The sequence below is a fragment of the Ideonella lacteola genome (assembly GCF_038066555.1).
Lineage (GTDB): Bacteria > Pseudomonadota > Gammaproteobacteria > Burkholderiales > Burkholderiaceae_C > Ideonella > Ideonella lacteola.
The window spans coordinates 455,146-511,653 of the sequence record NZ_JBBUTG010000001.1; the positions used below are offsets into that span (position 1 = coordinate 455,146).

Consider the following 56,508-nt stretch of genomic DNA (forward strand, 5'->3'; position numbering starts at 1 on the left):
CCGGGTCAAAGACGCGGCGAACCCGTCCCCGTAGGATTCGCTGGTGAACACCGCATCCACGGTGGTTTGCAGCAGATCCCACAGCAGGCTGCCCACGAAGTGCCGGTGCACTTCGTCTGCGGCTTGGTTGTCGGGGAGCTGCCGCGGCGGCAGGCCGCGCTCGCTGCACAGGCGTGCCAGCCGCGCGTCGTCGAGCACTAAGCGTTGTACTTGTGGGCAGCGCAGGGCCAACCATCGCTCACGCATCGCGGCGGCGCAGCGCGGCAGCTCTGGCAGGCTGTAGCTCAGTACCAGCACCTCGTCGCAGGCCTGGCGCGCCGTCTCGATCACCCCCTCGTGGCCGAGGTGCAGTGGCGAAAACTTGCCGACCACCAGGCCACGGCGAAAGCGCGTGCTCATGCCGTCGCGGCGGCCGGCAGCGCGTCGTCAGCCTGGGCCAGCTTCCACCAGTGCCGCCACGACACCAGCGCATTGACCAGATAGACCGCGTACAGGGCGCTGGTGAGGTAGAGATCGCGGCTGTAGTACAGCGGTACCGCGATGATGTTCACCAGCACCCAGAAAGGCCAAGACTCCACCCGCCGTTGCATCAGCAGCCACTGCCCCACCACGCTGAAACTGAGCACCGCCGAGTCGGGGTAGGGGGCATAGGCATCGGTGAAGTGATACAGCAAGCCACCGTACGACACGGCGGCGACGGCGCCCACCACGGCGGCGGTGGTCACCACGCGAGACGAGGCGCGGGTCACCGGCGCCGGAGCGGCGTCGACATGGCCACGCCATCGCCACCAACCCACCACGCTGCTCAGGATGAAGAACGCCTGCAAGGTGACGTCGGCATAGAGCTTGGCTTGCACGAACAACCAGGCGAACAGCGCGCAGCCGACGATGCCCGTCCACCAGGTGTGGATGTTGTTGCGGCCCGCCAGCAAGATCGACAAGGTGGCCATCACATTGGCCGCCAGTTCGAGCGGCGCGACCCCGCCCACGACGGACCCCATCGAGATCAGCGTCGCCACCACACTGGTGGCGAGTTCCTGCGGCGTCATCCCGTACCTCCCGATGGTGCTTGTGCAGTTGGCGCGGGAGTCTACGGCCTGGCCGTGACAAGGACGACGGGGGTTGCGTCAGCGGTTGAGAGTTTGTCGGCCGTGCCTTGCCGACGAAAGAATCACACGCGCCCAGTGGGCTCGTTCATGCCGCCTCGCCGGTCGCCCATGCCAGATGTCGCAGGATGGACGGTGCCACCGACGTGAACGCGGTGGCCGGGGCCATGTGGCCTTGGCCCGCCAGCACCTCCAGCCGGGCGCCAGGGTTGGCGCGGGCCAGCGATTCGGCCATCGCGCGGGCGGCAGCGGTGGTGTGTTCGCCCACGACGATCGTCAGGGGCAGCCCGACACGGTGGTCTTCGAACCGCGCGGTGTCGGCCGCCTGGTTGCGCACCTCCATGTACATCTTCCAGCCCACGGCGCGGGTCTTGGCCTTGAGGCCCTCGGGCATGGCGGCCCAGGCGCCGGGGCCGTTCCAGTGCTCGATGAAGCCCTGCAGCCAGGCATCGTTGCCGCCTTCTTCCGCGTCGATCGTCTGGTAGGCGGGGTGGCTGTACAAGCGCTCGATCTCGGCCGCGACGTCGGCGTTCGGCTGGCTCGGCTGCAGGCGGAGCGCACCGTACATCACCGGCTCATAGAGCCACAACGATGTCACCGGTGCTCGGCCCGAGAGGGCCAGCTTCAGCGCCACCAGGGCACCGTACGAGTGGGCGCCGAGGTGCAGTTCGTCCACGCCGGTGGGCAACTGCTGCAGCACGGCTTCGACGTCGTCTTGCAACGAGGCGGCGTGGCCGCGGGGCAGCAGCGGGCCCGGTGGATAGCCGATGTGGACGGGCGTGTGCAGCACCCAGCTCTCGGGCAGGTGCTCGGCGAAGGGCCGCCACATGAACGGCCCCATGCCGGTGGAGTGCAGGAAGACGGCGTGCGGACCACCGCCAGCGGCCGGTGAACGATTTGCTTGCATCATGCAAGTAAGAATAGCTTCGACACTTGCAGCTTGCAAGTGCGCTCCTAGAATCAACGCTCCAACCCCCTGCCCATGCGCCGAACCTCTTTCGCGTCGATGAGTTGCCCGGTTGCCCGCTCGCTTGAGCAGATTGGCGACTGGTGGACCTTGCTCGTCATCCGCGAGGCCTTCTACGGCACCCGACGATTCAAAGACTTCGAGGCCCACCTGGGCATTGCGCCGAACATCCTGAGCGGGCGGCTGGCCAAGCTCGTCGAGCACGGCATCTTGAACATCACCGAGAGCACGCCGGCGGGCAAGGCGCTGGCGTACCGGCTGAGCGAGAAGGGCCGCGACCTGTTCCCCATCATCGTGGCGCTGGCCCAGTGGGGGGGCAAGCATGCGCCGGCACCCAAGGGGCCGCCGATCCGCATCGTCGAGCGTGCCACCGAGCAGGAGATCGCTCCGCTGGCGCTCCTGTCGGCCGATGGCCGGATGCTCTCCCCGCGCGAGGTGACGGTGGTCGAGGGGCCCGGCGCCAGCCGCGCTGACCGCCAGCGGTTGCAGCTGGCTCGGGCCCAGCGGGTGGCCGCGCAGGCGGTGGCGGCGCCGCAGGCACGCCCCGACGCGGCAGCTGATGGCCCGGCGCCAGCGAGGGTTCGCGGACGGCGGACGCCGCCGGCCGGCCAGCCAGACGACGCAGTCGTGGCCGCCACGCCGGCACGCCGGCGGACGGCGCGCGCCCCGCGCTGACAAAAAACGAAACACGCCGATACCGCGACGAAAGGACGCGGCGGCATGGCCTGGGCACGATGGCGACACCTGACCAACCCCGATGTCACCAAGGAGCCGACCATGCGAACCTGGATCAAGAACACCCTGATTGCCGCTTTGGGCGCCAGCGTGGCGCTGGGCGGCATGGCCGTCGCCAGCACCGTGCGAGACGGCTGCGGCTGGCATGGCCACGGCTCGATGAGCGAGGCCGACATGGCCAAGTTCCGCGAGCGCATCATCGACCGCGCCAGCAGCGAGCTGTCGCTCGACGCCACCCAGCGCCAGCACCTCGTCGCCCTGGCCGACACGTTGCAAGCCCAGCGTCAAAGCTTCATGCCGGCCGGCAGCCATCCGCGCGAACAGCTGCAGTCGCTGATCGCGGGCGAACGCTTCGATGCCGCCCGTGCCCAGAGCCTGGTCAGTGAAAAGACCGAAGCGGTGCGCAACGCCAGCCCGGCAGTGATCGCGGCCGCGGCCACCTTCTACGACAGCCTGCGCCCGGAGCAGCAGCAGAAGGTGCGCGACTTCATGGCGCGTGGCCGCCACCACGGCTGGCGGGGCTGACCATGTGGCCGCACCGCCCGATCGGCCGCATGCTGATCACGCTGGCCATCGCATTGCTCGGCGGACTGGCGCTGCTGCTGGATGCGGCGGCGCCCCCGGGCGACGGCCACCTCGTCGCCTGGCATGCCGTGAGCATGCTGACGCTGGCGGGCCTGGCCGCCTGGGCGCTGTGGTCGCCCCAACTGCCGCGCTCGACGGGCCAGTTGCTCGCCGGCGTGCTGGGCGGTCTGCTGGCAGGCGGAGCGGCCCTGGCCGCCCAACGCTTGCCGGCCAACGGGGCATCATCGTCGATGGCGTCCGTGATGACTGCCGTGCTGCTGATGGCCGCGACGTTGTTCGCGATCGGCACCCGTTGGGCGCGCCGGGAGATTCGCTGGTGACGGGGCGTTCTCCTGGCGTGCGACGATAGCGACATGCCTCGAATCCTGCTGATCGATGACGACGAGCACCTCGCGCCGCCGTTGACCACCTATCTGAAGCGTTTCGACTTCGAGCTGGCCTGGGCGCCGCGCCCGAGCGTGGGGCTGGCCCGGCTGCGCGAAGAGGCGTTCGACGCCGCCATCCTCGATGTGATGCTGCCCGAGATGGACGGGTTCGAGCTGTTGCGAACCATCCGCCAGGGGGGCGAGGCCATGGCAGAGCTGCCGATCGTCATGCTCACCGCGCGCGGTGAACTGCCGGACAAGGTGGTGGGCCTGGAGCTCGGGGCGGACGACTACCTGCCCAAGCCGTTTGAGCCGCGCGAGCTGGCGGCGCGGCTGCACACCGTGTTGCGGCGTCACCGTGTGACGGCCGCGTCGACGCCCACCCACGTGTCGCCGCCCGACCAACTCTGCTTCGAAGAGATCTCGATCGACCTGGCGCGGCGTGAAGTGCGTCGGCAGGGCTGCGTGGTCGACCTCACCGGCACGGAGTTCGAGTTGCTCGCCCTGCTGGCGGGCGAGCCGCGCAAGGTCTTCAGTCGCGACGAGATCCTCAATCGCCTGCGCGGGCACGACGCCGAGCTGGCCACCCGGGCGGTGGACATCCTCGTCTCGCGTCTGCGCCGCAAGCTCGAACCGCTGGATTGCATCAAGACCTTGCGCAACGCTGGCTACGCCTTTGCGGGCGCGCCGAGCACGGGCAGCGCCGCGCGTTGAGGCCCGCATGAGAAGCCATCGCAGATCGGGCGACGCCCCCGGCACCTTGGCGGCTGCGCCGTTGGGCCTGGCCGGCGCATCGCCGCGCCGGCGCGGTGCCACCCGCTGGTGCGACACCGAGCCCGACCCCCGCTGGCACCGCCGCTGGCAGCGCCGGATGCGCCATTCGTTGGGGCTGCGGCTGATCATCCTGTTCCTCGCGCTGGCGCTGGCGATCAGCATGACCTTCCTGTTCGGCATGCAGCGCGCGCTGGGCATGGGCTGGCGGGATGTGATCAAGCCCTTGGTGGCCGACTATGTCGATCGGCTCGCCGGCGATCTCGGCAGCCCACCCGACATCCAGCGGGCCCAGGCGTTGACCGCGCGGCTGCCCCTGTCCATCGAGATCGACGGCCCGGTGGTGCACTGGCGCTCGCCCACCGCTCGGCCGGCCTTGCTGGAAGAACACCCGCACGAGTTGTTGATCCGCACCACCGCAGATGGCCATCGGATTCGCTTCGGGCTCGATACCCAGGCCTGGATGCAGCGCCCGCGGATGATCGGCTGGATGACGCTGACCGTGCTGCTGATGCTCACGGCGTTGGCGTGGAAGCTGGCCCACCACCTGTTCGGCCCGCTCAAGGAAATCGGCGCCGGGGTCGAGCGCTTCGGGCGCGGTGATTTCAGCCAGCCGATCCAGTTGCGTCGGCACGATGAGTTGGGCGAACTGGCCGAGCAGGTGAACACGATGGCCGCTGATCTCTCGAGCATGCTCGATGCCAAGCGCGCCTTGCTGCTGGCCATCAGCCACGAGCTGCGATCACCGTTGACGCGGGCCCGCCTGAATGCCGAGCTGGTACCCGAAGGGCCTGAGCGCGACGCCTTGCTGCGTGACCTGGCCGAGATGCGGGACCTGATCACCAGCCTGCTCGAAAGCGAGCGACTGGCCCAGCCGCATGCCGCGCTGCAGCGCGAGCCCACCGACCTGGCGGTGTTGGTGGCGGGTCTCCAGGCGGGCCCGTTCATCGGCAAGGCGCTGGCGGTCGACCTACCGCCCGATTTGCCCTCGGCCGATGTCGACCGTACGCGCCTCGGTCTGCTGCTGCGCAACCTGATCGACAACGCCTTGCGCCACGCTACTGACGCCTCGGCGCCGCCCGAGCTGCAGGCGCGCTTCGCCGATGGTGTGCTGACCCTGTCGGTGCGCGACCACGGCCCCGGCGTACCGGCGGATGTGCTGGCACGCCTGGCCGAGCCGTTCTACCGCGCCGATGCCGCCCGCCAGCGGGCCACCGGCGGCGTGGGGCTGGGCCTCTACCTGTGCCGCTTGATCGCGCAGGCGCATGGCGGCAGCCTGCAGTTCGAGTCGGCGCAGCCCGGCCTGAAGGTGGTGCTTCGCATGCCGTGGGGCTCGGCCCGTGCGCCGAAGGCGTGATCGCGCCGGGGCCCGTTCACCTGTCGGCTGTGTCAGGCGCCGGGTGGCGGCGCGGTTTGGAACAGGGCGTCCATGGCCTGGTTGAACACGGCGAAGTCCAGTGGCTTGGTCCAGTAGTCGGCAAAGCCGCTTTGCAGGGCGTGGCGAATGTCCTCGGGCATCGCATTGGCCGACAGCGCGATGCAGGGGATGCGCAGCGTGCGCCGGTCCTTGCGCAGACGGGCCATGACCTCCAGGCCGTGCATGTCGGGCAACTGCATGTCCAGCAGCACGAGCGAGGGCACCAGCTCGGCGGCCAGTTGCAGGCCGGTCGTGCCATCCGGCGCACTGTGGAAGACCAGCCCGGGTCGGCGCTCGGCCAGCTCTTGCACGATCATCACGTTGACCGGGTTGTCTTCGATGTAGAGCAGGCTGCGCGTGGTGCCCGGCTCCACGGGTCGCGGTGCCCAACGGCCGGGAGGCGGTGGCGGCGTGTCGGCAATGCGGGCGACATCGCGGTTCGAGCGTGGCCCGCCCGGCGTGGCACCGGCGCTTGACTCGGCAGGCTCTGTGGGCCCTCCAGGTGCGGCAGGTCGGGGCGCTCTGATGACGCTGCGGCTGTCGCTGGCGGGCTCGTCGGCGCGCCACAGCCACAGCTCGAACTCGCTGCCTTCGCCCGGTGTGCTGCGGGCGGTGACCTCGCCGCCCATGCGCTCCATCAAGGTCTTCACCACGGCCAGGCCGATGCCCACGCCCGGCACTCCCGGTTCGTGGTCAGACGCCCGGTGGAAAGGCTCGAACGCGCGTTCCAGCACCTCTGGCGCCATGCCATGGCCGCCGTCCCGCACCGTGATGCAGACGCGATCGCTGCCGGCTTCTCGGGCGCTGAGATCGACCCAGCCGCTACGGCGGTTGTACTTGACCGCGTTGGTCAACAGGTTCAGCAGCACCTGCTTCAGCCACAGTGCGTCGGCACGGGCGGCCAGACCCGGCGCACAGGGCTCTCGCCGCAGCATCACGCCCCGCTCGGCGGCCGCCCTTTCCACCAGCGGCAGGCTGTCGGCGATCACGTCTTCGAGCAGCACCTGTCCCAGCGGATGGCCGGGAGCGTCGGCCCCACCGGGGCGAGCCAGTTCGAGCACGTCATTGATCAGCGCCAGCAGGTGGCGACCGGCAGACTGGATGTGTTCGAGCCTGGCTTGCCGGGCGGCGGGCTTCAAGCCATCGCCGTCGGCCAGCATCAGTTCGGTGAAGCCGAGGATGGCGTTCAGCGGCGTGCGCAGCTCGTGGCTCATGCGCGCCAGCAGCTCCGACTTGGCCGCGCTTTCGCGCTCGGCCACGGCCTTGGCCTGGCGCTGGGCTTCGGCTTCACGGCTGGCGGTGATGTCCCAGTTCACCCCGATGCGCCGGACGATGTGGCCCTGTTCGTCGAACACCGGCACCGAACGCGAGGCCAGCCAGCGCACGCCGCCGCCGGGCAGCATGACGCGAAATTCGTACTGACTCGGCGCGCGGCTGACGACGGCGCGATCGATCTGCTGGCTCACATACTCCCGATCGTCCGGGTGCAGCAGTTGCGTCATCTCCGCGATGGTGGGCGGCCGAGGCCCGGGCGTGAGGCCGCGCAGCAAGAACATCTGCTCGTCCCAGCGGCTGGGCCCGCCCGGCAGATCCCACTCCCAGGTGCCGATGCCGGCAGTGCGTGCGATCAAGGCGATGCGCTGGTTGGCGTCGCGCAGTTGTTGTTCGGCCTGCAGGTGGGCCGTCACGTCGATGGCCATGCCGACGAACGACACCAATTGCCCTTCTGCATTGCGGATGGCCATGCGGCGCGTGAGCACCTGCCGCCATTGACCATCTTCGTGCCGGAAGCGGGCGAGTGCCTCCACCTGCCGCCCCTGCTGCCGCGCCTGGTGGGCCGCCTCGACCATCAAGGGCCGGTCGTCGGGGTGCACCGAGGCCATCATGTCGTCGACGGGCCAGCCATCTTCCCGTGGCGGCAGCCCCAACAGCCGGAAACCGGCTGCGTTGGCGTGGACCGTCTGGGTGGCAATGTCCAGCCGCCACATCGAGACATGGGACATCTCCAGCGCCATCTGCAGCTGGGCGAGATCGAAGCTGTGATCCTGAGGCGTGGAGATCATGAGTGATGGCCGCCCCCAGCGGCGCTTCCATTCGAGTTTAGGGCCGGATGCCCGCTTGCAGTGCGTGGCTTGCCCCCAGAATGACCCCATGAAAACCTTCATGCTCAGCTCGCCCGTGCAGGGTGTCGTGATCGCGATCGAGGCGCAGGTGGGGGAGACGGTGGCCGCCGGCAGCCCCGTGGTGGTGCTGGAGTCGATGAAGATGGAAGTGCCGGTCGAAGCGCCTTCGACGGGCCGATTGCGCCGCTTGCAGGTCGCCGTCGGCGATGCCGTGGCCGAGGGGGAGGTGCTGGGCATGATCGATGCGATCGATGCGGCCGAGGCACCCTCGTCGTCACCGCCCGCGGCTGCCCGCGTGGCCGATGCGGGGCCCCACCCCGAGTTGCTGGCACTGTTTGAGCGGCGGCACCTGCTGACCGATGGTGCCCGCCCGGAGGCCACCGACCGCCGGCATGCCACCGGTGGCCGCACCGTGCGCGAAAACCTGGCCGATCTGCTGGATGCGGGCAGCTTCAACGAATACGGCGCCATGGCGGTGGCGGCGCAGCGCAGCCGGCGCCCGCTGGAAGATCTGATCGCCCAGACCCCCGCCGATGGCCTGGTGACCGGCATCGGCACGGTGAACGCCGAGCATGTGGGCGCCGAGCGCGCGCGCTGCGCCGTGATGGCCTACGACTATTCGGTGCTGGCCGGCACGCAGGGTGTGTTCAACCACATGAAGGCGGATCGCCTGCTGGAGGTGGCGGGTCGGCTGAAGCTGCCGGTGGTGCTGTTCGCCGAAGGCGGCGGCGGCCGCCCCGGCGATGTGGATTGGCCGATCGTCGCGGGCCTGGACTGCACCACGTTCTCGCGTTGGGCGGCACTGGCGGGGGTGGTGCCTCGGGTGGGCATCGTGGCCGGTCGCTGCTTTGCGGGCAATGCGGCATTGCTGGGGTGTTCGGACGTGATCATCGCCACCGAATCAGCCTCCATCGGCATGGGAGGGCCGGCCATGATCGAAGGGGGCGGTCTGGGCAAGGTGGCGCCGGAAGACGTGGGCCCGGTGAGCGTGCTGTCGCCCCGCGGCGTGGTCGATCTGCGGGTGCCCGACGAGGCGGCCGCGGTGGCGGCCGCGCGCCAGTACCTTGGCTACTTTCAGGGCGCGGGCCCGGCCGGTGCCGTGGCCGACCAGACGCCGCTGCGGCACGCGCTGCCCGACAACCGCCAGGCGCTGTACGACCCGCGCGCCATCATCCGCACCGTGGCCGATGCCGACTCGGTGATGGAGCTGCGAGCCGAGTTCGGGCCGGGCGTGATCACCGCCTTGTTGCGCATCGAGGGCCGTCCGGTGGCACTCGCCGCGAGCCACCCGCGCCACTTGGCCGGCGCTCTCGATGCCGCCGCCTGCGACAAGCTCGCGCGCTTCATGCAGTTGGCCGACGCTTTCGGGCTGCCGCTGATCACCTTCGTCGACACGCCCGGTTTCATGGTCGGCCCGGCCTCCGAGGCGACGGCGATGGTGCGGCATGCGGCGCGCCTGTTCGTGCATGCAGCGGCGCTGCGCGTACCGGTGTTCAGCGTGGTGCTTCGCCGTGGATACGGTCTGGGCGCGATGGCGCTCACGGCCGGCCACTTCCACGCGCCGGTGGCCACCGCGGCCTGGCCCCAGGCCGAGTTCGGGGCGATGGGCATCGAGGGCGCCGTTCGCCTGGGCTTCAAGAAAGAGCTGGAAGCCGCCGGTGAGGGGCGACCAGCCTTGTTCGACCGGCTGGTCGCCGAGCACATGGACCGCGGCCGCGCCATCAACATGGCCAGCCATCTGGAGATCGACGACGTGATCGACCCTGCCGACACGCGTGCCTGGCTCGCGCGTGGCCTGCGGGCGGCGGCAGGCACCCCGTTGGCACCGCGCCGTGGCCTGTTGGACACGTGGTAGCGCCAAGCCTTGTCACAATCCACGCACCATGCTCCTGTCTCCCCCCATCTGCCCGCCGGGCGAACAAGACGCGGCCCTGGCCGAACTCGGGTTTTCCGTGCTGGCCGCCGACGGCGTTGCCGAATTGCTCGATGCGCCGGTGGCTGCGCTGCAGCGTTGGTTGCCGTTCTGGGATGACCTGCCTCCCGATGCCTACCTGAAGGACGGCGGGCGCTACCGCCGGCGACGCCACGGCTGCTTCATCGTCAATGGCGAATCGGTGACGCCGCAGCCGCATCGGCCGCACTGGCAGCCGGTGGAGTACAACGCGCTGCACGGGGGGCTGGAGCGGCACTTCGAGCCCCTGCCCGAGGCCCTGGTGAGCGACCCCTTGTGGGCGCGCTGGCTGGTCTTGGGCGCGCAACGGGCCTCGGCGCTCAAGGGCGCGCAGCCCTGGTATGTCGAGGCACACCTGTTCCGCATCGACACGACCGACGGCATCGGCCGGCCGACGCCGGAAGGCGCCCACCGAGACGGCGTCGACCTGGTGGAAGTGACGCTGGTGTCTCGCCATCAGATCAAAGGGGGCGAGACACGCGTCTTCGCCGCCGATGGGCGAGAAGGCCTGCGTTTCACCTTGAGCGAACCCTTCTCGACGCTGTGGCTGGACGATGCGCGGGTGATCCACGAGTCCACGCCCATCCAGCCTCTGCTGCCTGGCGGCAGCGGGCACCGTGACACGCTGGTGCTCACCTACCGTGCCGGCGGCTTCCAGGGGCCGGTCGGCTGAGCCGGCGTCACGCACGACGGGGCCAGAGGCCGCCAGACACACCGACGACAGGGCAATTCGCAAGAGGGATGCTTGATGAGTGAGAACAACACCACCGTGACCACGGCGGCAGAGAAGGAAGAGGCCAACAAGCGGCAGCGCGCCGCGGTCGACCAGGCGCTGCGGGAGCCGCTCTCGCAAAGCCGCGGCAGTTTGCGGCTGGGCGATCGCCAGCTCGATTACCGTGTCGATGCGGGCTTCATGCCCGTTCGCTCGGAGGTCGTCGGCGAAACGCATGGCGAGCCGGACGCGGCCATCTTCATGACGGCCTATCAGCTTGAGGGCGAAGGCGCGGGCCAGCGGCCGATTTGCTTTGCCTTCAACGGGGGGCCGGGTGCGGCGTCGATCTTCCTGCATCTGGGTGCGCTGGGCCCGAAGCGAGTGCGTGTGCAGGACGACGGCAGCATGCCGGCGCCGCCGTACCGTGTGGAAGACAACCCGTTGTCGTGGTTCGAGCATTTCGACCTGGTGTTCATCGACCCGCCGCACACCGGCTTCTCGCTCACCGCGAGCGAAGAAGCCCGCAAGCGTGCCTTCAGCGTCGACGGCGACGTGGCCATGCTGTGCTCGGCCGTGCGCGCCTGGTTGGGGCGCCATCGCCGCTGGGGCTCGCCCGTCTACCTGTGCGGCGAGAGCTACGGCACCACCCGCGCGTGTGCGATGGCCGAGCTGCTGTGCGACCAGGGCGTGGCCCTGGCCGGGGTGATCCTCGTGTCGTGCGCGATGGACATCCAGGCGCTCGAATTTTCTCCGCGCAACGATCTGCCGTATGCGCTCTTCCTGCCGGCTTTCGCAGGTACGGCGCAGTACCACGGCTGTCTGAAGGGGGCGCTGGCCGAGTCACCCGAAGCGGCCCGCCAGGCAGCGCTTGATTTCGTCCACAGCGACTACCTCAGCGCCTTGCACCGCGGTGGCGCGCTGAGCGACAAAGAGCGGGCGCGCATCGCCCGCCGCGTGGGCGAATTGATCGGCCTGCCGGCGGCCGTGGTCGAGCACATGAACCTGCGCGTGTCCGACATGCGCTACTTCCAAGAGCTGCTGCGCGAACGCGGCCAGGTGCTCGGCCGGCTGGATGCCCGCGTGGCTGGGCCCATGGGGCCAGACCGCAAGCGGGAGTGGGAGTTCGACCCCTCGATCGATGCCCTCGTCGCGCCCTACACGATGGCTGCGCTGGACTACTTCCGTGGCACGCTGGGCATCGGTGAGGCCAGCGGAGCGATCGAGCGCGTGTACATGCCGATGTCCGAGCAGGCGCACAAGGCCTGGAACTGGAACCGCCGAGAGGCGCAAGGCAACAGCTTTGCCTGCACCAGCGTGGATCTGGCACGTGTCATGCGACGCTTGCCGCACATGGCGGTGTTCGTGGCGAGCGGCTACTACGATCTGGGAACGCCTTACAGCGCCACCGACTGGACGCTGGACCAGTTGGAGATCGGCACCGAGGTTCGCCGCCGCATCACCCACCGCTACTACGGCGCGGGGCACATGATGTACACCCGCGAGGCCGACATCCTTCAGCTCAAGAGCGACCTGGCCGCCTGGCTGAACCCTGCATCGCGCTGAAGACGGGGCCGGGCGCATGCACCCGTTACGTGGGCTCAGCCTTCGCCAACTGCTGACCCTGCCGTACCTGGCGCTGGTGCTGGGCCTCGCCATCGTGCTGGGGCTGCTGTCGTATCGCACTGGCCGCGACGCGGTGGACGAGCTGTCCGAGCGGCTCATGGTCGAGACCGTGGGCCGCATCGGCCGCGCCGTGCATCAGCACCTGGAGGGCTCCAGCCGCGTGCTGGACATCGCCTTCCCGGCCGGCGAGACCGCACCCGGCGACGTCGCCGCCGAAGGCCTGCGAGAGCGGCTCTGGCTGGCCACGGCCGTGCACCGTGCGCTGAACAACTACGCCTACTATGGCGACGAGCGAGGGCGGTTCATCGGCCTGTGGCGCGATTCGGCCGAATCAGCCGAACTCAGGCTGCGACCGACGGGTGATGGCGCCCGGACGCTCTACCGCCTCGATGGACCGCATGCCCCTTTGGGTGAGGGGCGCGCAGAAACCAAGGTCTTCGAGCCGCGTGAGCGGCCGTGGTACCGCGCGGCCAAGGCGCGCGGCGGCGACACCTGGTCGCCGATCTACATCGATTTCCGCACGCAAGAGCTGGTGACCACGCGAGCGCGCACCGTCCATGATCGTGACGGCAAGATGCTCGGTGTGGTGGCCACCGACGTTTCGCTGCGCCAGCTGAGCCAGTTCGTTCAATCCTTGCAGCCGAGCGCGAATGGCGTGGCCTTCGTCGTCGAACCCAGTGGTGACCTCATCGCCACCTCGCGCGGCGCCCATCTGCAGCAAGACACCGAAGGCCGGGCACAGCGGCTGAACGCCGCTTCGGCCGACGATGCGCTGCTGGCCACCAGCTACGGCCGCGTGAAGACGCTGAGCCTGGAGGCCGGCCATGAAGGAGAAACCCGTTCGACCCGCATCGACGGGCCCGATGGGGCTTCGGTGCAACTGGCCTACGCCCGGTTGCGTGACGACGCCGGCCTCGACTGGATCGTTGCCGTGGCGGTACCGCGCAGCGATTTCCTGCACCGCATCACGTCGAATCTTTACCAGAGCGTGGGACTGGCCCTGCTGGCGGCGCTGGCGGTGATCGGGGTCGGCTGGCTCAGCCTGGGCGTGGTCTCGCGCGACCTGCGTGCCATCGCGATCGCCGCCCGGCAGATTGGCGAAGGCCACTTCGACACGCCGTTGCACATCGAACGCCACGATGAGATCGGCGATCTGGCGCAGAGCTTCGCGACCATGCGTCAAAAGCTCACCACCGATCGCCTCACCGGCTTGGCCAATCGCGAGGCCACGATGCGCCGCATCAGCGACCACATCGAGCAGCATCGGCGCGATGCCGAGGCCATTTCGTTCGCGCTGCTCTTCCTCGACGTCGATGGCTTCAAGGCGGTCAATGACCGCTACGGCCACGGCGCGGGCGACCAGGTTCTGCGTGAACTGGCCCACCGCATGCGGCAGGCGGTCCGCGAAGACGACCAAGTGGCCCGATGGGCTGGAGACGAGTTCGTGATCGTCCTCCACGGCGTCGGGCACATCGAGCTGGCCCGCCGCATCGCCGATCAGCTCGAATCACGCCTGAGCGAGCCCATCGACGCCGCCCGCGACGCCCAGGTCGGCGTCTCGATCGGCGTGGCGCTCTACCCGCGCGACGGCGACGACGTGCCGTCTTTGATCCAGCAGGCCGATGCGGACATGTATCGGCGCAAGCGCGGGTGACAGGGGCGATCAGCCAGCACTCAGGGCGTCGTCCTCGGTGCTCAGCTGCTGCAATTCCACCAGCCGGCGGTACAGACCGCTGTCGATGCGCATCAGCTCGTCGTGCGCGCCGAGCTCGGCGATGCGGCCGTGGTTGAGCACGACGATGCGGTCGGCGTCGCGGATGGTGGAAAGGCGGTGGGCGATCGAGATCAGCGTGAGGCGGCCGCGCAGTTGGGCCAGTGCCTGCTGCACGACGGCTTCGGTTTCGCTGTCGACGTGCGAGGTGGCTTCGTCGAGCAGCAGGATGCGAGGCTGGCCGGCGAGCGCGCGGGCGATGGCGATCAGCTGCTTCTCGCCGACGGCCAGGCGGGCGCCGCCTTCGCCCAGCTTGGTGTCGTAGCCTTGCTCGAGCCGGCTGATGAAGCCGTGGGCGCCCGCTGCGACGGCGGCGGCTTCAATCTGCGCCTGGCTCAGGTCGCGCCCCATCGCGATGTTCTCGCGTGCGCTGGCCGCCAGCAGGAAGGGCTCTTGCGGTACGAGCCCCACGGCATCCCGGAAAGCGGCCTCATCGAGCGTGGCGATGGGCTGGCCGTCGATCAGCAGTCGGCCCTCCGTCACCGGGTAGAAGCGCAGCAGCAATGACAGCAGGCTCGACTTCCCGCTGCCGGTGGGGCCCACGATGCCGATGAACTCGCCCGGGCGGATGTCGAGCGACACCTGGCGCAGCACCGGTGAGCCGGGGTTGTAGGCGAAGTCCAGCCGGTCGATGGTGACCGCGCCATCGGTCACGCGGCCGGCCGCCGCCGGGCGATCGGCCTCGGCTTCGTCCAGCAAGGTGTTCACACGCGCCGCCGCGATGATGGCCTGCTGCAACTGCGAGAACTGCATGGTGATCTGGATCAGCGGCTCGGTCACCCGGCCGACGTAGCTCACGAAGGCGTACAGCACGCCGACCTCGATCGCACTCAGGCTGCCGCCGGTTTCGCGCAGCCCGAACACCGCGATCACCACCGCCAGCATCGCCACATTGAGCAGGTCGAGCGCGGGGCGCAGCAGCAGCGCATTGGCCCGCAGCTCGGTGAGGCGGGAGTGGTAGTGATCGCTGTTGATGCGGGCGTAGCGGTCGCCATAGCCCAAGGTGGCGCCGGTGGCCTGCAGCACGGCCATGCCGGAGATGGATTCGGCGGTCTGGGCGTTCAGCTCGCTGCGCAGCTCGCGGGTGCGGGCCACGGCAGGCGCCGACAGCTTCTGGTAGAGGTAGACGATGCCGAAGACGGCCGGCACCAGCATGGTGACGATCAGCATCAGCCGCCAATCGAGGAAGGCCATCGTGAGCAGCAGGCTCGCCAGCATGATCAGGCAGTCGAGCATCACGAACAGCACCTGCACGTACAGCTGCTTGACCGCCTCGGTGTCGTTGGTGACCCGGCTGACCAGTTGCCCGGTGATGGCCTTGTCGAAGAAGCTCATCGGCAGCCGCAGCACATGGCCATACACCGATTCACGGATGCGGCGCACCGACCGCATCGCCACTCCGGCCAGGCGCGACAGCTGCCGGTAGCGCACCCAGCTGGCGACCCAGCCGGCCAGCAACGCGCCAATCAGCAGCCCGGCAATGTGGGCGAGGGCGGGGTCTCGGGGCAGCAGGTAGCGATCGATGTAGGCCTTGCCCAGCACCGGGCCCAGCGCGTCCAGGCCCGCAGCGACCGCGAGCCATGCCAGGCCGATCCAGAGGTGACGCGACTCGGGTTTGGCGGCGCGCCACAACAGCGCGGCCGCGCGATGGCCGGGGGATGGATGGCCGGGGGATGTCATGCAGGTCTCCCTGTCAACGCGCCCACGATGGCCGGCACGGGCGTCTGCCTCGAGAGCGCCCTGGGCTGTCTGTGTCTAGTCTTGCTCAAGCGATGCCTTCAGTTGCTGGATGCGCCATTGCTGGGCGTACCAGCTGTGCTCGACGCCCTTGTCCAGCAGTTGCGCATGGGTGCCGCGCTCGGCGAGGTGCCCATGGCGCAGCACGGCCACCACGTCCGCATCGGCCACGGCAGAGAGCCGGTGGCTCACCACGATCACCGTGCGGCCCTTTCGCTGCTCGCGCAGGTGGGCGAGGATGCGGTGCTCGGTTTCGGTATCGACCGCCGACAGCGCATCGTCCAGCAGCAGCAGCGGCGCATCGGCCAAGAGCGCCCGGGCGATCGCCACCCGCTGGCGCTGGCCGCCGGACAACGTCACCCCCCGCTCACCCACCGGCGTCTCGTAGCCCTGCGGCAGGCGCTGGATGTCGTCGTGCACCGCGGCCAGCTCGGCCACGGCCTGCACCTGCTCGCGGGTGGCCCCGGGCCGGGCCATGGCGATGTTGTCGGCCACGCTGGCGGAGAAGAGGATGGGTTCCTGCGGCACCCATGCGATGCCGGCGCGCAGGGCCTCGAGGGTGTAGTCCGGCAGCTTGATGTCGCCCCAGCTGATGTGGCCGGCCTGGGGCATCCACTGCCGCAGCAGCAGTTTCAACAGCGTGCTCTTGCCAGACCCGGTCGGGCCCACCAGGCCGAGGGTGGACCCCGGGGCGATGTGCAGCGACAGCCCGTCGAGCGCCGGGCGGGGCGCGCCGGGGTAGGCAAAACGCACGTCGCGCAAGACCAGTTCGCCCGGCTCTACCCGTTCGATGCTGCCGTCGTCGTCGATAGCCAGCGGCTCGTCCAGCACGGCCGATAGGCGCCCCCACGCGGCGCGGCCGCGTTGCCAGAGGGCCAGCACCCAGCCGGCAGCGAACATCGGCCAGATCAGTTGCACCAGATAAAGCTGGAAGCTGGTGAGCTGGCCGATGGTCAATTCGCCATGCCACACCAGCCATCCGCCGAGTGCCAAGGAGAGCACCACCGACGTGGCCAGCGTCATGCCCACCGCCGGCTCGTAGCGGGCCTCCCAGCGCTGCGACCAGAAGGCCGCGTCGGCCGCCTTCTCGGCCAGCTCGGCGAAGACCTTGGCACTGCGCGCCTCCAGGCCGAGCGCGCGCAGCGTGCGCACGCCCGAAAGGGTTTCCTGCACGTGGTCGTTCAGATCACCGAAGCGGTCCAGCGCTTCTTTCGAGCGCCCGTGCACGTGGCTGGAGATCCAGGCGAAGCTCCACGCCATGAAGGGGAAGGGCACCAGCGCGATCGCCGCCAGACGCCAGTCGACGCCGATGGCCATCGTGGTCACCACCAGCACCAGCGTCAGCGTGCCGTCGAAGCCCGCCAGCATGGCTTCGCCGGCGGCCATCTCGACCGCGTCGACATCGTTGGTCGCCAGGGCCATGAGGTCGCCAGTGCGGCGTGTCTGGTAGAAGCGCGGGCCTTGGTGGGCCAGCCGCTGGTAGAGCTGGCGTCGCAGCTCGACACCCATCTGGTAAGCCGCGGCGTACAGGCGCACCCGCCAGCCCACCCGCAGCAGGTAGATGCCCACGCCAGCGGCCAGCAGCAGGCCCAGCTCGCGCCACAGATCGGCCTGGCTGATCTGGCGGGCGACCAGCGCATCGACGAGATGGCCGATCTGCCGCGGCAGCCACACGGTGAGCAAGGCGATGCCCAGGAGCATGACCGCCGCTGACGCGTAGGCCGCGGCATGGCGGCGCACGAAGGCGCGGATCAGGGCGGCGAGCGACATCGGAAACGGGGCCGGGCAAAGCGGGCGATTCTAGAGACGCAGGCCTGCCCGAGCGCATCGCGATGACAATCGGCCCACGACGAGATGCCGTAGGGCGTGGCGGCGCCTTGCAGGCCGCTTCGCCGCACCGTTCCGATCACCTATCACCGGGCAGGAGCCACCGCATGGCCAAGAGTTTCAGCGAGATGGAAGATTCGAACCGCAGCGCCAACCTGAGCATCCATGAGGTGTCCGATCCGGCCCGCCGCGTCTGGTTGCGTGGCGGCTTGGCGGCGGCCACGGGCAGCCTGTTCGGCCCGGCGGTGTTGACGGCCTGCGCCGCCACGCCGTCCGCGAATTCGGCTGCGCCGGCCCTCGGCCGCTCGATCGGCTTCAAAGGCGTGGCCATGGCCGCCACCGACACCGTGGTGGTGCCAGAAGGCTACCGTGCCCAGGTGCTCTATCGATGGGGCGATCCGGTGGGCGTGGCCGGGCAGATGCCGGCTTTCAAGCCCGACGCCTCGAATACCGCCGCTGAGCAAGCGCTGCAGGCCGGCATGCACCACGACGGCATGGCGTTCTTCCCGCTCGATGGCGGCGCACGTCGAGGCGTGCTGGCGATGAACCACGAGTACGTCGACGATGGGCTGCTGCACCCCGATGGCGTCAAGACCTGGAGTGCGGAGAAGGCCTACAAGTCGATGGCCGCGCACGGCGTGTCGGTCATCGAAGTGGAGAAGACGCAGACCGGTTGGCAGACGGTGACACCGTCGCGTTATGCCCGGCGCATCACCGCGCGCACACCGATGCGCATCGCCGGCCCCGCCGCCGGCCACGCGATGATGAAGACGGCCGCCGATCCGGCCGGCACCCAGGTGCTCGGCACCTTCAACAACTGCGCCAATGGCCAGACGCCGTGGGGCACCTACCTGACCTGCGAAGAAAACTGGGCCGGCTACTTCGAGGGCCCCGAGCAACCCGATGCGCACCAGAAACGCTGGGGATTGAGGAAAGGCAGCGGCAGCTACTTCCGCTGGCACGAGGCCGACGAGCGCTTCGACGCCACCCGCCACCCCAACGAGTTCAACCGCTTCGGCTGGGTGGTCGAGATCGACCCGATGGACCCGACCAGCGTGCCGGTCAAGCGCACCGCACTCGGACGCGCCGCCCACGAAGGCGCGGCCACGGCGTTGACGCGCTCGGGCAAGGCGGTGGTCTACATGGGCGAGGACGCCCGCTTCGAATACATCTACAAGTTCGTCAGCCGCGATGCGATGAAGCCGGGTGGTTTGGCCGCCAACCGTGAGCTGCTGGACCATGGCACCTTGTACGTGGCGCGCTTCGATGCGGGTGGCCGAGGGGTGTGGCTGCCCATGGTGCACGGCCAGGGCCCGTTGACGGCGGCCGCCGGCTTTGCCGACCAGGGCGAGGTGCTCATCAAATCGCGCCAGGCCGCCGATGCGCTGGGGGCCACGAAGATGGACCGCCCCGAGTGGACGACGGTGGACATGGCCACCGGGCAGGTCTACTGCACGCTGACCAACAACACCGACCGGGGCAAGCCCGATCGCCCCGGCCCCGACGCCGCCAACCCCCGCGCGCCCAACACCATGGGCCAGATCATCCGCTGGAAGGAAGACGGTGACCTCGACGGCACCGCTTTCAGCTGGGATCACCTGGTGCTGGCGGGCGATCCGGCCCAAGAGCGCGAGGGAGCGCGGGGCAACATCCGCGGCGATTACTTCGGCAGCCCCGACGGGTTGTGGGTGGACCCGCGCGGGGTGTTGTGGATCCAGACCGATGCCTCGTCATCGGTGATGGGGCAGGGCGAATACAGCCGTTTGCCCAACAACCAGATGCTCGCTTGCGACCCCACCGACCCGAAAGGCCAGATCCGTCGGTTCTTGCTCGGGCCGACGGGTTGCGAGGTGACCGGCATCGCGATGGCCAGCGACCTGCGCACGATGTTCGTCAACATCCAGCATCCGGGGGAGTCGCCGTCCGAGCGCAGCGATCCGGCCCAGCCGAGCCGTTACTCCAAATGGCCGGACGGCGGCCGGCCGCGCTCGGCCACGGTGGTGATCACCAAGCTGGATGGCGGGGTGATCGGCACCTGAGGGGCGGGCCGCGTGGGGGCGCTGCGGTTTGATCTATCGCAACCATCTGGCCGATGGCCCCGGGCCCGATCCGCGGGCTTGAAAAATCGGCTCTTGAAGTCGAAAAACCTGCCCCTAACTCGGGTGCATGCGGCGCTGAAGTGAACTTCCCGGGCGCCGCGGTTTCACCCCTGAAAGGAGCAGCCATCATGTACGAAACCCTTTGGAGCTTCCCCGGCGGCGTGCTCGGCGAATTCGAGCGCCTGCGCCGTGAATTGGACGATGTCTTCGGCGGCAGCGGCATGCCCAGCAGCATCCGTTCGGTGGCGCCTGGCGCCTTCCCCGCCATCAACGTGGGCCAGACGCCCACCAGCGTCGAGGTGTATGCGTTCGCGCCGGGCATCGATGCCAGCAAGGTGGATGTCGTGATCGATCGTGGGGTGTTGACGATCTCGGGCGAGCGGCCGTCGTCGCTGCCGCGGGGCGATGCGAAGACCAGTGTCTACAACCACGAGCGTGCCAGCGGCACTTTCAAGCGGGCCGTCAACCTGCCCGACGATGTGGATGCCAGCCGCGTCAACGCCACCTACCGCGACGGTGTGCTGAACGTGAGCATCGCGCGCCGTGAAGAGGCGCAACCCAAGCGCATCACCGTGCAGTGATCGACGCCCACGCCGACGAAAGGAATCCATCATGAGCAACACCACCGAACTGCAAAAGACCACCGCCGCGCCCAACCCCGCCGAGCGTGGTGCCGACACCCGGGCCCTGCTGCCCCGCGTGGATGTCTATGAAGACGAGCGCGGCATCACGCTGCTGGCCGATCTGCCGGGCGTGCCGCGCGATCAGCTCGACATCAAGGTCGATGGCGAGACGCTGACGATCGAGGGCGCCGTCTCCACGACGACCCCGGCCGGGCTGCAGCCGGCGTATGTCGAGCTGCGGGTGCCGCGCTACCGCCGTGCTTTCACGCTCAGCCGCGAGCTGGATGCGAGCCGCATCGAAGCCAACCTGAAGGATGGCGTGCTGAACCTGCGCATCCCCAAGCAGGAGCATGCCCAGCCCCGCCGTGTGACGGTGCAGGTGGGCTGATGCGTCGCGCCCGCCTCGGCATGGTGGACGCCGCCGCCCAGCCGGGCGGGCACCCACCGGAGGGTCGCCGATGACGGTGCCCTCCAACGAAGGGCGGCAACGCCGCCGTGGTCTTTGGGCCGCGGCGGCGTTGGCCGTTGTGGCCGCCAGCGTCGGGCTGGTGAACCTGCCCCAGGCGGTGGCCAAGGCCAAGGCCGATGCCGCGCCGCGTGCGGTGGCGCCTCGCGGGCCGCTGTCCGGCGATGAGCAGAACAACATCGCCATCTTCAAGTCGGCCTCGCCCTCGGTGGTGAACATCACCGCGCTGACGGTCGAACGCGACTTCTTTTCGATGAATGTTCAGCAGGTGCCGCGCGGCACCGGCACCGGCTTCGTGTGGGATGAGCGCGGCCACATCGTCACCAACTTCCACGTGATCCAGGGCGCCAGCGCTGCTCGCGTGACGCTGGCCGACCAGACGAGCTACCGGGCCGAGCTGGTGGGGGCGTTTCCCGACCGCGACCTGGCGGTGTTGCGCATCGACGCGGCCAAGGCGCGCCTGCCGGCGCTGCCCATCGGCACCAGCAAGGATCTGCAGGTGGGTCAGCGCGTGTTCGCCATCGGCAACCCCTTTGGGCTGGACCAGACGCTCACCACCGGCATCGTCAGTGCGCTGGGCCGCGAGATCGAATCTGCGACCCGCCGCACGATCCGCGGTGTGATCCAGACGGACGCTGCCATCAACCCCGGCAACTCGGGCGGCCCGCTGCTCGATTCGGCCGGGCGGCTGATCGGCGTGACCACCGCGATCTACAGCCCCTCGGGCGCCAGCTCGGGTATCGGCTTCGCCATCCCGGTCGACGAGGTCAACCGCATCGTGCCGCGGCTGATCCGCGATGGCCGCATGGTGCGCCCGGCGCTGGGCATCAGCAGCGGTCCGGCGTCCTTGGCCCGGTCGCTCGATCTGCCGACGGGGGTGGCCCTGGTGGGCGTCACGCCGGGCGGGCCGGCGCAGCGGGCGGGCATCGAAGCCTTCCGACGCGGGCGCGATGGCCGGGTGGTGCAGGGCGACGTGATCACCGCGGTCAATGACGAGACCGTGGCCGACCTGGACGACCTGCTCAACGTGATCGAGCGGTTCCGGCCCGGTGACAAGGTGACGCTCACGCTGTGGCGCGGCGGACAGACGCGCAAGCAGACGGTCACGCTCGGCGAATCGAGCGAGTGATCGGGGCCGCCGCGGTGGCGGCCCTGCTCAGCCGTAGCGCGCTTTCAGCTCTTTGGCGGCGCGCGCCTCGCTCACCAGGCGCGTGCCGCCAATCCACACCTCGCTGATGCGGCCGCGCGCGTCCTGCGCGATGCGTGCGGTTTCGCCATGGTTGGCGAAGCCGCCGGCCAGGGTGATCAGGCCCTGGTCGATGCCGTTGCGCTGCCGGCCTTGGGGCTCGATCTGCGAGGCATCCAGCATCGGGTTGGGCCAGGCCGGGGTGGCGACGAGCACCCGGTCGCCGACGGGCACCAGGTCGAAAGCCCCCCACAGGCTCCAGTAGCGGCCCCGCCAATGGGCGGTGCGGCGGCTGGGCGCGCCATGCTTGGCAAAGGCCTGCAGGATGTGCAGCGCGCCATCGAGCCAGGGTTGCGCCGGGCCATCGGCGGCGTTGGTCAACACCGAGACGGTCAGATCCTGCTCGGGCACACAGCAGGTGCGGGTGATGGTGCCCTGGAAGCCGCCCGAGTGGCCGAACCATTCCCAGTCGCCCAGCTTGCCCGAGATCGTGCCCAGGCCGTACCAACGCTCGACCGTGCCGTAGGCATCCTTCCATTGCCGCCGGACCATCTCGCGCCGGCTCTCGACCGTGAGCACGCTGCGCTTGGCCGTGGGCGAGAGGCTGCCGAAGAAGAGGGCCAGGTCGCCGGCGGTACTGACAAAGCCCGTGGCCGCGGCCAGTGCGTTCGTGGGGTTGGTGGCCGGAACCACCAGCCGGCGGCCCAGCGGCAACTTGCTGCTGTGCCCCGATGCGAAGGGGGCGGAGATGCCTTCGACCGGCATGTCCGGCACGGTGTGCGGCAAGCCGGCGTCTGCCACGATCTCGCGAGCCATCCAATCGGCGTAGGGCTCACCGGTGACGGCCTCGATGACCAGCCCGAGCAGGCCGTAGCCGTGGTTCGAGTACTTGAAGCGGGTGTTGGGCTCGATCGTCGTGCCGTTGGCCAGGTCGTCCCGCAGGCCCTGCTCATCGAGGAAGGGGCGCCGGTCTTGCCACTGGCTGGCATCGATGCCGTCGCGGATGAGGCCGGCGCTGTGCGACAGCAACTGGGTCAACGTGGTCTCCGCCACGCCCGGGTGCAAGCCTTCGACGAAACGCCCGACGGGGTCGTCGAGCCGAAGCTGTTCCATTTCGCGCAGCTTCATGATGGCCGCCGCGGTGAAGCTCTTGCTGTGCGAGGCCACGCGGAAGCGGTGCTGCGGGGTCAGCTTGGCTGGCGCCGCCGGGGGCTCGGCCAGGCGAGCGTGTCCGAACGCGCCCTCGTAGATCAACTGGCCGCGGTGGGCCACGGCCACAGTGCAGCCCGGCTGCTCGGTCATCCGCATCTGGTGCTCGATCCATTGCGGCAGGTACTCGGTGGCGGCGGTCAGCCAAGAGGTCATCGTCAGTCCCTGGGGGTGTTGGTGGGTGGGCGGCGCAGCGATCGGTCGTGCCGAACGGCTGCCCGGTCCGCCATCTTGACAGGCCGCGCCAGTGCGCTGCGCCGGGAATGCCTCTCAGCCGCGGTCGCGGAAGAACTCTGCCGTGCGCTGAAGAAAGGCCCGGCCCCAGGGGCGCTCGTCCAGCGTGGGCCAGCAATCCAGCACCCATTCGATGGTGTTGATCATCCGCACCTCGATGTAGGCGTCCAGCTGCTGGTCGATGTGGGCGGGCAGGGGGCGTTCGCGCGCATAACCTTCGAGCAAGGCGGCGCGGTGACGAAGGTACATCGGTGCGTGGTCGTGGTTGCCGACCACCGGATGCTTGAGGTACTGCAGCACCGCCGCCAGATCCAGCGCGTGGTGGCCGCGGCCGCACTCGCTGAAATCGATCGCCCCGGCGGCCGTGCCCGCGAACAGCAGGTTCCAGGGGTGGAGGTCGGCGTGGATGAAGCCCCAGCTGCGGGCGTCTCGGGGAAAGCCGGCCAGTTCGTCCCGAAGGCGTCGTGCTGCCGATTGCACCTGGCGTTGTGCCGAGGCCGGAAAGTGGGGGTGAGGGGGGCGCGTGCCGTCTGCCCAGGCATCGAGATCGGGGCCGTCGCCCAGCCGGGTGCCGGCCAGCCGGCCTTGGGCTTGCAACTGCTCGCTGATGCGGTGCATCGCGCCGGCCAGGCGGCCGACCCGTTCGAGATGCACTGGGCGCAAGGCTTTGTCCAACAGGCGGCCGTGGACCCAGCTCAGCACCACGGCGGCACGGCCATCGAGCCAGGTCTGCACCAGGCCGCCATCCATCGCCGGGAAGGGGGTGGGCACGTGGAGGCCTTCGGCCCCGAGGGCCGACAGCCAAGTCACTTCGTCGGTGATGGCGACTTCGTCGCTCACCCGGGGCGGGTAGATGCGAAGCGCCAGGTCGGCCCGGTCACGCAGCGAGACTCGGTAGATCTCGCAATCCAGCCGCGCGATGCAGCGCGCCCGCACGACGTGCAGGCCGTAGCGTTCGGACAGCCAGGTCTGGAGCGCGACGGCCTGGGCGGTCACATGCCGGCGTAGTTCGGGCCGCCGCCGCCTTCCGGCGTGATCCAGACGATGTTCTGGGTCGGGTCCTTGATGTCGCAGGTCTTGCAGTGCACGCAGTTCTGCGCATTGATCTGCAAGCGGTCCTTGCCGTCGTCGGACTTCACGAACTCGTACACGCCGGCCGGGCAGTAACGGCTTTCGGGGCCGGCGAACTTGGCGAGGTTGACCGACACCGGCACGCTGTCATTTTTCAGCGTCAAGTGGGCCGGTTGGTTTTCTTCGTGGTTGGTGTTGCTGATGAACACCGACGACAGTCGATCGAAGCTCAGCTTGCCGTCCGGCTTGGGATAGCTGATGGGCGTGCACTGGTCGGCCGGCTTCAGGTACTCGTGGTCGGCCTTGGTCGCGTGCAGCGTCCACGGCGGGCTTTGCACGCCGAGCTTCGGCAGCAGCCACTGCTCGATGCCGGTCATCAGGTTGCCGACCAGGTGGCCCTTCTTGAACCAGAGCTTGAAGTTGCGCGTCTGCTGCAGTTCTTCGTTCAGCCAGCTCTTTTCGAAGGCTTCGGGATAGGCACTCAGCTCGTCGGCGCTGCGGCCGGCCTTCAGGGCGTCGAACAGCGCGTCGGCACAGAGCATGCCGCTCTTGATGGCCGCGTGGCTGCCCTTGATGCGCGCGGCGTTGAGGTAGCCCGCGTCGCAGCCGATCAGCGCGCCGCCGGGGAAGACGGTCTTCGGCAACGCCTGCGGCGTACCGTTGTTGATGGCGCGGGCGCCGTAGCCGATGCGCTTGCCACCTTCGATGTGCGCGCGAACCGCAGGGTGCGTCTTCCAGCGCTGCATTTCCTCGAAGGGGCTGAGGTACGGGTTGCCGTAGTCGAGCCCGATCACGAAGCCGAGCGTGACCTGGTTGCCTTCGAGGTGGTAGAGGAAGCCACCGCCGAAGGCATCGGTCATCGGCCAGCCGGCGGTGTGCACCACCAGGCCCGGCTTGGCCTTCTCGGCCGGGATCTCCCACAGCTCTTTGATGCCGATGGCGAAGCTTTGCGGATCCTTGCCATCAGCCAGCTTGTACTTGGCCAGCAACTGCTTGCCCAGGTGCCCGCGCGCGCCCTCGGCGAAGATCGTGTACTTGCCCACCAACTCCATGCCGAGCTGGAAACCGTCGTGAGGCTGGCCGTCCTTGCCGATGCCCATGTCCCCGGTGGCCACGCCGCGCACGCGCCCCTGGTCGTCGTACAGCACTTCGGCGGCCGAGAAGCCGGGGAAGATCTCGACGCCGAGCGATTCGGCGTGCTGGGCCATCCACTTCACCACGTTGCTCAACGAGATGACATAGCAGCCATGGTTGTGCAGCGTGCGGGGCACCAGCCAATCCGGGGTGCGCGTGGCGCCGTTTTCATTCAGGAAAAGGATGTCGTCGCCCGTGACCGGTTGGTTCAGCGGAGCGCCGAGCTCTTTCCAGTTCGGGATCAACTCGTTCATCGCGCGCGGGTCCATCACCGCGCCCGAGAGAATGTGCGCGCCCGGCTCAGAGCCCTTTTCCAGCACCACGACATTGACCTCGCCACCCTTCTCGGCGGCCAGCTGTTTCAGGCGGATGGCCGTGGCGAGGCCGGCAGGGCCGCCGCCGACGATCACCACGTCGTACTCCATCGATTCGCGGGGGCCGTATTGGGCGAGCAGGTCGGGGGCGGTCATGGGTGGTCTTTCGAGTGGGTACAGCGGCTGGGCCGGGCGGGCCGAAGGGGCCGCCCACCGGGCGACGCGGCCGCGCCCAGGCGGTCGGGCCCAGGCAAAGCGAGGCGCATTCTATAGGCTGCCGCTCAAAATAGAACGGTCGTGCTTTTCCTGTGTGGTCTGCATGCCGCAGCCGGCCGGGCGCGAAAGGCGCGCATGCCTTGCGCTGGCGACACGTGCGCGCCGGGCTGCGCGTGCTACTCTTTTTGCTTCCCTTTGCCGAACGCGCTGCGCGCCAACGACCATGAGCTACAACATCGATCTGTCCGGCCGCGTTGCCCTGATCACCGGCGCTTCCAGCGGGCTGGGGGCGCAGTTTGCCCGCACCCTGGCCAAGGCGGGCGCCGCGGTGGTGCTGTCCGCACGCCGTGTCGAGCGCCTGAAGACGCTGCGTGCCGAAATCGAAGGCGCGGGCGGTGATGCCCACGTCGTCGCCATGGATGTGAGCGATCCGGTCAGCATCCGGGCCGGTGTCGCCCATGCGGAGACCGAAGTGGGCACGCTCGACATCCTGATCAACAACGCCGGTGTGAGCACCACCCAGAAGCTGCTGGAGGTCACCCCCGAAGACTTCGACTACGTGATGGACACCAACGTGCGCGGCGCCTTCTTCGTCGCGCAGGAAGTGGGCAAGCGCATGGTGGCCCGGGCCCGCGGTGCCGCGCCGGGCACCTTCACCGGCGGCCGCATCGTCAACATCGCCTCGATGGCCGGCGTACGCGTGCTGAGCCAGATCGGTGTCTACGCGATGAGCAAGGCCTCGGTCATCCACATGACGCGCGCCATGGCGCTCGAATGGGGGCGCTATGACATCAACGTCAACTGCATCTGCCCGGGCTACATCGATACCGAGATCAACCACCACCACTGGCAGACGGATGCCGGCCAGAAGCTGGTGCAGATGCTGCCGCGCAAGCGCATCGGCAAGCCCGAAGACCTGGACCTGATGCTGCTCTCGCTCTGCGCGAAGGAAAGCCATTTCGTCAACGGCGCCGTCATCCAGGCCGACGATGGTTTCGGGGTCTGAAGGCGCGCTGACGATGGAGTTGAGAACCCTGACCCCCCTGGAAGCGCGGGTGCTCGGTGTGCTGGTCGAGAAGCAGCACACCGTGCCCGACACCTACCCGCTGTCGCTGAACGCACTGCAGTCGGGCTGCAATCAGAAGACGGCCCGCGCCCCGGTGATGGAGGCCAGCGAGGCCGATCTGCTGGTGGCTGTCGACAGCCTCAAGCACCTGCACCTGATCTTCGAGGTCAGTGGCAGCCGCGTCGCACGCTACGAACACAACCTGGGCCGGGTGCTCGGCGTGCCCAGCCAGTCGGTGGCCCTGCTGGCCGTGTTGATGCTGCGTGGTCCGCAAACCTCTGCGGAGCTGCGCCTGAACAGCGAGCGCCTGCACCGTTTTGCCGACATCTCGTCGGTCGAGGGCTTCCTCGACGAGTTGTCGACCAAGCAGCCGGCGCGTGTCGTGAAACTGGCTCGCGCGCCGGGCGAGCGTGAAGCACGCTGGGCGCACCTGTTGTGCGGCGAGCCGGTGCAACCTTCCGCCGCGTCGGGTGGCGTAGGGGCAGATGGCGGCGGTGTCGCCGCCGGTGAGGTGGCCGCCTTGCGAGGCGAGGTGAGCCGCCTGTCGGAAGAGCTGGCGTCGCTGCGGGCCGACCTGGCGGCCGTCAAGGCAGAGCTGGGCTTGAACTGAGGCGCCCAGTCCAGTGAAACGGAGAGCCTAGACGATGCGGTTCGAACTGCCTGCCGAGAAGAAGCTGACCTACGAGATGGTGATCCCCATTCGATGGGGCGACATGGATGCGATGGGTCATGTCAACAACACCGTCTACTTTCGCTACCTGGAGATCATCCGGGTGCAGTGGCTGCATTCGGTGGGCGGCGCGCCCGATCCGGCCGCGCAGGGGCCGGTCATCGTCAACGCGTTCTGCAACTTCATCAAGCAGCTCGAATTTCCCGGCGACGTCCTGGCGCGGCACTACGTGGCCAACCTGGGCCGTACCAGCTTCGACACCTTCATCACGATGGAGCGCACCGACCAGCCGGGTGTCATCTATGCCGAAGGCGGCGCAACCACGGTGTGGGTCGATTTCCCGGCAGGCAAATCGGTGCCGGTGCCTGATTGGCTTCGGGCCCTCATCGCCTGAGCTGCTGGTGTCGTGGGCGTGCGTGCGGCCCGCACGGGTGACGACGCTCAGCCGCGCAGGCGTTCACGCAGCGCGTCGAGGTAGGTGCGGCTGCAAGGCAAGGTGCTGGTGCCATCGGCCATCCTCAGGCGCGCGTCGCCCGATTCGGTCGGCTCGATCACCGCGACCATCGCCAGGTTGGCGAGGTAGCTGCGGTGCACGCGAACAAAGCCGTGCGCCTGCAGTCGGCGCTCCATCGTCGCGAGCGTCGATCGCAACGGGTAGTCATGCTGCCGGCGATGCAGGTTCACATAGTTGCCGCAGGCCTGCACCCATTCGATCTCTTCGGTGGGCAGCAGAAACTCCTTGCCCAGCTTCTTGATGAGAAAGCGCTCGGGAGGGGCGGCGGCCACGGCTTCCGGGATGCCGGGCTCTTGGTCGGCGCTTTGAAGGGACGGGTCGGTGGTTGGCCCATTTGGTTGCTCATTCGGTGGCCCGTTCGGTAGCTCAAGCGCAGGCACGGACAGCGAAGCGGCTGGTTGGGCACTTGCTGAAGTGCCAGGCTCGGTTCTCTCGTCATCGTCTGGCGCCTGCAGCACCGACGCTTCACCCTGCCACCGCCAGAGCAGCAATCGGTAGCCCAGCATGATGCCGACGATCAGGCTGTAGCTGCGCACATCCTTGAGCGCCTCGTAGGCCAGCTCGGTGGGCCAATGGCCGAAGTCGTAGACAGCGCCCTGAGCCCGGTAGACGAGCTTGCGCAGCCCCACCATTGCCAGCACGTGCAGCAGGCTGATCCCCAGGCTGGCCGCCAGGTGCCAGGGCAGGTGGGCCCGCAACACGCCCAGGTAAAGCGGGCGGAGCTGCAACACCCAGGCGACGGCCGGCACGAGCACCAGCCATGCCAAGTTGCTGCTCGCTTCCCAGGTGATCCATTCCCAGGGCTCGAAAGGCAGCGCGAGTCGCCGCACGTCGACTGCGAGCGTCAGGCTGTTGGCGGCGATCTGCAGGGTGAACAGCAGGCACCAGCCCGTCACCTCGATCGCACGCCGGTGGGCCAGATAGCGCTGGAGCAGGTCGTCGCGGGCTTGCATGGGGGCCGCAGTGTAGCCACGGCTGGCGCCGGGCGGTCCGCGGCTCGTCCCCGGGGGCGAGCGGCTCGTCACATTCCGAACCCACCGCGCTTCGGGGCCCTCACGCTGCAGGTCTTGTTCGACTTGCCCGGGCCTTCATGCCATCGACATCGACTTCGTCTTCCCCACGTCTGACCGAGCTGGACTGGCTGCGCATCGGCGCCTTCGGGCTGCTCATCCTCTACCACTGCGGCATGTTCTATGTCAGCTGGGACTGGCATGTGAAATCGCCACGGATCGTCACTGCGCTGGAGCCGTGGATGCGCCTGGTGAGCCCTTGGCGCATGTCACTTCTGTTCGTGATCTCGGGTGCCGCGACCGCGCTCATGGCGGCCGGTGGCCGGCCCTTTGCGGCTTCACGCAGCCGGCGTCTGCTGTGGCCGCTGCTGTTCGGCATGGCGGTCGTGGTGCCACCGCAGGCCTGGCTGGAAGTCGTCGAGAAGGTGGGCTACCGCGGCAGCTATCTGGACTTTCTCGGCTTGTACTACCAGGGTTATGGTGGCTTCTGCCGGGGTGACGATTGCCTGAAGCTGCCGACCTGGAATCACCTGTGGTTCCTGCCCTACCTCTGGGTCTACACCGTGATGTGGGCGCTGGTGTGGCGCGACGGTGGTGCCTTGTCGAAGAGGATCGACGCCGCGGTGCGCGGGTTGGCCAGGGGCGGGCGGTGGCTGTGGCTGCCGATGGTCTTCTTCGCGCTGGCACGGGTGCTGCTGTTGGAACGATTCCCCACCACCCACGACCTGCTGCACGATGCCTACATGCACGTGGTCTACGCCACGATGTTCGTGCTGGGTTTCGTAGGCTTCGGCGATCGGTCCGATGCGCGCGGCGCGTGGGCTGCGGCGCAGCGCCTACGTTGGTGGGCACTGGCCGCCGCGGTGATCGCAACGCTGCTGGTCGAAGGCTGGCTCGTCGCGGGGGACGAGCCAGGGCCCGTTGCGCTCACCGCGGCGCGCGCGTTGAACGGCGTGCGCCAGTGGGCGCCGATCCTGGCGCTGCTCGGCTTCGCGCGTCGGCACCTGGCCGGGCGAGATCACCCGTGGCGCGCGAGGCTGAGCGAGGCGGTGTTCCCGGCTTACATCGTCCACCAGACGGTGACAGTGGCTGTCGGCCACCTGATCGCGCCCCTCGCCTGGCCGCAGCCGCTGGAAGCCGCCGTGCTGGTGGCTTCGACCTTGCTGGCGTGCTGGGTTGCATGGCGGCTGGCCCGGCACGCGCGATGGCTGCGGCCGTTGATGGGGTTGGACGCAGCCCAGCGCCCACGGCCGTTCAACTCGTCAGCAGGCGATGGACCAGCTCCGGCGTCGACACCGACGTCAATGCGTGAGACTGTCCATCCCGCTGGGGGCCGGTCCGGGGAGGGTTGACGAAATGACCGCGCAATTTGGCCATCGATCCCGCCACCCAAGTCGCAAACCAGTCCGGAAGACTACTTCTTGAGCTCGTGGGCTCCCATGTCCCATGCCCCCAGCGCTCGCTTGTTGCCGAAAAAGTCGTGCCAGACGAATGGCACGGGGACGGTGTACCCGGCGACGTCGATCGCCGGTGATCCGGAGGTGAGTTGGTAGTCGGCAGTCGCGGCGCCCCCCGCATGGACAAACTGCGGATCGGCGAAGATGTCGCTCGGGTGCACGCAGCTTGATGGCACAGCCGTCGACGCCCACCAGAGGTTGGACATGCAATCGAACCCGACGGTTGGCACTTTGGCCACCGGCCAAGTCGAGTCGCGGGAAACCCAGATATTGCTTTGAATGGCGTTGCCCAGGTGATTGCGCGTGTCGACGATGGCCAGCGCGTTCTCCCAAGTTCGGTAGACGGTGTTGTTCAGAATGTTGACGTTCTGCAGCCCGGTCTTGTCGATTGGCTGGTAGTGGTCCGTGGGCTCCCAATAGAAGTTGATGCCGAAGCGTCCATTGATCGCCAGGTTGTTGCTGATGCTCAATGCGGACAGAGGCTTGTAGTTGTCGTACTCTGCTTTCTCGTTGGCCAGCCCGATTCCACCTGCTGGCGCGCCGCAGCGGTAGAAGGCCGTCAACGCTGGATCGTTGATGGCTTGGTTGCGATCAACGGTGCTGTTAGACGCGTTGTTCAGGTAGAGGTTGACGCCGAAGTTGTCGTGCGAGTTGTTCTGCACGAGCGTTCCGCGAGTGGCGTCGTTGAGCGTGATGCCCTCGCCAAAGTTCTGAAAGACGTGATTGCCTTGAATGAGCACTCCGTCTGTCTGGCTGACGTTCAGTGCAGATGGCCAGCCGAAGCCCTGGCATCGAGGCGTACCGGTGTATTCGTTGAGCATGACGGCCTTGGTGACGGTGTTGTCGAGCACCTTCACATTGGCGTGGCGAGTGCGCACGGCCCAGTTGTAGGGGCCCGCCAGGTAGATGGCCGAGCCTGCAATGTCTTCCACCCAGTTGCGTTCGATGGTCAGGTTTTCCGAAGGCCTGGCCTTGATCCCATCTTTGCCTTTGCCGTCCGCCGTGACCTTGCGCACGGATTTGACTGTGTTGCCGGCGATCGTCGCGCCGACGGTTTCGACGACGACGATGCCGTCCCCGTTGGTGACGTTCTGGATGGCGTTGCCGGAGATGGACACCGTGTTGCCCAGCATCACGTACACGGCGGTGTTGACGTTGTCGCGGATGTCGTTGTTGTCGACGACGACACTCAGGTCGGTGTTGCGCCGGCCTTCGACATGCACGGCGTACACCTTGCCGTTGCGCAGTCGGTTGCCTGACACCTGAATGTCGCGGCTGCCTGCCTGAATGTGGATCAGGCTGCCGTCCGGGGTGCCCGCGCCATCGATCGTCAGACCCGACAGCCTGATCCGGCTGGATCCCTCGATCGAAATGCAGTCCGGCGTGGGGTCTTCCGGGCGGGCCCGCTGCACCCGGCAGTCCAATTTGTATTCACCGCCCTGAACCCTGGGTTCGCCTCGAAGCGTGATGCTGGCGCCGGGGTTCTCGACGATTTTGATGCGCTGGGTGACGACGTAAGTGTCGAGCACGGTCACGACATCGCCGCCACGAAGTATGTGGTCGCTGAAGACTTTGGAAAGGTTGCCCCAGGGCTGTTGTTTCGTGCCGGGGCCGCTGTTGTCGGGCGTGCCATTGGATGCAACGTAGTAGTTGGCCGCGCAGGCCGCCGAAGGCAATGCCTGCAGAAGCATCCATGCCGATGCCGCCAGCAAGTTTCGAATGGGTTTCACTGTCTTCCCTGGATTTGCTATGGAAGACGGATTGTGGTGAAGGCGGCTTGCGGCCTCAGCCTTGCTCAGGTCGACTTAGGGGGTGTCTTTGGTCATTGAGGCTGCTTAGCGTGTCAAGGCGTCAGCCGCCGAGCAGTCGATGCACCAACTCTGGGGTGGTGCTGGCCCCCACCTTGCGCATCAGCCGCGCCCGGTAGACATCCACCGTTCGAGGGCTGATGGACAGCTTCTTGCCGATTTGCTTGCTGGTGGCGCCGTCGATCAGCAGCGCGGCGATCTCGCGCTCGCGGGGGGTGAAGTCGACTTTCAGCACACGGCGGGCCGAGAGGTCTTCAAAGCTCCAGATGCCGGCGGCGTGTGGGTCGGCCGCGTCGAGCGCCCGGCCGGACACATGGCACCAGAAGAGTTCACCGTCCATGCGCTTCATCACCCGATCGTCGGCGTAGAAGCCGTCGGCGTCGAGGCTGGCCACGATGCGCTCGCCAGTGCGCTCGTACTCATCGGTGCTGGGGTACAACGCTTCGAACGAGCGGCCGATCAGCTGATCGGCCTGGGCGCGGAACATTTCCAGTACGCGCCGATTGCAGTCGACCACCAGGCGACGGCGCGACAGGATCATGCCGATCGGCGCCAGATCGAAGGCGGTGCGGTAGTCCAGATCGATGGGCGGCGGCGCGGCGGTCACAGCAGGGCGTAGGTGGTGGTGGCGTGGGTGGCCAGCTTGCCGTCGGGCAGCAGGCATTCGATCTCGCCGAAATACAGCTGGCGGCCCGGTTTCAGCACTCGGGCCACCACGGTGACCTCACCCACATCCTTGGGCACGGGGCGCATGAAGCTGGTCTGCAGCTGCACGGTGGTCATGGGCCTGAAGCCCCCGAGGTGCGCGCTGACGGCCAGCACCATCGCCGTATCGGCCGCCGCCATCAGCGTCTGGCCGCAGAGCACGCCGCCGCCATGCACGTGGCGGGCCCCCACCGGCAGCGCCAGCATCACGCCATCGGGCTCCACAGCCCGCACCACCAGGTCCAGCTCTTGCACCCAGGGGGCGAACATCGTGGCCAGCAGGCTTTGCAGTTCGGCCACGCCGACCGGGGAAGTCGAATCAGTCATCTCTCGGACACGCCTTTAGTCAAATCTACGTAACGACTACTTAATGTGTTACGTAGTACCCTTCGTGCCCATCCGAACAAGCCCGGAGACTGGAAAGACATGAACAAGGTTTACCCGAGCGCCGCCGCGGCGCTGGAAGGCATCGTCAAGGACGGCCAGTTGATGGCTGTCGGCGGCTTCGGCCTCTGCGGCATTCCCGAGGCGCTGATCGATGCGCTGCAGGCCAGCGGCGTCAAAGGCCTGACGGTGATCTCGAACAACGCCGGCGTCGATGGTTTTGGCCTCGGCAAGCTGCTGGCCACCCGGCAGATCAAGAAGATGATCTCGAGCTACGTGGGCGAGAACAAGGAGTTCGAGCGCCAGTACCTTTCGGGCGAGCTGGAGCTGGAGTTCACGCCGCAGGGCACGCTGGCCGAGAAGCTGCGTGCAGGCGGTGCCGGCATCCCGGCCTTCTTCACCAAGACCGGTGTCGGCACCATCGTGGCCGAGGGCAAGGAAACCCGCGAATTCGACGGCCACACCTATGTGATGGAACGTGCGCTGACGCCCGAGGTGTCGCTGGTGAAGGCGCACATCGCCGACAAGAGCGGCAACCTGGTGTTCCGCCGCACGGCGCGCAACTTCAACCCGAACGTGGCGCAGGCCGGCAAGATCACCGTGGTCGAGGTCGAGAAGATCGTCGAGACCGGTGAGCTGGACCCGGACCAGATCCACTTGCCCGGCATCTTCGTGCACCGCATCGTGCTGAACGCCACGCCGGAAAAGCGCATCGAACAACGTACCGTCCGCAAGGCCGCCTGAAGGAGACCACGACATGGCATGGACCCGCGATGAAATGGCCGCCCGCGCTGCGAAGGAACTGCAGGACGGCTTCTATGTGAACCTGGGCATCGGCCTGCCCACCCTCGTCGCCAACCATGTGCCCGCGGGCATGGAGGTGTGGCTGCAAAGCGAGAACGGCCTGCTGGGCATCGGCCCTTTCCCGACCGAGGACGAAGTCGATCCGGACATGATCAACGCCGGCAAGCAGACGGTGACGACGCTGCCGGGCTCGTCCATCTTCAGCAGTGCGGACAGCTTCGGCATGATCCGCGGCGGCAAGATCAACCTGGCCATCCTGGGGGCGATGCAGGTCAGCGAGCACGGCGACCTGGCCAACTGGATGATCCCCGGCAAGATGGTCAAGGGTATGGGCGGTGCGATGGACCTGGTGGCCGGCGTGGGCCGGGTGATCGTGCTGATGGAGCACGTGGCGACCAAGAAAGACGGCACCACCGACCTGAAGATCATCCCGAAGTGCACGCTGCCGTTGACGGGTCTCGGCGTGGTCAACCGCATCATCACCGACCTGGCGGTGATGGATGTGACGCCACAAGGCTTGAAGCTGGTGGAGCTGGCCGAAGGCGTGACCCGCGAGGAAGTGCAGGCCAAGACCGGCGTGCCGCTGCACTGACCGGCAGCCGTTGTCGCCACAAGTAAAAACGCCGGCAGTTGCCGGCGTTTTCATTGTGGGGGGCGCAGATGGGGCGCTGATGGGGGCGCTGAAGTGCGGTGGCGTCAGCGGGCGGCCATGGCCTGCAACTCGCGCTGCGCCAGTGCGTACTCGGTGAATTCACGCACCCGGGTGTCGACGGCCTTCTGGAACCACTCTCGTGCGGCCTGCGTCTGGCCGCTGAGCAATTGCTGCTGGCCCAGGAAGAAGTACAGCTCGCACAGGCGCCCGTCGGCCGCCTGCTTGTCGGCGCGGGCCGCGGCCAATGCCTCGTCCAGCGTGCCGCTGCCGTTGAAGAGCTTGACCACCGGATACGGCCAAGCCGGCTTGCTGTCCGCCGGCAGATACGGCTTGGTGACCTGCGCGGCATCGCCGCCCAGCTTGCGGGTCACCAGGTGCAGCCACAGCGTGGCGTAGCTGCGCTCGATCTCGCTTCGGCTCTTCAGGATCTCCAGCAGCTCGTCGCGCGCGGCATCGGTGCGCCCGGCGTAGTAGTGGGCGAAGGCCCGGGTGTAACGCGGCCCGGCATCGGTGGGCGAGAGCTTGAGGGCCTGCGACGCGTGCGTGATGGCGCCCTCATCATCGCCCCGCAGCAGCGCATTGACCGACAGGCCGGCGTGCGCATCGGCGTTGTCGGCGTCCAGGCCCAGGGCGTCCTTGAAGCTCTGGTTGGCGTCGCCGACCTGGCCGAGGTGATCCTGCTGCATCCCACGCTCGACGAGCACCTGCGCGCGGGGCTTGCGAGGAAGCCGTCCACCGTCGAGCTGCGACTGCAACATCCACAGCTTCAGCTGCGCGGTTTGTTGGACCTCGGTGCCCGGCTTGGTGGCGCCGCGTCGCGCCGATTCGTCCGCCGCCCTGATCTTGGCCAGCAGGTCGGCCCCTTGCTTCTGGCTGATGGTGGACACGCCGACGGTGCCCGACAGGCGGGGCCACAGCTTGACCAGCAGGTCACGGTGCGCCACCCAGTCGGCCGCCTCGACGCGATCACGCAGCAGCTTCAACTCGCTGGAGATGCGGGCCGAGTCGCGTTTGCCATCCACCAGGGTGTGCAGCTCGAAGGCCGCGCCCAGATGATCGAAGGGGGTGCGCTCGTCGCGGCTGAACACTTCTTCGGGGAACTTGAACTCGACCGCGTGGCGGTAGATGCCCAGCATGCCCAGGCGCATCGGCGTCTTGCGCGGCGCCTGGTCGGGCAGGCGCAATTCGTTCATCACGCTGGCCAGCCCGTAGTCGCCCACCAGCTGCTTGCCGTCTTGCAGGCGCAGATAGTCCGGCAGCTTGAACTTCATCCGCACGCGCACCGCGTTGTGCCCCTCGACCTCATCAATGGCCATCGGCTCGATCAGCTCGGCACGCGGATAGTGGCGCACCACCTCGGCAGAGAACTGCTTTTCTACCTCGGCCGCGGGTTGTGCATCCAGCGAGTAGCGCAGGCTCTCCGCGAAGTCGCCCTGGTAGGTCATCTGGGCGATGAGTGTGGGATCGTCGGCGATGCGCTCGAAGACCACCCGGTCTTCGCTTTCCACGTGCACGCTCTCGCGCGAATCGGGCAGGGCGGTCAACGCCGTGGCGCTGGCATCGGTGGCCAGGCCCCAGCCGAGGCCGCGCGAGACGCGCTCAGGCAAGGGGCCGGTCTGGCGGGCGCGGGTGCCGTCGAGCAGCAGGCCACCGGCCACGTCGACCTTGGCGATCACATGGTCGAAGGCCAGCGGGCTTGGCAGCATGGCGTCGACATCGCCACGCAGGTAGGTGGACACCAGCACCGGCGTGGCCGAAATGCCCTGCGCCTTCAACAGCGAGACGAGCAAGGTGGTCTTGTCCTTGCAGTCGCCAAAGCGCTGCTTCAGCACCTGGTCGGGCTCGGCGGGCCGGTGCGAATTGGCGCCCATCTCGGTGCCGAAATAGCGCACCTCTTTCTGGACGAAGTCGAGCGTCCGGCGCACCCGCTCGACCGGGTCGTCGCTGCCCGCCTGCGCCAGGCGCGCGGCCTCGGCTTGCACCGCTGGGCTGGGCGCCTGGCTGATCACGCCGAACGCCCGCGCGCCCCAGCGGGCCACGTCGGCCCAGTCGGCGAACTCGCTGAATTGCACCTGGTCCGGCAGGTAGTACGAGGCGGGCACATAGTTGTCTTGCTGGAACTGCGGCGCATTCACCCGCTTGACTACCGTTTCACGCCAGCCGGCCTGCTCGGTCGAGCTCACCTCGTGCCGGGCCGGGTCGGCGCGCAGCCGAATGTCGCGCCCGGTGGGTGCCAGCAGACGGTAGCGCACCAGCGCTGTCGGCCCGCGCCAGCTCACCGTGTGCTCGGTGTCGACGAATCGGCCCTCGAACACCGGGTTGGCGCCGCGCAGGCTGTAGGCAAATTCGACACGGTCGCCCACTCGCACATCGTCCAGCACGATCGATGCGGTTCGACGCCCGTCGACCATCTGGCGCTCGAGCTGCGATTCGCGTTGAAGGATCTGCACCCGGCGAGTCGGCAGCTTGTCGATGCGGCTGCCCTGGCGCCAGATCTCGAGCTTGTGCAGGGCCAGGCGCTGGTAGCTGGGGTCGAAATTGATCTGGATCTGCGATGCGTTCTCCAGGCCCCCGGTCTCGTTCACCTGCCGAACGATGCGCTCAAAGAGAACCTGGTCGTTGCGCTCCAGGCGGGTCTGCATGTCGTGCAGCAGCACGTACAACGGTGATCGGGGCAACAGCGAGATGAGGCCCGCGTCGAGCGCCACGGGTTGCACCCACGACGGCACCGGCTCGGTGGTGTAGCCGTCGGACGCGGCTTTGGCCTTGGCCGCCGGCGCGGCCGCAGCGGTGGCCGCGGCATGGGCGCCACCGGCCCACACGAGGGCAGCGGCGGCCAGGGCCCAGCCGGCAACGAGGCCGGCTTGGCGTAGTGCGGTGGCGTGTGTTGACAGTGTGAGGCTGCGCCTCATGGTGGGTCCCTCCCGTTGGCTCTGACCGTCGATCGCTCGCCTGTTCGGTGCCTGAAGTGGCCGGGTCGAAGTCGATCACGAGGTGAAGTGTGACAGCTGCGGCGATCGACCTTCACGCCGCGTTGCCGGTGATGTCATCAAGTTCACGGGGCAAAGCGCCGTGATGACGCCTTCACGGGGCAAAGCGCCGTGATGACGCTTCAGGCCCAGGGTTCAAGCTGCGGGGTGACCACCTCTGCCAGCCAATCCATCACCGCGCGCACCCGCTGAGGCATTTGGCGCCGGTTGGCATACAGCAGGTGCACGGGCAGCGATGGGGCGCGGTGTGCTGGTAGCACCTCGACCAGTTGTCCCGAGCTGAGCAGCTCTTTCACCCCGTGCTCGGGGGCCTGGATGAGGCCAAGACCCGCCAGGCATGCCGCCACATAGGCCTCGGCGTTGTTCACCGTCACGCTGCCGGGCATCGACACCCGTGCGGCGTGGCCATCCGGCACGGCCAGCTCGAAGCCATCCGGCTTGGCGCCCAGCACGCTGACGTAGTGGACGAGGCGGTGGTGTGCCAGGTCGTCGATGCTGGAGGGCGCGCCATACCGGGCCAGATAGGACGGGCTCGCGCAGTTGACCATGCGAAATCGCCCGAGCGGCCTGGCGATCAAACCCTGGTCGACCACGGGCCCGACGCGCACCACGCAGTCGAAGCCTTCGCGCACCACATCCACCCGCCGGTCGGTGCTGCTGATCTCCACCTCCACCTGCGAGTGGCGTTGCAAAAACTCGGGCAGCCGCGGCATGACCAGGTGGCGCGCTATCCCGGTCGACATGTCGATGCGCACGCGCCCACGCAGCTCGGGCGCGTGACGCTGGAAGAAGGTCTGCAGCTCGTCGGCATCGGCCAGCAGGTCTCGGCAGCGCTCGTGAAAGGCGATGCCGTCCTGCGTCAACTGCACCTTTCGGGTGGTGCGATGCAGCAGACGCGCGCCGACGTGGCTTTCCAGCGCCTGGATGGTGGTCGACACCTTGCCCTTGGGCCAACCCATCCGTTCGGCCGCCTGCGTGAAGCTGCCCATCTCAGCGACGTGGACGAAGGCGTGAAGGTGCTCAAGCAGGTTCATCGGATCGAAGGCGGGTTTGTTCTTATGGAAAGAACAATCTGATCTTGATGCGGTAGTTTATCTGCTTGGGTCGGATCAATAGAGTGACGGTCGTCGACACCTTTTCACCCTTTTCTGATCTCCGTACCCGACAGGACACTCACCATGACCGCTACCTTCTCTTCCGCCGCCGCCCCGGGCCAAGCTTCTGCCTCCATCGCCTTGGTCACCGGCGGCAGCCGTGGCCTGGGCCGATCAGCCGCCGTCCATCTGGCCCGCGCCGGCTTTGACGTCGTGCTCACCTACCGGTCTCGCGCCGACGAGGCCGCGAACGTCGTCCGGCAGATCGAATCGCTCGGCCGCCGCGCCGTAGCCATGCCGCTGGACCTGTCTGCCACCGCCGGGTTCAGCCGCTTTGTTGACGAGCTTCGCGCCGTCTTGCCGCGCCACTTCGGCCGCGATCGCTTCGATGCGCTGGTCAACAACGCGGGGGAGGGGGCACATGTCTTGCTCAACGACACGACCGAAGCTCTTTTTGACCAGATGTTCCAGGTGCACCTCAAAGGCGTCTTCTTCCTGACCCACCAGCTGGTACCGCTGATCGCCGAAGGCGGCCGGATCCTCAACGTGTCGTCGGGGCTGACCCGCTTCACCGTGCCGGGTTATGGCGCCTATGCCGCGATGAAGGGGGGGCTTGAAGTGCTGACGCGCTACATGGCGAAGGAACTGGCGTCGCGCCGCATCACGGTCAACGTGATCGCCCCGGGTGCCGTGGAGACCGACTTCGGTGGTGGCGCCGTGCGCGACAACGCCGAGTTGAACCAGGCGTTGGCCGCGCAGACGACCTTGGGCCGCGTGGGCCAACCCGACGACATCGGCGCTGCGGTGGCGATGCTGCTGTCACCCGGCAGCGCCTGGGTCACGGGCCAGCGTCTCGAAGTCTCCGGGGGCATGGTGCTGTGACGCCCAGTCGCGATGGCATCATCGCCCGCTTCATCTGACTGACGGAGCACACGGCATGCGGGCCCGCGAGGACCATCGGACACCCCACCTCATCGTCTCGGCGTGGCGCAAGGCGTGGCCGGGCTGGCTGGCCGCGTGTTGTCTGTCGGCTTGTACGCAGGCACCGATCGGGCCGGTGGCGGGGGCCGCAACGGAGGAGCTGCCTCGCGCGCCCGAAGCCGCCACGGGGCTGGCCGCCGAGGTGGCACCACAGCGGTGGTCCACCTGGGCGGTGGCGAGCGCGAACCCGGACGCGAGCGACGCGGGCGCCGAGATGCTGCGGCGCGGTGGCAATGCGCTGGACGCCGCCATTGCCGTTCAACTGGTGCTCGCCCTGGTCGAGCCGCAGTCCAGCGGTCTCGGGGGCGGTGCCTTTCTGATGCATTGGGACGGTGGCACCCTGCAGGCCTGGGACGGCCGTGAGACCGCGCCGGCGGCAGCCACCGAATCGCTGTTCCTCGACACCCAAGGCCGGCCGATGCCTTTCGACGCGGCGGTGACCGGGGGCCGCTCGGTCGGCACGCCCGGGGCCTTGCGCATGCTGGAGGTGGCGCACCGGCAGCACGGGCGCCTGCCGTGGGCCCAGCTCTTTCAGCCGGCCATCACGCTGGCGGAGCAGGGCTTCGTGGTCGGGCCGCGCCTGGCTGGGCTGTTGACCAGCGCCGATGGCCAGGCTTTGCGGCAAGACCGTCAGGCCGCAGGCTATTTCTTCCATGCTCCGGGCGGCGCGCCGCTGGCTGCCGGCGAGCGTGTGCGCAACCCGGCGTTCGCGGCCGTTTTGCGTCAAGTCGCCGACGAGGGCAGCCGCGCCATGCACCGAGGCCCCATTGCCGCGGACATCGTGCGCCGCGTGCGCGAGCACCCCATCAACCCGGGCGTGCTGGCCCTGGAAGACCTGGAGACCTACGCGCCCAAGCAACGAGAGCCGATGTGCACGGTCTGGCGGCAGCGCTACCGCGTGTGCGGCTTTCCGCCGCCCTCGTCGGGGCACATCGCGGTGATGCAGATGCTGGGGCTGCTCGAGGCCATGCCGGCCCCCATGCCGGCACTGCAGGACGGCCTGCCGAGCGCTGCCTTCCTGCACCGCTACAGCGAGGCCGCGCGCCTGGCCTTTGCAGACCGGGCGCAGTACGTGGCCGACCCCGATTTCGTCTCGCCGCCGGCGGGCCGCTGGAGCAGCCTGCTCGACGCGGGCTACCTGGCTGAGAGAGCCCGCCTGATCGACGACGCACGCAGCATGGGCGTGGCCACCGCCGGGCAGCCAGAGGCCGTGAAGACCAGCGGCTATGCGCCTCAGCCCGCCCAGCCGGAGCACGGCACCAGCCATGTGAGCATCGTCGATGCGGACGGGCACGCGGTGTCGATGACGACGACCATCGAGGCCGCATTTGGCAGCCGGGTGATGAGCGATGGTGGCACCGGCCTGCCGGGCGGCTTTCTCTTGAACAACGAGCTGACCGATTTTTCTTTCGTACCGCGTGACGCGCAGGGCCGCCTGGTGGCCAACCGCGTCCAGCCGGGCAAGCGGCCGAGGTCCAGCATGAGCCCGACGATGGTCTTTGATCTGCAGGCGCCGGCGAATCAACCGCTGACGATGGTGATGGGTTCGCCCGGTGGCTCGGCCATCATTCACTACAACGCCAAGACCTTGCTTGGCACGCTGGCCTGGGGTCTGTCGCCGCAGGCCACGCTGGACCTGCCCAACTTCGCCAACGACAACGGCATCACCCGCGTGGAATCCGGGCGTTTTCCAGCCGCGACGCGCCAGGCGCTCCAGGCACGCGGTCAGCGTGTGGCCGAGCAGGATCTGACGAGCGGTTCACAGGTGTTGATGCGTGTGCCTGGCGGCTGGGTGGGCGGTGCAGACCGCCGCCGCGAAGGCACGGTCCGCGGCCAATGACGATCGAGACATGAGCGATCCAGGCACCGCCGGCCCACCGCTGTTCATCGTGCTCAACCAGGGGTCGGGCAGTGACGACGCGGCGCAGGTGCGCCAGCAAATCGGCGACGTGCTGGTTCGCGCTGGGCGCGAGCATCGCTTTTTGCAGGCGGCGCGTGGCAGCGATGTGCCGGTCATGGCACGCGAGGCGGTCGCGGCGGCGCAGGCGAGCCGTGGCATCGTGGTGGCGGCGGGGGGCGACGGCACGATCAACACCGTGGTCAACGCGGTGCTGGGCACAGGCTGCACGATGGGGGTGTTGCCGCAAGGCACCTTCAACTACTTCGGTCGAGCGCAGGGCATTCCGCAAGACACCGTGCAGGCCACCGAATGCCTGCTGACCGGCACGCCTCAACCGGTGCAGGTGGGCTTGGTGAACGACCGCGCCTTTGTCGTCAATGCGAGCTTGGGCCTGTACCCGCAGTTGCTGCAAGACCGCGAGGCGTACAAGCAGCGCTACGGGCGCTCACGCTGGGTGGCGGCCTGGGCAGCGGTTCTGTCGCTGCTGCATGCGCACCGTCCCTTGCGGCTCGAGCTTTCCAACGGGCAGCAGGTGCGCAGCATCCGCACGCCCACGCTGTTCGTGGGCAACAACGGCCTGCAACTGAGCCAGATTGGCATTGCCGAGGCACCGGCCGTCGAACAGGGCGATCTGGTGGCCATCACCCTGCGGCCGGTGGGCACGCTGGCGATGGCGTGGTTGATGCTGCGCGGCGCATTTGGACAATTGGGCGAGGCGAATGATGTGTTCAGCTTCGCCTTCGACAGCATGCAGGTTCGGCCCGCCGCGCCGTTTGGCCGGCGCCGGATGAAGGTGGCGGCCGATGGCGAGGTGTTCCGCATGCGGGCGCCGCTGCAATTTCGGGTGGCACCGCAGCCGTTGATGCTGATCAAGCCCTTGGCCGCCATCGCACCCGCGTCTGCCGACCCGGTCAACTCGCCGTGAGCCTTTTGCTGCAGATCTCGGACCCGCACTTCGGCACCGAGCGGCCGGAGGTGGTGGAAGGTCTGCTTCGCTTGGCCCGCGCCGAGCGGCCGGATCTGGTGGTGCTCTCGGGCGACATCACCCAGCGCGCGACACGGCGCCAGTTCATGGCCGCACGTGCGTTCTGCGAGAGCCTGCGCGCGCCGGCGCTGCTGGCCTTGCCTGGCAACCACGACATCCCCTTGTTCGACATCGGCCAGCGGGTGCTGCGGCCCTATGGGCGATATCGCGCGGCGTTCGGCCCGGCCCTCGAAGGCGAATGGTCGTCGGCCGACATGCTGGTGCTCACCCTCAACACGACGCGCCCCTGGCGCCACAAGGATGGCGTGGTCTCGACGGCTCAGATCGAGCGGGTCGCGCAACGGATGGCCGCGGCCACGCCTGCGCAATGGCGGGTGGTCGTGGTGCACCAGCCGATGGCGGTGACCCGCCCGCAAGACGAACGCGACCTGATGCATGGCCACGCCCGGGCCCTGCGCCGTTGGTGCGAGGCCGGGGTGGACGTGGTGCTGGGCGGCCACATCCACCTGCCTTATGTGGTGGGCCTGCACGAGCGCGATGCGTCGTTCAGCCGCCCGATGTGGGTGGCGCAGGCAGGCACCGCCGTTTCAAGCCGCGTGAGGCATGAGGCCGGCAATTCGGTGAACCTGCTGCGCCGTGCCGCAGACGACACCGAGGGCCAGGCCCGCCGATGCCGCCTCGAACGATGGGATTGGCAGGAAGATCGCCACAGCTTCGAGCTGGCGGCCTGCCGCGAGCTGCGCGCAGGCGTTGCGCCTCAGCCCTTGGCAGACAGCGCCCGGGCGATCTGCGGCACGAGCGGCGGCCCGCCGTAGATGAAGCCGGTGTAGACCTGCACCAGGTCGGCCCCGGCGGCCACCTTCGCGCGGGCATCATCGGCGCTCATCACCCCGCCCACGCCGATGATCGGGAAGCCGCGGCCCAGCGCTGCGCGCAGCGCCTTCACCACACGGTGGCTGGCTTCGCGCACCGGCGCACCCGACAACCCGCCCGCTTCTTCGGCATGCGGCAGGCCCTTGACCGCGTCTCGGGCGATGGTCGTGTTGGTGGCGATCACGCCATCCACACCGTGGCGCTGCAGGGTGGCTGCGATCACGCCGATCTGGTCGTCATCCAGATCCGGGGCGATCTTCAGGAACATCGGCACCCGGCGCGCCTGCTGCTGCTCGAGCAAGGCCTTGCGCTCGGTCAAGGCGCCAAGCAGCGCGTCCAGCGCCTCGTCGCTTTGCAGCGCGCGCAGGTTCTTGGTGTTCGGGCTGGAAATGTTGACGGTGATGTAGTCGGCGTGCGGGAAGACGCCGGTCAGGCCGGCCAGGTAGTCATCCACCGCGTTCTCGATCGGGGTGACGGCGTTCTTGCCGATGTTCAGGCCGAGGATGCCCCCGTTCGCGCGGAAACTGCGGGCGCGCCGCACATTGGCAAGAAAGGCCTCCAGGCCTTCGTTGTTGAACCCCAGTCGGTTGATCAGCGCCTGTGCTTGAGGCAACCGGAACATGCGCGGTTTGGGGTTGCCGGGCTGTGCCTTGGGGGTCACCGTGCCCACCTCGATGAAGCCGAAGCCCATCGCCCCGAGCCCGTCGATGCAGCGGCCGTTCTTGTCCAGGCCCGCCGCCAGGCCCACGCGGTTCGGGAACTTCAGGCCGGCCACCGTGACGGGGTCGTTGACTCGGGTCTGCGACCACAGGCACTGCGCGGGGGTGTTCTGCAGCCGGGCGATCGTGCCGAGGGTCAGGTCGTGAGCCGCCTCGGGGTCGAGGCCGAACAAAAAGGGGCGGGCAAGGGCGTAGGGGACGAGAGACATGGGGCCGGATTGTCTCAGGCCGGCGGCCCCTGACGGCGCTCGGCGGCCGCGGAAGAACAGGGCAAGCCTGAGACAATCTCGCCATGACGCAAGACGAACTCAAGGCCCTGGTCGGGCAGGCCGCCCTGGCGGAAGTGGTGCCCGGCACCGTCGTGGGTGTAGGCACCGGATCGACGGTGAATTGCTTCATCGATGCACTGGCCACGATGAAGGACCAGATCGCCGGCGCCGTGTCGAGCTCGGTCAAGAGCACCGAGCGGCTTCAGGCTCACGGCATCCGCGTGCTCGACGCCAACGAGGTCGAATCGATCCCGGTCTACATCGACGGCGCCGACGAAATCGACCACCACGGGAACATGATCAAGGGTGGCGGCGCGGCGCTCACGCGGGAGAAGATCGTCGCCGACTTGGCACAGCGTTTCGTCTGCATTGCCGATGCCTCCAAGCTGGTCGACGCGCTGGGCCGGTTTCCCTTGCCCGTCGAGGTGATTCCGATGGCGGCGGCCCAAGTGGCGCGTCGCTTTGGCCAGGCCTACGGCGGTGACGCCCGCGTGCGCGAAGGCGTGGTCACCGACAACGGCAACCTGCTCCTCGACGTGCGCGGCCTGTCGATCACCGACCCGGCAGCGATGGAGGCCGAAGTGAACCAATGGCCGGGCGTGGTGACCGTTGGCGTCTTCGCCCGCCACAAGGCGCGGGTGTGCTTGCTGGGCACGCCCGAGGGTGTGAAGACCTTGCGATTCTGAGCATCGCCGTGGGCGTTGCGGTGATGCCATCGCAACGCTGGGTGTATCGTTGGTGCCAAGGGGGTCCGGCCTGTCGGGTCGCCGCCCGCCTCTCACAGCTGACCTGGATGAAGCAAAGGAGGGTCCGTGCCCACGCCGAACTACGCCTACGAAAAGCGCCAGCGCGAACTGGCAAAGAAGCGCAAGAAAGAAGAGAAAGCGGCTCGCAAGGCCCATGGTGGCCGAGACGACGAGCCTGAGGCGGGTGCCGAGCCGCCAGAGGGGCAGCCGGGCCCAGCCGACGCGCCCACGTCCGAACCCCCTGCCGCGGGTTGAACTTCGAGCCGCAGAGGCGGGCTGGCCGGCGCGGCTGGCGTGGCCTCGATCCGCGCGACGCAGCGGCGGTGTGTGCCTGGAGCCGGCGTGCGCGTTCAGGCTCGGCGCACGCGGCGTGACAGAAAGCGCGCCGGGTCGACCGCATCCATCAGGCTGCCCGGCACCGGCAGCGGCGCGCCCGTGATGAGCGCCGCCAACACCTCGCCCAACAGTGGCGCCCAGCTGATGCCCCGTGAGCCGAGCGCGCTCAACACGTACAGGCCCGTCACACGCGGCACGTGGCGCGGTTGTTCGAGCCGATAGGCCCCTTGAAGGGTGGCCGAGGGCACCGGTACACCACCCACCACGGGCAGCCGGTCGTCACAGCCAAGGCGCCACGCGACCCGGCCACCCAGCGTCGCGGCGTCTGCAGCGAACCATGATTCAGGCACCTGCACCGCCTGGCCCGTCAGTGCGCTGAGGTGGGCCAGGTTGGCACGGTGGTCGGCCTCGCGGAGCTCGGCGCCTTCGTCATCCACCTGCGACGTGGCGCCACACAACAGCCCGCCTCCGATGTCAGGCGGCAAGGTGATGACGTAGCCGCCGCTGGCCAGCGGGAGCCTGGGTTGCGGCAGCGCCTTGGCAGCGGCGGGGTTTACCACCGTGAGTTGGCCGCGGGTGTGCCGCCAGGGCCAGCTCGCCGCATCGCTGTGCGGCTGCAGCAGGGCCGGCGTGGCGCGGGCGGCGGCGATCACCACGACGTCGGCTTCCGCGAGCAAGTGACCGTCGTCGGAGAACGCCCGCCAAAGGCCTTCGGCCGATCGCTCGACACGCGCCGCGGCCGACAGCCGTTTCACCTGGATGTTCGAGGCGTCGAGCCAGTGGCGGATCAGACGGGCGGGTTGCAGCCAACCACCGCCGGGAAATAGCCAGGCATTGCCCGCCACGGCGCAGCCCGACAGTTGGGCGGCTTGGAGGTCGGTGGTGGGCTCGGCATAGCGGCTCGGAAGTCCCCATTGGCTGGCCATGCGCTGCAGCGCTTCGATGGGCTCGCCGGTGGTCCCACGCAGCAAGCCGTCGACCCGGCCCGGCACGGTGCCCGAAGCCACCAGGGGGCGGTAGATCTGTTCGGCCCGCAAGGCAGCTGCCCGCAACCACTGGGCGTGGGCCCCGTCGTGCGCATGCACCACGCCATGGAACAGCCCGGCGGGATTGCCTGACGCACCTGTGGCCACCTCCTCGGCGGCTTCGAGCACGGTGACGCTCAGGCCCTGGCGCTGCAGGGCCCAGGCGGCTGCGGCGCCGCCCAGCCCCGCGCCGACGACCAACGCGTGGCGTGCGCCGGGCAAGGGCCGGCGTCCGGCCGGCGCACCATGCCGGTGTGCGGCGGCTTCGTCCCGGAGGCGGGCCACGGTCATGTCTCGTTTGCCGGCGAACCCCGGCGCGCGTTGGGCATGAAAGCCCGCGCCACTCAGTGCATCGCGCACGCTGCGCGCGGCGCTCCAGGTGGCGGCCGTGGCGCCCGGGGCCGCGAGGCGGGCCAGAGCGCGCAAGGCGTGTGCATCCCACATGGGTGCGTTGCGCGCGGGCGCGAATCCGTCGAGATAGATGGCGTCGGCCTGGGCTTGCAACTCGGGCAGCCAATCGGCCAGGTCGCCCAGCGCCAACAGCAGCCGCACTCGCCCCTGCTCGAACTCCAGGGTGTGCAGGCCGTGGGTGGCGGCAGGCCAGGCGCCGTGCAGCAAGGCGGCGAGCGCGGGCTCGGGCGAATGGGTGTGAGCGCGCCCCAGATCATCGAGGGTCGGCGGGTGCTTCTCGATCGACACGAACACCAGCTGGTCCGGCCGCTGGTCGTCGCTTCGCCAGGCTGACCAGGTGGCGAGGAAGTTGTTGCCAAGACCGAAGCCGGTTTCCAGAATGACAAAACGGCGGCGGCCCTGCCAACGGGCGGGCAGGCCGTTGCCGGCCAGAAAGACTTGCCGGGCCTGCTCGAATGCGCCGGCGCGGGCGTGGTAGACATCGCCAAACGCCGGCGCGAACGGGACGCCGTCGTCGAACGTGATCTGCGCAGGAACGATCGGTTCGGTCTTCATCGGTGAATGAAAAAAGCCGGCGCAGAGGCCGGCTTCGTCAGGCGAGCTGGGTGCCTGGCACTCAGACGCGCTTGCGGTATTCGTGCGTGCGGGTGTCGATTTCGATCTTGTCGCCGTTTTCCACGAAGATGGGCACCGAGATCTCGAAGCCCGTGCCCACCAGCTTGGCCGGCTTCAGCACCTTGCCCGAGGTGTCGCCCTTGACGGCGGGGTCGGTCGTGATTTCGCGAACGACAGTGGTCGGCAGTTCGACCGAGATGGCCTTGCCTTCGTAGAACACCACTTCGACGGCCATGCCGTCTTCGAGGTAGTTGATCGCGTCGCCCATGTTCTCGGCCTCGACCTCGAACTGGTTGTATTCGGCGTCCATGAACGCATACATCGGGTCGGCGAAGTAGGAGTAGGTGCACTCCTTCTTGTCGAGGATGATCTGCTCCATCTTGTCATCGGCCTTGAACACGGTTTCCGCGCCGAAGCCGCTGAGCAGGCTCTTCATCTTGATGCGCACGGTGGCCGCGCCGCGGCCGCCACGGCTGTATTCGGTCTTGAGGACGACCATCGGGTCCTTGCCCTGCATGATCACGTTGCCGGCGCGGATTTCCTGTGCGAGTTTCATGGTGAATTTCCGAAGAGTCGGGAAAGTGGGCTGCGACTGATGGCGGCTGCCGGGTGATTCAGTGCGCGGCGGTTGAGCGGCCGGCGGGTCAAGCCTCGGGTCGACTTGAGTCGATGACACCGTCGCCAGCCCTCACGCTCGCACTCGCGACACCGAAGGGTTCGTCTTGAGCGAGCCGCCTGCCCGTTGCGCCTCACGTGCTGGACGTGAAGGCGTTGCCGCGGTGCAAAGGCGCTGAGTGGGGGCTTGGGCGGCCATCTCAAATCTGCGAGGCGGGGCCGGCCGAAATCCGCAAAGCCTTGAATTTTAACGCTTTTCAGTGACGAATTCCAGCAACTGGGTGCACAGGTCGGTTTGCCCGAGCAGGGTGTCACGCCAAGCCACCGAATGGCCCTGCCAACGGGCCAGGTCGGGCAGCGAGGCGGGCAGCACCGGATCCGCGGCATTCCAGGCGTGCATCCAGGCCCGCACGGGCCCGGCCAGAGGCACCGCTGCGGCGGCCAGGTACCTGTCGAGAAACGCGTCAAGCTTGACGATGTGCGCGCCGTCGTCTTGGGGGTAGATGTTCCAGACGAACGGGCGGCCCGCCCACTGGGCACGGACGAACGAGTCTTCTCCGCGGACGACGTTCAGATCACAGGCCCACAGCAGGTGGTCGTAGTCGGGCTGGCTGAGCCAGGGCAGGGCCCGGATGCGGCACGTGCCGGGTACGCCCTGCGCCTGCGCAGCCTTTGTCAGGCGGGCCGCGTGGCCTGGTGTGGCGAGCAGCAAGGTGGGGATGTCGCCCAGCCTTTCGAGCCACGAGGCGACCGGCGCCGCGGCATAGCAGAACAGGCTGACCAATCGCTCCCCGGGGCGCCGTTCCACGCCCAGGCCGGCAAGCCATGCCTTGGCATCGAATCGGGCTTGCCGAGCCAGCAGGCCCGGCTCACGCAGCAACCCACCGGTGGCCGATGTGAAGCCGGGGTAGAAGAACCACTTGGTCAGGCCTGCGCCGGGGCCGTTGAACTGGGGCGAGGGCAGCCGATGGCTGCGCTCGACGTAGTCTTCGGCGCTCAGGTACTCCAGGTTGATCCACACCGGTGGCCGTGACGGCGCCGTGCGGCTGGCCATGGCGCGGACGAAGGCCTCTGGCGGGTCGCAGCCGAACGCCTCGACGACCACGTCGCCGGGCTCCAGGATCGGGCAGTCGCTCGACCAGTGGATCACCTCGATACCCGGCAGCCCCTGCGGTGCCAGCCAGGCCAGTGCCGTCGCGTCATCGACCCACAGGCGCACGCGATGGCCTCGTGACGCCAGATCAGCCGCGAGCCGCCAGCACACGCCGATGTCGCCGAAGTTGTCGACCACACGGCAAAAGAGATCCCAGCGCAAGCCGGACGGTGATGCAGACAGCATCGCGACATTATCGAAGCGCCCACTGCACAATCGCGCTCCGATGAGCGATCCCCACCACCCTTCGACGCCAGACTCCCAGCCTGATGTGCCCGAGCCCTTGCAGGCAGAGGCGGAGTCCGCGGCGCAGAGCACCCACACGGCCGAAGCGATGGCCATGGCGCGCGAGCGGGTGCTCGCCGAGGTGGCCGCGCTGCCCGGCTTGCCCGGCGTCTACCGCTACTTCGACATCAACGGCCAGGTGCTGTATGTGGGCAAGGCGCGCGACCTGAAAAAGCGCGTGTCGAGCTACTTCCAGAAAGACTTGGGCGGCACCCGCATTGGCGTGATGGTGTCGCGCATCGCGCGCCTCGAAACGACGGTCGTACGCACTGAAGCTGAAGCGCTGCTGCTGGAAAACAACCTGATCAAGACGTTGAACCCGAAGTTCAACATCCTGTTCAGGGACGACAAGAGCTACCCCTACCTCAAGCTGGTCTCACACGGCTTCCCGCGCGTGGCCTACTACCGCGGCGCGGTGGACCGCAAGCATCGCTACTTCGGCCCCTACCCGGGGGCTTGGGCGGTGAAAGAGACGATCCAGCTGATCCAAAAGGTGTTTCGTCTGCGCACCTGTGAAGACACGGTCTTCAACAACCGGTCTCGCCCCTGTCTGCTGTACCAGATCCGGCGTTGCTCCGGCCCCTGTGTCGGCTTTATCTCTGCGGAAGACTATGCCCGCGACGTGCGCGACACCGAGCGTTTTCTGTTGGGTGAGCAGCAGCAGGTGGTGGATGAGCTTCAGGCCCAGATGATGGCCCATGCCGAGGTGCTCGAATTCGAGAAGGCGGCCGAGTTGCGCAACCGCATCTCGGCGCTGGCGCGGGTGCTGCACCAGCAGTCGATGGACGAGAGCAGCCTGTCGGCCGCCGGCAGGGAGGTGGACATCCTCGCCGTGAAGGTCGCCGGTGGTCGCGCGTGCGTGAACCTGGCCATGGTGCGCGGCGGTCGCCATCTCGGTGATCGAGCCTTCTTCCCGACGCATGTGGACGATGCCACCGCATTGGCGGCCGACGAATCCAGCGCACTGGCCGAAGGCGATGCGGTCGAACCTCTGAATGCAGAGCAGCAACTGGCTGTGGCCGAACAGCAGGTGCTGCAAGCCTTCATGGCACAGCACTATCTTCACAGCACGCCGCCGCCGGTGTTGGTGGTGAGCCATGCCGTGGACAAGGCGCTGCTCGCGGCACTGAGCGCCCAGACGGGCGTCAAGATGGTGGCGTTGCATCAACCGCGCGAGCAACGCCGCATCTGGCTCGATATGGCGATCAAGGGATGTGAGCTGGCGCTCGCCCGGCTGCTGGCCGAAGAGGGATCGCAACGCGAGCGCACCCGTGCGCTGGTGGATGCGCTCGACCTGGCGATCGACAACCTGGACACATTCCGTGTCGAATGTTTCGACATCAGCCACACGGCGGGCGAGGCCACCCAGGCAAGCTGCGTGGTGTATGAAGACCATCGCATGCAGAACGCGCAGTACCGGCGATTCAACATCGAAGGCGTGACCGGCGGCGACGACTACGCCGCCATGCGGCAGGTGCTGACGCGTCGCTACGCCAAGCTGGCGGAGTTGGTGTCGAGCGACGGCCCGGCATCGGTGGCGCCGGGTTCGAAGGCGCGCCTGCCTGATCTCGTGCTGGTCGACGGCGGTCGTGGCCAGGTGACCATGGCACGCGAGGTCTTCAGCGAGCTGGGGCTCGATTTGTCGTTGATCGCGGGCGTCGAGAAAGGCGAGGGCCGCAAGGTCGGCCTGGAAGAGCTGGTGTTCGCCGATGGGCGAGACAAGCTCGCGCTGCCGCCGGATTCCGCGGCGCTCATGCTCATCGCCCAGATCCGTGACGAGGCGCATCGCTTCGCGATCACCGGCATGCGCGCCAAGCGTGCCAGTGTTCGCACCGGAGGCAGCCGGCTCGAAGACATTCCCGGCGTCGGCCCGAAGAAACGGGCGAAACTGTTACAGCGTTTTGGCGGAGTCCGCGGCGTGACGGCTGCGAGCGTTGATGACCTGGCCAGCGTGGAAGGCATCTCGAAAGAATTGGCAGAGGACATCTACCGTGCGTTGCACTGATCACGAAGACACCCACATTTCCCAGCAGCCCATCGCGCCCGAGCGTCGAGCCTCTTTGGCGTACCTGTTCAGCATCACCGCCCCGGCGGCGTGGTTGGCGGCTTGTTCCAGCCCGATGCCGGCGCCGGCTCCGCCGCCCGTGACGCCACGATTCGTTCCGCCGGCACCTGCACCCAAACCTGCGGCGAACGCGGCCCGCTCGTGGGACGAATACCGCCAGCGTGCTGCGCAGAAACTGGTGGCGGCCAACCCCGACATCACCTACACCGGCAGCGTGCCCGAACCGCTGCTCGCGATCCCGGTGCTGTCGATCGAGCTTCACAGCGATGGCAGCATCTCGAAGATCGAGGTGATGCGCTACCCCTCGCAGGCCAAGGACACGACCCAGATCGCGATCGATGCGGTCAAGCGTGCGGCACCGTTCGGTGATGTGTCTCGCCTGCCCAAGCCGTGGAAGTACGTGGAGACCTTTCTCTTCGACGACAACCGCAAGTTCAAGCCGGTCACGCTGGACCGCTGAACTGCGGCCGCCGAAACCGGGCGGCCGAAGCGGGGTGGTCGAATCGGGTTGTCGATAGCGTGCAGAATGCGCCTATGTTTTTCACCATCCCGACACTGTTGACCTGGGCACGAATCGTGGCGATCCCGTTGATCGTTGCGGTGTTCTACCTGCCCATGTCCGACCCGCTGCGCAACCTGGCAGCGACCGTGATGTTCGTGGTGTTCGCGCTCACCGATTGGCTCGATGGCTACCTGGCACGCAAGCTCAACCAGAGTTCCGCGTTTGGCGCGTTTCTCGATCCCGTCGCCGACAAGTTCCTCGTCTGCGCCTCGCTGATCGTGCTGGTGCAACTGCACCGCGTGCACGCGCTGATCGCGCTCGTCATCATCGGTCGTGAGATCGCGATCTCTTCGCTGCGCGAGTGGATGGCGCAGATCGGCGCGTCGCGCAGCGTGGCGGTGCACATGCTCGGCAAAGTCAAGACCACGGTTCAAATGGTGGCGATTCCGTTCCTGCTGTACGACGGCACGTTGTTCGGCCTGATCGACACCAAGCTGTGGGGCACCGGGCTCATTGTCGCGGCCACGGTGCTGACCATTTGGTCAATGGTGTACTACCTGCAAAAAGCGCTACCGGAAATTCGTGCCAAGGCCCGTTGACCGAGGTCACTCGCACGCTGCGGCGGGCCCGGCGGCAGGGGCGGCGAAGCACCACTTTTGTGACGTCGCAAAAACCGCATGTCACGGTGCTCACGGCGCTGAACGGCTTGGGGTTTACACATAGAATCCGCTTCCGCGCTTGACACCGTCGGGACCCAAGGCTGTAATGATTTTTCGCCTGCGACTCAGGCCTTTGCCCCTCGCAGCGCGCCGCGATGGCACATCGCACCAGGTCACTTTTCGGGCGCTTGAACTTCAAGCCGAGCCACACCATTTCCAGACCGTCGAGAGAGGGGTACCTACGTGAACAAATCCGAGTTGATCGAACACATTGCACGCCAGGCTGACATCTCCAAGGCTGCTGCGACCCGCGCGCTGGAAGCCGTCATCGGTGGCGTGAAAACCACCCTGAAAAAGGGCGGCAGTGTGTCGATCGTGGGTTTCGGCACCTTTGCCGTCACCAAGCGCGCGGCGCGCACGGGGCGCAATCCCCGTACGGGCACCGCGATCAAGATCAAGTCGGCTAAAGTGCCGAAGTTCCGTCCGGGCAAGGGCCTGAAGGACGCGCTGAACTGATTCTGTGGGTGCTTAGCTCAGTTGGTAGAGCGGCGCCCTTACAAGGCGTAGGTCGGGGGTTCGAACCCCTCAGCACCCACCACCCCACACATCGGCAGCCGCCCTCGGGCATTGATTAGAATCCCGCGCGGCGTACGCAGACCGATGACGACAAGGCGAACTCCGGTTCGCCTTTTTCGTTTCCCTATGCCCCCAGGTTCTGAGACCTCCTCGGGGCGGCCCGTTGATTGCGCAGCACCTTCTTACAAGGCTGAGTTTCATGTTCGATTTCGTTCGTTCGCACACCAAGCTGCTGCAGTTCATTCTGGTGCTGCTGATCTTCCCGTCCTTCGTGTTCTTCGGAATCCAGGGCTACTCCAGCTTCACCGACGCCAGCAACGCGGCGGTGGCCAAGGTCGGGGGCGGCGAGATCAAGCAGTCCGAGCTGGACCAGGCTCACAAAGAGCAGGTGATGCGCATGCAGCAGCAGATGCCCAACGTCGATACCAAGATGTTCGACACGCCCGAGATGAAGAGCCGCACGCTCGATTCGCTGGTGCGCGAACGTGTGCTGCGCACGGCGGTGGTGAAGGAGAACCTGCTGATCTCGAACGATCGACTCGAGCGCTTGTTCAAGACCGACCCGCAGTTCGCCTCCATCCGTATGCCCGATGGCCGCATCAACCGCGACTTCCTGTCGGCCCGCGGCATGACGGTGGAAGGGTTCGAGCAGCAACTGCGTGACGACCTGGCCAAGCGACAGGTGCTCGAAGGTGTGTCGTCCTCTGTGCTGCCCGGCCAGGCCGCTGTGGGCTCGGCCGCTTCGGCGCTGCTGGAGCAACGCGAAGTCCAGGTGCAGGCCTTCTTTGCCCGCGAACTCGAAAAGACCCTGAACCCCACCGACGCCGAGCTCGAGGCCTACTACAAGGATCACCAGTCTCAGTTCCGCAGCCAGGAAGAAGCGCGCATCGAGTATGTGGTGCTCGACCTTGATGCCCTGAAGAAGCAGGTGGTGCTGGGCGAAGACGATCTGAAGGCCTACTACAAGAACAACCTGCAGCGCTATTCGACGCCCGAAGAGCGGCACGCCGCGCACATCCTGATCAACGCGCCCGAAAGCATGGCAGCGGCTGAGCGTGAAAAGGCCAAGGCCAAAGCCGAAGCCTTGCTGGCCGAGGCGCGCAAGAACCCGGCTGGCTTTGCTGAGCTGGCCAAGAAGAACTCTGACGACAAGGGCTCGGCCGCCAACGGGGGCGACCTCGACTTCTTCGGCCGTGGCGCGATGGTCAAGCCGTTTGAAGACGCCGCGTTCTCGATGAAGCCGGGCGAGATCAGCAACCTGGTCGAGTCCGAGTTCGGCTACCACATCATCAAGCTGCTGGAAGCGCGTGGCGGTGAGGCCAAGCCCTTCGAGGCCGTGCGCCAACAGATCGTCGATGAGCAGAGCAAGCCCAAAGCGCAAGAGCTGTATGCCGCCAGCGCCGAGCAGTTCACCAACATGGTGTACGAACAGTCGGACAGCCTTCAGCCTGTGATCGACAAGCTCAAGCTTGTCAAGGCCGAGGCCACCGTGCAGCGCAACCCGAAGCCGGGTGCCACCGGGCCGCTCGCGTCGCCGAAGCTGCTGGAGAAGGTGTTCTCGACGGATGCGGTGCAGAACAAGCGCAACACCGATGCCGTCGAAACTGGTACCAACCAACTGGTGTCGGCCCGCGTCATCGAGCACAAGCCGGAGCGTGTGCTGCCGTTGGCTGAAGTGCGTGAGCGCGTGCTGGCCGCCGTCAAGGCGCAGCAGGCTTCGGCCCTGGCCAAGAAAGAGGGCGAGGCCCGGGTCGCTGCGCTGAAAAAGAGCCCCGAAGAGGCGATGTCGCAGCCCGCCATCGTGGTGTCTCGCACCGATCCCAAGCAACAGCCTCGCCCGGTTGTTGAAGCGGTGCTGCGCGCCGACATCAGCAAGGGCCCTGCGGTGCTGGGCGTGGACCTGGGTGACCAGGGCTACGTGGTGGCCCGCGTGGCCAAGCGCGTCGACCGCGAAGCGACCGATCCGCGCAACGAGGATGCCAAGTCATTCGTGGCGCAGGCTCTGGCCGCAGCGGAATCCGAGGCCTACTACGACGCGCTGAAGCGCCGCTACAAGGTCAAGATCGAAAAGCCGGTCGTCACCGCCGAAGCAGCTTCTGCTGCAACGAAGTAACCCAGGCCACAGAAGTCAGGCTATAATCTTTGGCTTACCGGTGGTGGCTGTAGCTCAGTTGGTAGAGTCCCAGATTGTGATTCTGGTTGTCGTGGGTTCGAGTCCCATCAGCCACCCCACCTAACAGCATGAAACGCGGGCACCTCAGGTGCCCGTTTTTCTTGGTGGGCCGCCTTCGGTGCCTCGGTTGCTGTCAGCGCATCGCGGCGGCAGGTCTTCACTCCCTGAAGGCTGATGAAGGTGCAGGCGGTGTGCCCCGCACCGCGGTCGCAGACGCTTCGCGT

Annotated in this window: 49 protein-coding genes and 2 tRNA genes (1 of these 51 only partly in view); 32 read left to right on the forward strand and 19 right to left on the reverse strand. The window is 67.7% G+C overall.

Features of this window, described 5'->3' with window-relative positions:
- The 3 genes from AACH06_RS01900 to AACH06_RS01910 form a co-directional block, all read right to left on the reverse strand.
- Positions 1–399, reverse strand: the start of a protein-coding gene (locus AACH06_RS01900) for an AAA family ATPase (RefSeq protein ID WP_341423898.1). 654 nt of this gene lie to the left of the window's left edge; 399 of the gene's 1,053 nt are visible here — the first part of the coding sequence; the start codon lies at positions 397–399; the stop codon falls past the left edge of the window.
- Positions 396–1,049 (reverse strand): nicotinamide riboside transporter PnuC, encoded by a 654-nt coding sequence (pnuC, locus tag AACH06_RS01905; RefSeq protein ID WP_341423899.1) that lies wholly within the window; start codon positions 1,047–1,049, stop codon positions 396–398. The genes AACH06_RS01900 and pnuC overlap by 4 nt, the downstream gene beginning before the upstream one ends.
- A gap of 145 nt (positions 1,050–1,194) precedes the next feature.
- Positions 1,195–2,013: an alpha/beta fold hydrolase gene (locus tag AACH06_RS01910; RefSeq protein ID WP_341423900.1), complete on the reverse strand. Its 819-nt coding sequence runs from the start codon at positions 2,011–2,013 to the stop codon at positions 1,195–1,197.
- Between the two features lie 99 nt (positions 2,014–2,112).
- Between AACH06_RS01910 and AACH06_RS01915 the strand changes: the two genes are divergently transcribed.
- The 5 genes from AACH06_RS01915 (at position 2,113) to AACH06_RS01935 (ending at position 5,886) form a co-directional block, all read left to right on the forward strand.
- Positions 2,113–2,748, forward strand: a complete 636-nt coding sequence (locus tag AACH06_RS01915; RefSeq protein ID WP_341423901.1) for a winged helix-turn-helix transcriptional regulator — start codon at positions 2,113–2,115, stop codon at positions 2,746–2,748.
- A 102-nt stretch (positions 2,749–2,850) separates the two neighbouring features.
- Complete coding sequence (locus tag AACH06_RS01920; RefSeq protein ID WP_341423902.1) at positions 2,851–3,333, forward strand: Spy/CpxP family protein refolding chaperone; 483 nt, start codon at positions 2,851–2,853, stop codon at positions 3,331–3,333.
- 2 nt (positions 3,334–3,335) lie between these two features.
- Positions 3,336–3,713: a hypothetical protein gene (locus AACH06_RS01925; RefSeq protein WP_341423903.1), complete on the forward strand. Its 378-nt coding sequence runs from the start codon at positions 3,336–3,338 to the stop codon at positions 3,711–3,713.
- 33 nt (positions 3,714–3,746) lie between these two features.
- Positions 3,747–4,472, forward strand: a complete 726-nt coding sequence (locus AACH06_RS01930) for a response regulator transcription factor (protein ID WP_341423904.1) — start codon at positions 3,747–3,749, stop codon at positions 4,470–4,472.
- A gap of 7 nt (positions 4,473–4,479) precedes the next feature.
- On the forward strand, positions 4,480–5,886 hold the full coding sequence (locus AACH06_RS01935; RefSeq protein ID WP_341423905.1) for a sensor histidine kinase: 1,407 nt from the start codon (positions 4,480–4,482) through the stop codon (positions 5,884–5,886).
- Between the two features lie 32 nt (positions 5,887–5,918).
- Here the strand turns inward: AACH06_RS01935 and AACH06_RS01940 are convergent, their stop codons facing one another.
- Positions 5,919–8,009 carry a hybrid sensor histidine kinase/response regulator gene (locus tag AACH06_RS01940; protein ID WP_341423906.1) on the reverse strand — a complete coding sequence of 697 codons (2,091 nt, stop codon included), beginning with the start codon at positions 8,007–8,009 and terminating at the stop codon, positions 5,919–5,921.
- 88 nt (positions 8,010–8,097) lie between these two features.
- Between AACH06_RS01940 and AACH06_RS01945 the strand changes: the two genes are divergently transcribed.
- The 4 genes from AACH06_RS01945 to AACH06_RS01960 all read left to right on the forward strand — a co-directional run bounded on the left by AACH06_RS01945 (position 8,098) and on the right by AACH06_RS01960 (position 14,009).
- Positions 8,098–9,924, forward strand: a complete 1,827-nt coding sequence (locus AACH06_RS01945) for a carboxyl transferase domain-containing protein (RefSeq protein ID WP_423221972.1) — start codon at positions 8,098–8,100, stop codon at positions 9,922–9,924.
- Between the two features lie 28 nt (positions 9,925–9,952).
- The gene (locus AACH06_RS01950; protein WP_341423907.1) at positions 9,953–10,693 is read left to right on the forward strand and encodes a 2OG-Fe dioxygenase family protein; all 741 of its coding nucleotides are present in this window, start codon (positions 9,953–9,955) and stop codon (positions 10,691–10,693) included.
- A 75-nt stretch (positions 10,694–10,768) separates the two neighbouring features.
- Positions 10,769–12,295 carry a S10 family peptidase gene (locus AACH06_RS01955; protein ID WP_341423908.1) on the forward strand — a complete coding sequence of 509 codons (1,527 nt, stop codon included), beginning with the start codon at positions 10,769–10,771 and terminating at the stop codon, positions 12,293–12,295.
- Between the two features lie 16 nt (positions 12,296–12,311).
- Positions 12,312–14,009 carry a diguanylate cyclase domain-containing protein gene (locus AACH06_RS01960; protein WP_341423909.1) on the forward strand — a complete coding sequence of 566 codons (1,698 nt, stop codon included), beginning with the start codon at positions 12,312–12,314 and terminating at the stop codon, positions 14,007–14,009.
- A 9-nt stretch (positions 14,010–14,018) separates the two neighbouring features.
- On the opposite strand, the gene AACH06_RS01965 is transcribed toward AACH06_RS01960, so the two are convergent.
- Together AACH06_RS01965 and AACH06_RS01970 are read right to left on the reverse strand one after the other, a co-directional pair.
- Positions 14,019–15,806 carry an ABC transporter ATP-binding protein gene (locus AACH06_RS01965; RefSeq protein ID WP_341423910.1) on the reverse strand — a complete coding sequence of 596 codons (1,788 nt, stop codon included), beginning with the start codon at positions 15,804–15,806 and terminating at the stop codon, positions 14,019–14,021.
- Positions 15,807–15,881: 75 nt separating this feature from the next.
- Entirely contained in the window at positions 15,882–17,633 is a 1,752-nt protein-coding gene (locus AACH06_RS01970) for an ABC transporter ATP-binding protein (protein ID WP_341423911.1), read from the reverse strand.
- 164 nt (positions 17,634–17,797) lie between these two features.
- Between AACH06_RS01970 and AACH06_RS01975 the strand changes: the two genes are divergently transcribed.
- The 4 genes from AACH06_RS01975 (at position 17,798) to AACH06_RS01990 (ending at position 22,007) form a co-directional block, all read left to right on the forward strand.
- Complete coding sequence (locus AACH06_RS01975) at positions 17,798–19,729, forward strand: PhoX family protein (RefSeq protein WP_341423912.1); 1,932 nt, start codon at positions 17,798–17,800, stop codon at positions 19,727–19,729.
- A 188-nt stretch (positions 19,730–19,917) separates the two neighbouring features.
- Positions 19,918–20,370 (forward strand): Hsp20/alpha crystallin family protein, encoded by a 453-nt coding sequence (locus AACH06_RS01980; protein ID WP_341423913.1) that lies wholly within the window; start codon positions 19,918–19,920, stop codon positions 20,368–20,370.
- A 31-nt stretch (positions 20,371–20,401) separates the two neighbouring features.
- Positions 20,402–20,800 carry an Hsp20/alpha crystallin family protein gene (locus AACH06_RS01985; protein ID WP_341423914.1) on the forward strand — a complete coding sequence of 133 codons (399 nt, stop codon included), beginning with the start codon at positions 20,402–20,404 and terminating at the stop codon, positions 20,798–20,800.
- Between the two features lie 70 nt (positions 20,801–20,870).
- Positions 20,871–22,007 carry a S1C family serine protease gene (locus AACH06_RS01990; protein ID WP_341423915.1) on the forward strand — a complete coding sequence of 379 codons (1,137 nt, stop codon included), beginning with the start codon at positions 20,871–20,873 and terminating at the stop codon, positions 22,005–22,007.
- 27 nt (positions 22,008–22,034) lie between these two features.
- Here AACH06_RS01990 and AACH06_RS01995 read toward each other — a convergent pair whose 3' ends face one another.
- From AACH06_RS01995 to AACH06_RS02005, 3 genes are all read right to left on the reverse strand, one after another.
- Positions 22,035–23,429, reverse strand: a complete 1,395-nt coding sequence (locus AACH06_RS01995) for a serine hydrolase domain-containing protein (RefSeq protein WP_341423916.1) — start codon at positions 23,427–23,429, stop codon at positions 22,035–22,037.
- 114 nt (positions 23,430–23,543) lie between these two features.
- The gene (locus AACH06_RS02000; protein WP_341423917.1) at positions 23,544–24,503 is read right to left on the reverse strand and encodes a phosphotransferase enzyme family protein; all 960 of its coding nucleotides are present in this window, start codon (positions 24,501–24,503) and stop codon (positions 23,544–23,546) included.
- Positions 24,500–26,182 (reverse strand): electron transfer flavoprotein-ubiquinone oxidoreductase, encoded by a 1,683-nt coding sequence (locus AACH06_RS02005; protein WP_341423918.1) that lies wholly within the window; start codon positions 26,180–26,182, stop codon positions 24,500–24,502. Before AACH06_RS02005 ends, AACH06_RS02000 begins: the two co-directional genes overlap by 4 nt.
- Before the next feature lie 283 nt (positions 26,183–26,465).
- Here AACH06_RS02005 and AACH06_RS02010 point away from each other — a divergent pair, with 283 nt between their 5' ends.
- Genes AACH06_RS02010 through AACH06_RS02020 form a run of 3 tightly spaced genes read left to right on the forward strand, consistent with a single transcriptional unit; the run spans position 26,466 to position 28,372 of the window.
- Entirely contained in the window at positions 26,466–27,248 is a 783-nt protein-coding gene (locus AACH06_RS02010; RefSeq protein WP_341423919.1) for an SDR family oxidoreductase, read from the forward strand.
- A 13-nt stretch (positions 27,249–27,261) separates the two neighbouring features.
- Positions 27,262–27,918, forward strand: coding sequence for a YceH family protein (locus AACH06_RS02015; RefSeq protein ID WP_341423920.1), 657 nt, complete (start codon positions 27,262–27,264; stop codon positions 27,916–27,918).
- Between the two features lie 34 nt (positions 27,919–27,952).
- Positions 27,953–28,372, forward strand: coding sequence for an acyl-CoA thioesterase (locus AACH06_RS02020; RefSeq protein ID WP_341423921.1), 420 nt, complete (start codon positions 27,953–27,955; stop codon positions 28,370–28,372).
- 47 nt (positions 28,373–28,419) lie between these two features.
- On the opposite strand, the gene AACH06_RS02025 is transcribed toward AACH06_RS02020, so the two are convergent.
- Complete coding sequence (locus AACH06_RS02025) at positions 28,420–29,445, reverse strand: LytTR family DNA-binding domain-containing protein (protein WP_341423922.1); 1,026 nt, start codon at positions 29,443–29,445, stop codon at positions 28,420–28,422.
- Between the two features lie 137 nt (positions 29,446–29,582).
- Between AACH06_RS02025 and AACH06_RS02030 the strand changes: the two genes are divergently transcribed.
- Positions 29,583–30,854, forward strand: a complete 1,272-nt coding sequence (locus tag AACH06_RS02030) for an acyltransferase family protein (protein WP_341423923.1) — start codon at positions 29,583–29,585, stop codon at positions 30,852–30,854.
- A gap of 62 nt (positions 30,855–30,916) precedes the next feature.
- Here AACH06_RS02030 and AACH06_RS02035 read toward each other — a convergent pair whose 3' ends face one another.
- The 3 genes from AACH06_RS02035 to AACH06_RS02045 all read right to left on the reverse strand — a co-directional run bounded on the left by AACH06_RS02035 (position 30,917) and on the right by AACH06_RS02045 (position 33,799).
- On the reverse strand, positions 30,917–32,689 hold the full coding sequence (locus tag AACH06_RS02035) for a right-handed parallel beta-helix repeat-containing protein (RefSeq protein ID WP_341423924.1): 1,773 nt from the start codon (positions 32,687–32,689) through the stop codon (positions 30,917–30,919).
- Positions 32,690–32,810: 121 nt separating this feature from the next.
- Positions 32,811–33,353, reverse strand: coding sequence for a LuxR C-terminal-related transcriptional regulator (locus tag AACH06_RS02040; RefSeq protein ID WP_341424220.1), 543 nt, complete (start codon positions 33,351–33,353; stop codon positions 32,811–32,813).
- A gap of 17 nt (positions 33,354–33,370) precedes the next feature.
- The gene (locus AACH06_RS02045; protein WP_341423925.1) at positions 33,371–33,799 is read right to left on the reverse strand and encodes a PaaI family thioesterase; all 429 of its coding nucleotides are present in this window, start codon (positions 33,797–33,799) and stop codon (positions 33,371–33,373) included.
- Between the two features lie 99 nt (positions 33,800–33,898).
- On the opposite strand from AACH06_RS02045, the gene AACH06_RS02050 reads away from it, so the two are divergent.
- Both AACH06_RS02050 and AACH06_RS02055 read left to right on the forward strand, forming a co-directional pair.
- On the forward strand, positions 33,899–34,600 hold the full coding sequence (locus AACH06_RS02050) for a CoA transferase subunit A (RefSeq protein ID WP_341423926.1): 702 nt from the start codon (positions 33,899–33,901) through the stop codon (positions 34,598–34,600).
- Between the two features lie 13 nt (positions 34,601–34,613).
- Complete coding sequence (locus AACH06_RS02055) at positions 34,614–35,252, forward strand: CoA transferase subunit B (RefSeq protein ID WP_341423927.1); 639 nt, start codon at positions 34,614–34,616, stop codon at positions 35,250–35,252.
- 104 nt (positions 35,253–35,356) lie between these two features.
- Here the strand turns inward: AACH06_RS02055 and AACH06_RS02060 are convergent, their stop codons facing one another.
- A complete protein-coding gene (locus AACH06_RS02060) occupies positions 35,357–38,224 on the reverse strand; it encodes a DUF3857 domain-containing protein (RefSeq protein WP_341423928.1) in 2,868 nt (955 codons plus the stop codon).
- Positions 38,225–38,424: 200 nt separating this feature from the next.
- Entirely contained in the window at positions 38,425–39,336 is a 912-nt protein-coding gene (locus AACH06_RS02065; RefSeq protein WP_341423929.1) for a LysR family transcriptional regulator, read from the reverse strand.
- A 144-nt stretch (positions 39,337–39,480) separates the two neighbouring features.
- Between AACH06_RS02065 and AACH06_RS02070 the strand changes: the two genes are divergently transcribed.
- Genes AACH06_RS02070 through AACH06_RS02085 form a run of 4 tightly spaced genes read left to right on the forward strand, consistent with a single transcriptional unit; the run spans position 39,481 to position 44,077 of the window.
- Positions 39,481–40,278: an SDR family NAD(P)-dependent oxidoreductase gene (locus AACH06_RS02070; RefSeq protein WP_341423930.1), complete on the forward strand. Its 798-nt coding sequence runs from the start codon at positions 39,481–39,483 to the stop codon at positions 40,276–40,278.
- 55 nt (positions 40,279–40,333) lie between these two features.
- Positions 40,334–42,217, forward strand: a complete 1,884-nt coding sequence (locus AACH06_RS02075) for a gamma-glutamyltransferase family protein (RefSeq protein WP_341423931.1) — start codon at positions 40,334–40,336, stop codon at positions 42,215–42,217.
- Between the two features lie 10 nt (positions 42,218–42,227).
- Positions 42,228–43,202: a diacylglycerol/lipid kinase family protein gene (locus AACH06_RS02080; protein WP_341423932.1), complete on the forward strand. Its 975-nt coding sequence runs from the start codon at positions 42,228–42,230 to the stop codon at positions 43,200–43,202.
- Positions 43,199–44,077 (forward strand): metallophosphoesterase family protein, encoded by an 879-nt coding sequence (locus AACH06_RS02085; RefSeq protein ID WP_341423933.1) that lies wholly within the window; start codon positions 43,199–43,201, stop codon positions 44,075–44,077. Before AACH06_RS02080 ends, AACH06_RS02085 begins: the two co-directional genes overlap by 4 nt.
- Here AACH06_RS02085 and AACH06_RS02090 read toward each other — a convergent pair.
- The gene (locus AACH06_RS02090; RefSeq protein WP_341423934.1) at positions 44,020–45,063 is read right to left on the reverse strand and encodes a quinone-dependent dihydroorotate dehydrogenase; all 1,044 of its coding nucleotides are present in this window, start codon (positions 45,061–45,063) and stop codon (positions 44,020–44,022) included. The genes AACH06_RS02085 and AACH06_RS02090 overlap by 58 nt on opposite strands.
- A gap of 83 nt (positions 45,064–45,146) precedes the next feature.
- Between AACH06_RS02090 and rpiA the strand changes: the two genes are divergently transcribed.
- Positions 45,147–45,809, forward strand: a complete 663-nt coding sequence (gene rpiA / locus AACH06_RS02095) for a ribose-5-phosphate isomerase RpiA (RefSeq protein WP_341423936.1) — start codon at positions 45,147–45,149, stop codon at positions 45,807–45,809.
- 126 nt (positions 45,810–45,935) lie between these two features.
- A complete protein-coding gene (locus tag AACH06_RS02100; protein ID WP_341423938.1) occupies positions 45,936–46,124 on the forward strand; it encodes a hypothetical protein in 189 nt (62 codons plus the stop codon).
- A gap of 95 nt (positions 46,125–46,219) precedes the next feature.
- Here AACH06_RS02100 and mnmC read toward each other — a convergent pair whose 3' ends face one another.
- From mnmC to earP, 3 genes are all read right to left on the reverse strand, one after another.
- Positions 46,220–48,196, reverse strand: a complete 1,977-nt coding sequence (gene mnmC / locus AACH06_RS02105) for a bifunctional tRNA (5-methylaminomethyl-2-thiouridine)(34)-methyltransferase MnmC2/FAD-dependent 5-carboxymethylaminomethyl-2-thiouridine(34) oxidoreductase MnmC1 (RefSeq protein ID WP_341423939.1) — start codon at positions 48,194–48,196, stop codon at positions 46,220–46,222.
- 61 nt (positions 48,197–48,257) lie between these two features.
- Positions 48,258–48,812 (reverse strand): elongation factor P, encoded by a 555-nt coding sequence (gene efp / locus AACH06_RS02110; protein WP_341423940.1) that lies wholly within the window; start codon positions 48,810–48,812, stop codon positions 48,258–48,260.
- A 306-nt stretch (positions 48,813–49,118) separates the two neighbouring features.
- Positions 49,119–50,210, reverse strand: coding sequence for an elongation factor P maturation arginine rhamnosyltransferase EarP (gene earP / locus AACH06_RS02115; protein WP_341423941.1), 1,092 nt, complete (start codon positions 50,208–50,210; stop codon positions 49,119–49,121).
- 40 nt (positions 50,211–50,250) lie between these two features.
- On the opposite strand from earP, the gene uvrC reads away from it, so the two are divergent.
- The 7 genes from uvrC (at position 50,251) to AACH06_RS02150 (ending at position 56,343) form a co-directional block, all read left to right on the forward strand.
- Positions 50,251–52,314, forward strand: coding sequence for an excinuclease ABC subunit UvrC (uvrC, locus tag AACH06_RS02120; RefSeq protein WP_423221973.1), 2,064 nt, complete (start codon positions 50,251–50,253; stop codon positions 52,312–52,314).
- The gene (locus AACH06_RS02125) at positions 52,301–52,834 is read left to right on the forward strand and encodes a hypothetical protein (RefSeq protein ID WP_341423942.1); all 534 of its coding nucleotides are present in this window, start codon (positions 52,301–52,303) and stop codon (positions 52,832–52,834) included. The genes uvrC and AACH06_RS02125 overlap by 14 nt, the downstream gene beginning before the upstream one ends.
- A 74-nt stretch (positions 52,835–52,908) precedes the next feature.
- Positions 52,909–53,475: a CDP-diacylglycerol--glycerol-3-phosphate 3-phosphatidyltransferase gene (pgsA, locus tag AACH06_RS02130; RefSeq protein WP_341424222.1), complete on the forward strand. Its 567-nt coding sequence runs from the start codon at positions 52,909–52,911 to the stop codon at positions 53,473–53,475.
- Between the two features lie 303 nt (positions 53,476–53,778).
- Entirely contained in the window at positions 53,779–54,051 is a 273-nt protein-coding gene (locus AACH06_RS02135; protein WP_329718093.1) for an HU family DNA-binding protein, read from the forward strand.
- Positions 54,052–54,057: 6 nt separating this feature from the next.
- A tRNA-Val gene (locus AACH06_RS02140) sits at positions 54,058–54,133 on the forward strand.
- A 177-nt stretch (positions 54,134–54,310) separates the two neighbouring features.
- Positions 54,311–56,224 (forward strand): SurA N-terminal domain-containing protein, encoded by a 1,914-nt coding sequence (locus AACH06_RS02145; protein ID WP_341423943.1) that lies wholly within the window; start codon positions 54,311–54,313, stop codon positions 56,222–56,224.
- Positions 56,225–56,267: 43 nt separating this feature from the next.
- A tRNA-His gene (locus AACH06_RS02150) sits at positions 56,268–56,343 on the forward strand.
- Positions 56,344–56,508 lie beyond the last annotated feature (165 nt).

Coding starts and splice junctions, on each gene's coding strand:
- AACH06_RS01990 (WP_341423915.1), top strand. CDS start 20,871: ATGACGGTGCCCTCCAACGAAGGGCGGCAACGCCGCCGTGGTCTTTGG.
- AACH06_RS01970 (WP_341423911.1), bottom strand. CDS start 17,633: ATGTCGCTCGCCGCCCTGATCCGCGCCTTCGTGCGCCGCCATGCCGCG.
- AACH06_RS02065 (WP_341423929.1), bottom strand. CDS start 39,336: ATGAACCTGCTTGAGCACCTTCACGCCTTCGTCCACGTCGCTGAGATG.
- AACH06_RS02060 (WP_341423928.1), bottom strand. CDS start 38,224: ATGAGGCGCAGCCTCACACTGTCAACACACGCCACCGCACTACGCCAA.
- AACH06_RS02055 (WP_341423927.1), top strand. CDS start 34,614: ATGGCATGGACCCGCGATGAAATGGCCGCCCGCGCTGCGAAGGAACTG.
- rpiA (WP_341423936.1), top strand. CDS start 45,147: ATGACGCAAGACGAACTCAAGGCCCTGGTCGGGCAGGCCGCCCTGGCG.
- pgsA (WP_341424222.1), top strand. CDS start 52,909: ATGTTTTTCACCATCCCGACACTGTTGACCTGGGCACGAATCGTGGCG.
- AACH06_RS02070 (WP_341423930.1), top strand. CDS start 39,481: ATGACCGCTACCTTCTCTTCCGCCGCCGCCCCGGGCCAAGCTTCTGCC.
- AACH06_RS02050 (WP_341423926.1), top strand. CDS start 33,899: ATGAACAAGGTTTACCCGAGCGCCGCCGCGGCGCTGGAAGGCATCGTC.
- AACH06_RS02075 (WP_341423931.1), top strand. CDS start 40,334: ATGCGGGCCCGCGAGGACCATCGGACACCCCACCTCATCGTCTCGGCG.
- AACH06_RS02030 (WP_341423923.1), top strand. CDS start 29,583: ATGCCATCGACATCGACTTCGTCTTCCCCACGTCTGACCGAGCTGGAC.
- earP (WP_341423941.1), bottom strand. CDS start 50,210: ATGCTGTCTGCATCACCGTCCGGCTTGCGCTGGGATCTCTTTTGCCGT.
- AACH06_RS01945 (WP_423221972.1), top strand. CDS start 8,098: ATGAAAACCTTCATGCTCAGCTCGCCCGTGCAGGGTGTCGTGATCGCG.
- AACH06_RS01950 (WP_341423907.1), top strand. CDS start 9,953: ATGCTCCTGTCTCCCCCCATCTGCCCGCCGGGCGAACAAGACGCGGCC.
- AACH06_RS02010 (WP_341423919.1), top strand. CDS start 26,466: ATGAGCTACAACATCGATCTGTCCGGCCGCGTTGCCCTGATCACCGGC.
- AACH06_RS01940 (WP_341423906.1), bottom strand. CDS start 8,009: ATGATCTCCACGCCTCAGGATCACAGCTTCGATCTCGCCCAGCTGCAG.
- pnuC (WP_341423899.1), bottom strand. CDS start 1,049: ATGACGCCGCAGGAACTCGCCACCAGTGTGGTGGCGACGCTGATCTCG.
- AACH06_RS01965 (WP_341423910.1), bottom strand. CDS start 15,806: ATGACATCCCCCGGCCATCCATCCCCCGGCCATCGCGCGGCCGCGCTG.
- AACH06_RS01915 (WP_341423901.1), top strand. CDS start 2,113: ATGAGTTGCCCGGTTGCCCGCTCGCTTGAGCAGATTGGCGACTGGTGG.
- AACH06_RS02015 (WP_341423920.1), top strand. CDS start 27,262: ATGGAGTTGAGAACCCTGACCCCCCTGGAAGCGCGGGTGCTCGGTGTG.
- AACH06_RS01985 (WP_341423914.1), top strand. CDS start 20,402: ATGAGCAACACCACCGAACTGCAAAAGACCACCGCCGCGCCCAACCCC.
- AACH06_RS02020 (WP_341423921.1), top strand. CDS start 27,953: ATGCGGTTCGAACTGCCTGCCGAGAAGAAGCTGACCTACGAGATGGTG.
- AACH06_RS01975 (WP_341423912.1), top strand. CDS start 17,798: ATGGCCAAGAGTTTCAGCGAGATGGAAGATTCGAACCGCAGCGCCAAC.
- AACH06_RS02045 (WP_341423925.1), bottom strand. CDS start 33,799: ATGACTGATTCGACTTCCCCGGTCGGCGTGGCCGAACTGCAAAGCCTG.
- AACH06_RS02080 (WP_341423932.1), top strand. CDS start 42,228: ATGAGCGATCCAGGCACCGCCGGCCCACCGCTGTTCATCGTGCTCAAC.
- mnmC (WP_341423939.1), bottom strand. CDS start 48,196: ATGAAGACCGAACCGATCGTTCCTGCGCAGATCACGTTCGACGACGGC.
- AACH06_RS01935 (WP_341423905.1), top strand. CDS start 4,480: ATGAGAAGCCATCGCAGATCGGGCGACGCCCCCGGCACCTTGGCGGCT.
- AACH06_RS01955 (WP_341423908.1), top strand. CDS start 10,769: ATGAGTGAGAACAACACCACCGTGACCACGGCGGCAGAGAAGGAAGAG.
- AACH06_RS01920 (WP_341423902.1), top strand. CDS start 2,851: ATGCGAACCTGGATCAAGAACACCCTGATTGCCGCTTTGGGCGCCAGC.
- AACH06_RS02145 (WP_341423943.1), top strand. CDS start 54,311: ATGTTCGATTTCGTTCGTTCGCACACCAAGCTGCTGCAGTTCATTCTG.
- AACH06_RS01995 (WP_341423916.1), bottom strand. CDS start 23,429: ATGACCTCTTGGCTGACCGCCGCCACCGAGTACCTGCCGCAATGGATC.
- AACH06_RS01925 (WP_341423903.1), top strand. CDS start 3,336: ATGTGGCCGCACCGCCCGATCGGCCGCATGCTGATCACGCTGGCCATC.
- uvrC (WP_423221973.1), top strand. CDS start 50,251: ATGAGCGATCCCCACCACCCTTCGACGCCAGACTCCCAGCCTGATGTG.
- efp (WP_341423940.1), bottom strand. CDS start 48,812: ATGAAACTCGCACAGGAAATCCGCGCCGGCAACGTGATCATGCAGGGC.
- AACH06_RS01930 (WP_341423904.1), top strand. CDS start 3,747: ATGCCTCGAATCCTGCTGATCGATGACGACGAGCACCTCGCGCCGCCG.
- AACH06_RS02025 (WP_341423922.1), bottom strand. CDS start 29,445: ATGCAAGCCCGCGACGACCTGCTCCAGCGCTATCTGGCCCACCGGCGT.
- AACH06_RS01960 (WP_341423909.1), top strand. CDS start 12,312: ATGCACCCGTTACGTGGGCTCAGCCTTCGCCAACTGCTGACCCTGCCG.
- AACH06_RS01980 (WP_341423913.1), top strand. CDS start 19,918: ATGTACGAAACCCTTTGGAGCTTCCCCGGCGGCGTGCTCGGCGAATTC.
- AACH06_RS02090 (WP_341423934.1), bottom strand. CDS start 45,063: ATGTCTCTCGTCCCCTACGCCCTTGCCCGCCCCTTTTTGTTCGGCCTC.
- AACH06_RS01910 (WP_341423900.1), bottom strand. CDS start 2,013: ATGCAAGCAAATCGTTCACCGGCCGCTGGCGGTGGTCCGCACGCCGTC.
- AACH06_RS02005 (WP_341423918.1), bottom strand. CDS start 26,182: ATGACCGCCCCCGACCTGCTCGCCCAATACGGCCCCCGCGAATCGATG.